Below are 41,760 nucleotides of genomic sequence, written 5' to 3' on the forward strand. Positions count from 1 at the left end.
CGGCCCTCTGGTGCCATGCTGCGCCCCCATCCATCTTTCCATTGCATAGATCTTGCGACGGCGCTAATCTTACCATCGTTAAGATCAGATCTCGTAGGAGGGAATCGACATGGCTCCTCTCGTCATCCTGGTCGCCGTCACACTCGCCCTGCTCACAGCCGGTGCGCTGGGCGTACAGCGCCTGCGGCCGTGGCCCGTTGCCGTGCGCGGCGGCCTCGCCGCGATGTTCACGGCCACGGGGATCTCCCACTTCGTCGGCATGCGCGACGTGTTGATCTCGATGGTCCCGCCGGAAGTGCCGGCACCCGGCTTCTGGGTCACGGCCACGGGGGTGCTGGAGCTGGCCGGCGCCGCGGGTCTGCTCTGGAATCGCACCGCCGTGTGGGCCGCGGGTTGCTTGAGCGCGCTGCTCGTGGCGCTCTTTCCCGCCAATGTCTATGCCGCCCGCAACCACGTCCTGACGGCCTGGGACGATCAGCTCTGGCCGCGGACCGTGATGCAGATCCTCTTCCTCGCCGCCACGCTCGGCGTCGTTGTGCACCACCTGAAGCATCGGGCCAGGGTGTGAAGCCGAGGCGCGGGAGAGCGAAGCCGTTCGAGTCCCGCCTAGACCGGCAGGCGAAGTTGACCGGTGGCTGCGAGGGCAGCTCCACCACTGACCGAGGGAGCGTCGTCAGCGGTGCGGATGCTGACACGGATCTGAGAAGGCCGTTGCAGCTTGTGTCCCTGGACGATGGTGATGTGTTCGCCCACGTAGCCGTGGCGGCTGAGCAGACTGGCCAGTGGCCCTGCGGCGCTGCCCGTCGCGGGATCCTCCGTAATGCCGGCGACCGGATTCACGAATCGGGCATGGGCGTGTGCGCCGGGTTCCGCTGGGTCCAGAGCGTACAGATACACCCCTTGACCACCGACGTCCGGCAACAGGGCGCGCAGTTGGCCGGCGTCCGGCGAGGCGAGGTTCACCGTTCGGCGGTCGCGGAGACCGACCAGCAGGTGTGCCGCTCCAGTGGACACAACCTGCGCCACCGGCAGCCTCTCGGCGGCGCCCAAGCCGTCCACCTCCACGCCGAGTGCCGTGGCGAGGGCGTGATGGTCGGTCAGTTCCTGTCCGAACTGGGGGCGGTGCTGCCGCATCGAGACGACGATCCGACCGTTGCCGCCACGGGAAACGGTGACCGGCAGAGCCGTGGAGCCGAGTTGCTGCCGCCACTGGCCTGCGGCGCGGTCCTCCAGTCGGCCTGAATCCGCCAGCCACCACCATGCCCCCAAGGCGTTGTGGCCGGCGCCGTACACCTCCACGCCTCCCGCGGTGAACGACCGCAGGCGCCAGTCGGCGTCGTCAACAGTGGGCCGCAGCAGAAAGGTCGTCTCCGCCTGGTTGAACTCGCGGGCGATGCGCGGCAGAAGGGGCTCGGGCAGGCCGTCGGCATCAGGAACGATGGCCAGCGGATTTCCTTCCAGGGGTCGGTCGGTGAACACATCCACCAAGACGAACGGGATGTCGGACGGCATTCTGTCTCCATCGGAATTGGGTTTGGACGCAGATGAGAGTACGGTCCGTGAAGCCGCCAACCCCAGCGCTATCAGTGCTGATCAGGGCCGTGATCAGTCGATTCCACGGTAGATTTCCTATATGAACGACGAATCCACGGCAGCCCTGGACAGCATGGACTGGGCCATCTTGGTGGAGCTGCAGAACGACGCCCGTCTGTCGTACGCCGAGCTCTCCCGTCGCGTGGCGCTGAGCCCCTCAGCGGTGATCGAGCGCGTACGGCGGCTGGAGGCGCTGGGCGTGATCACGGGGTACCACGCGGTGGTGAACCCGGCACGGGTCGGGCTGGGCATCCAGGCCATCGTGCGCCTGAAGTACCCGGGCACGGCCCATCAGCCGCTGCACCGGCTCATCGCCGACCGCCCCGAAATCCTGCGGTGCCACCGGGTGACCGGAGACGAGTGCTACGTCATCCATGTCGTGACCAAAGATGTGGCCCGGCTGGAACAAGTCGTGGACGACCTCGCGCGCTTGGGCTCGCTCACCACCCACATCGTCTATTCGACACTGCTGCCCCGCAGGACACTCACCGCGCCGTCCGCGGCCGACGAGTGAAGCTCCAGAACTACAGGACGCGGAAGGTCCGGTAGGCAATGCCGCCTTCGATCAGGTACCCCGATCCGACGCAGACGGTGTGGTGGAGCCAGGCACAGGACTCGGCCCCGGTCTCGAAGAGCGGGTTGGTGCGGAAGTAGTAGTCGGCTGGGTCGATCCGGTGCCGCTCGTCGGGATCGGCCAGGGCTTCACGCATGCCGGGCGGCGTGACCCAGTGGATCCGTTGTCACGGTGCACCGCCTCCTGCGGCTGAGGGGAACAGTTTCTGGCGAACCGCATCCGTCGAGACGCCGGACTGGGCACACAGGGTCGCCAGATCGAAGAAAAAGCGCTCGCCGGCGATCAGATCGTCCTGGAAGCCGAACTGGATGAACACCGGTATCTCGGCACGCTTGCCGTTGGGAACGACGCCGAACCGGTTGCCTGTCATGGTCAGCCTCGCCGTGCCCCAGCACACGAGCGTCTCGCCGTTGCTCGCGTGCCCGTCCAGGGTGACGTCGTAGTCGGGGAACGAGGCGAAGAATCGCCTCAGCGCTGTCTCGTTCTCGGCCAGCCCCCGAGCCGTCGTACCGAAGGCCGGAGTCTCCAGCACCATCCCGCGGTGGAGGAGCCGCAGAGCGGCGGAAATGTCCTGGTATTGGATTTGATCCAGTTTTCGAACAGTAACTACGCTTCCGTTCGCATGTGACGGCTGTGGCCGGAAGGGCCGCAGACGGTGCGGGGTGGTGGCATGGATAGTTCGGGGCGTGGGTGCCAGGCGTGAGCGGACCGTTGTCCGGGCTGCTGTTGGGGCGTGAGGACGTCCTGCGTGCGGTGCGGGGACAGGTACAGCGGGCGGTCGGCGGTCATGGTGGCGTGCTGCTGGTGACCGGTGAAGCGGGTATCGGCAAGTCGTCGCTCGCCGGCTGTGTGGTGGAAGAGGCGCGGGCCGGAGGCCTGACCGTGCTGCGCGGGGCGTGCTGGGATGCGGACGGCACTCCTGGGCTGTGGCCCTGGATGCAGGTGGTCCGCACCTTGCGCAGATCCGTTCCGGCCCAGACATGGAAGGCGGCCTCGGATGCGGCCGGGGTCGCCTCGGAGATCCTGTGCGGCGGCAGCGGCGGCAGCGGGTCCGGGCCCGGGGGAGTGGACCAGTTCCAACTGTTCGACGCGGTCACCACCCTCCTGACCACGGCTGCCCAGCAGCAGCCCCTGCTGGTCGTACTGGAGGATGTGCACTGGGCGGATACGGCGTCCGTGGCGTTGCTGGAGTTCGCCGCGCAGCATCTGTCGCTGGAGCGGGTCCTCGTCCTGGCCACATGCAGGGATGTGGAGATCGAGCGGCCCGACCATCCACTGCGTGACCGGCTGCGCTCGCTGATGACGCGGGCCGTGACGCTCGCGCTGCCGGGTCTCGGAGTGGCCGATGTCGCCGAGCTGATGCACCGCACGGCGGGCAGGACGCCGGATGACGCCCTGGTCGCCGAGGTGTTGCGCCGTACCGGCGGAAACCCGTTCTTCGTCCAGGAGGTTGCCCGCCTGTGGGCGGCCGGTCATGAGGTGACGGCGGTGTCACCCGGCCTGCGCGCCTCGCTCCAGGAACGTCTGCGCCTGCTGGAGGCCCCGGTGGCGGACTGCCTGGGCGCGGCGTCGGTACTGGGGCGGCGGTTCTGCCCCGGCGTCCTGGCCCGGGTGCTGGGCTGCCCGGAGGCGCAGGTACGCGGCTGGCTGGCGCGCGCGGCCGACGGCCAACTGGTCGAGATCCAGAACCCGGCAGTGGCGGTCTTCAAGCACGATCTGGTGCGCGAGACGCTGTACGGAGACTTGGACGCACAGCGGGCCCGCGGCCTCCACGCCGCCGCGGTGAACGCACTGCGCGAGACGGCCGGGGCCTCGGCGGACGTGATACTCCCCGTCGAACTGGCCCGCCACGCCCACCTCGCCTTCGAGGAACTCGACCGGGACGAGGCGGTGGAGCTGATGCTGTCCGCGGCGCGGCACGCGGAGCACCGGCTGGCGCACGAGGAGGCGGTGGGCCACTACGGGCGTGCCCTGGACCGCCTCTCCGGTGCGGACCCCGCCCGGCGCGTGCTGGTCGGCCTCGACCTCGGGCTCGCACTCCAGGTGACCGGTGAACAGGAGCGCTCCTGGCGGGTGTTCGAGGAGGCCGCCACACTGGCCGACGGCCTGGCCAGGCCGCTGCTCATGGGACGCACCGCACTCACTCTCTACGGCGCCGACGGCCGCGGCGACACGACCCGACTGAGACAGAGTGCCCTGAGCTGGGCACACGCGCAGTTCACCGCGTCCGGCACGACCACAACCACGACAACACCGACGGACAGGACGGCCGGGGGACGACCTGGCGCCGGCGACGGTGCCGAACTCCACCTCCCCGAGTCCGACTTGGCCCGCACCGTGGCAGCGGCAGTGGTCGCCCAGGCCCGCGCGGAGGGTGACGACGATGCCCTGCACGTCGGACTGTGGGCGCGCATGCAGGCGGAGTGGGGCCCACAGGCGGCGGGCGGGCGCCGCGATCTGGCCGCCGAACTCGCCCAGGTGTCCCGGCGACGCGGCGACTGCTGGACGGAGCACGTGGCGATGTCGATGCGCTGGGTCGCGGCGCTGGAGGCGGACGACCCGCACTTCCTCGAAGCCCTGCACGCCATGGCGGCCGTGGCCGCCGCCGACGGCTCTGCCCGCCTGCGCCTGACCTCCGTCATCGACCGCAGCGTCGTGCACGCCATGGCGGGCCGGTTCGCCGAGGCGGAGCGGCTGCTGGACGAGTCGGCGACCCTGAGCGCTTCCGGCCCCAGCTACCTCCGGCACTTCCAGGCCCATCACCGCTGGACTCTGCTCGTCCTACGAGGCGAGTTCACCGAGGCCAGAAGCTCTCTGGAGGCCCTGCGCCCCGGCGAGCACCCGTACGTTCACGTCCTGGACGCCCTGACAGACCTGGAGGCGGGGGAGAGGCCGACCGGTCCCGTACCCCGGCCGGGTGTGGGGGCCGACGAGGACACGGCACTGTTCCGGATTCTCGCTCCGCTCTGGCTGCGCTGCCAGGCGCAGGGGGCCGCCGCTACGGGCCATCCGGCGTGGTGCGACGACGCCTACGCCGCGCTGGCCCCGTACGAGGGGCAGTGGCTGGTCTCCCTGCTGGGCTGGGACATCGGCGGCCCGGCGACGCTGTGGCTGGGCGTCCTCGACGCCGCCCGCGGGCGCTGGGACAGCGCGGTACGCCACCTCACCGCGGCCCTCCGATCGGCCGAGCGGCTGCACGCGCCGCCCTGGGCGCTACGGGCCCGGATCGAACTGGCCCGCGTACTCGCCGAGCGGGGCGGGCCGGTCAGCGGTCATGACCTCGCAACCCTGCTGAAGGAGGCGACGTCGCAGGCACAGAACCTGGGCATGACCCACCTGCTCACCCGCATCGAACACCTCCCCACGCACCCGCCCGACAGACAACCGCCCACCCCGTCCTGCGAGTTCCGCTGCAACGGCCAGGTGTGGCACCTGACGTACGAGGGCCGCACCGTGCACCTGCCGGACGCCAAGGGCCTGCGCGACCTGCACACGCTGCTGAGCCTGCCCGGCCAGGACATCCCCGCCGTCCACCTGCTGAACCCCCAGGACGAAGCCGTGGCCGCCGCGCACGGCGTGGGTGCCGACGAGGTCCTGGACGAGGAGGCCCGCCGCCGCTACCGCCGGCACCTGGAACAGTTGGAGACGGAGATCGACCGTGCGGTCGAGCGGGGCGAGGACGCCCGCGCGGCCGCCTACGACCAGGAACGCGCCGCCCTGCTGGACGAACTACGCAGACACGCGGGCCTCGCGGGTCGCCCACGCCGACTGGGCGACCCGCGCGAACGCGCCCGCAAGAACGTCACCGCCCGCATCCGCGACACCCTGCGCCGCCTCGACGACCAGCACCCAGCCCTGGCCGCCCACCTGCGCCGCACCGTCTCCACCGGCACGATGTGCCGCTACACCCCGGATGAGGACATCCACTGGCACCTGTGAACCGAAGACATCACAGAGGCTGCCAGTCGTGCCAGGCGCTGCCGGGCTGGTGCTGCCAGCGGTGGTGGACGCCTCCGGGGTTGTTGGCGACGATTTCGAGGCGGCCGTCGCGGTTGCGCAGGGCTTGGATGAAGTAGCCGCCGCCGCCGAAGTCCTGCCAGGTGCGCCAGGCGCCGGACTGGTCGACCTGGTAGTTGTGTTGCAGCAGGTCGTCGTTCATGGCGAACACCTCCAGCCGCCCGTCATGCGACGAGACGCAGGCCAGCCGGGCGTCCGCAGGCCCGCCGAGCGGGCGCCAGTCGTGCCAGTCCCCACCCGGTGTGTTCTGCCAACGGTGATGCACACCGGAGGAGTTGGAGGCGAAGACTTCCAGCCGCCCGTCATGGTTGGTGCCGACCGCCAGATGCACGCCCCCAAGCCCGAAGTCGACCCACTGCCGCCACGTGCCCGACAGATCGGTCTGGCAGGTGTGCTGGAAGATGCCGTCGGTGAGAGCGAACACTTCGAGTCGTCCGTCGGAGGCCGGGGCGACCGCGAGCCGTGCGTCAGCGGGGCCCCCGAGAGGCCGCCAGTCGTGCCAGGTGCCGCCGGGCGTGTGATGCCAACGGTGGTGCACACCGGTGGAATTGGACGCGAACACCTCCAGCCGCCCGTCATGATTGCTGCCTACGGCCAAGTGCTTGCCCCCACCACCGAAGGTGTACCAGTCGGCCCACTCGCCCGACACCTTCGCCTGGCAGCGGTGCATGAAGGTCTGGCCGTTCATGGCGAACAGCTCCAGCCGCCCGTCCGGCGCCGCCGACAGTGCGATCGTGGCCGATGGGGGCCCTCCGAAGGCCCGCCACCCCGACCAGGCGCCGCCCACTTCCACCTGGTACGTGTGGTAGATCTGGTCGATCGCCGCATGGAACACCTCCACGCGCCCGTCCGCGGACATCCCCACCGCCAGCCGCTGCCGCCGGTCCGGCACCACCGGAGCGTTCCACCAGCTGGTCTCCTTGCGGGCGCCGGCCCACGAGAAGCTGAAGTGGATGTGGTCGGTGTGGGGGTTGGCGCCGCGGTAGGGCTGCCAGCCGGCGTCGGGGCGGTTGGCCATCCAGATGCGCCGGTTCCAGATCATGTACATGATCCCGAAGCGGCGGGCGAGGGCGTGGGGGTTGCCGTGCCGGTCGGTGGCGTGGAGCCAGCCGATCAGGTCGTCGGCGAGGTGGCTCTGGCTGTGGACGCTTACGCCCCAGTCCCAGGCACGGCCTTCCTTGTGCTCGCTCTGGCCACCGCTGCCGCAGGCCCTGCTGATGCCCATGCTGGTCGTGCCGGGGTAGGCGGCGAGGATCAGGTCGCGGAAGGCGAGCAGACCGGGCTTCGCGACGGGGTCGCAGTCGCGTTGTGGGTCGTAGGGGGCGTAGGGGTCGATGTCGGGGCCGAAATCGGGTGTCGTCGGCGCCATGCCGGGCTCCTTCGGGCCGGGCCCCCGCTCGGTGCGAGGGGCTCTACCCCTGCTGCGCGTGATCGCAAGACGCGGCCCGCCAGATGCGATCACGCGCCCCTCTTGTGACGAACCCGTCCGACCGGGGCCGCGAGCCGCAGCCGATCAGGCGCCCATCCGGGCGCGCCGCGCGCCGCAGCTCATGGCCACGAGGAAGGCTCTTGCCGTGACCAACCGCAAAACCCGCCGACCGCACGCCGCCGCGATGACGGTGTGCGCCCTCACGCTCCCCGCGCTGCTGACCACCCTCTCCGCCCCCGCCGTACACCCCGGCGAGGCCCGGCCCAGGGCATCATCCGACGCCGCCGTCGGCGAGACGGTGCGCACACGGGCCGGTCTGGTGCGCGGAACACCCTCCGGCCCGTACCGGATCTTCCGAGGCGTCCCCTACGCGGCCGCGCCCGAGGGACGTCTCCGATGGGCACCGCCCCGGCCCGTACGGCCCTGGAAGGGGATCAGGGACGCCACGAAGCCGGGCCCGCTGTGCCCGCAGGTGCCCTCTCCCTACGCGCAGATCTCCAGCACCAACGAGGACTGCCTGGTCCTCGACGTCACCACACCATCGGCAGCCGACCGGCGGCGGCCCGCGCCGGTGCTCGTCTGGATCCACGGGGACGGCGCCGTGGGCGGCGGCTCCTTCTTCGACGGACGGCGCCTTGCGGGGCAGGGCCTGGTGGTCGTCAGCATCAACTACCGCCTCGGTGTTTTCGGCGGGCTGGCCCTGCCCGGGCTGGAAGGCTCCGGCACCTTCGGATTCCAGGACCAGCAGGCAGCGCTGAGGTGGGTGAGGGACAACGCGCGCGCCTTCGGCGGCGATCCCGGCAACGTCACCCTCGCGGGAGTCTCCTTCGGCGCGTCCGCCATCGCCGGGCACCTGACGTCCCCCGCGTCCGAGGGCCTCTTCCACCGGGCGATCATGGCCAGCGGGGAGGGCATGATGGACATGCCGGCCGGTGCGATGGGCCCGGGAGTGCCGGGCTACCCGTGGTACGTCTGGCGCAGCGGCCGCGAGATGGAGGACATCACGACGGAGATGACCTCCTCCCTCGGCTGCCGCGACGAGCGGCCCGAACGCACCCTGGCCTGCCTGCGCGCCCTGCCGGTGAAGACGATCCTCACAGTGCCTTACATCATGAACGCCTTCCAGGCCTTCGGCTACGGCAACCCCACGCTGCCCCAACTGCCCCCGACCGCCCTGCGCGCAGGCCGCTTCCACGCCGTACCCGTCCTGTCGGGGGCGACCCTCGACGAGCACCGCACGTTCGTCGGCATGCTGTACGACGCGGTGGGCAAGCGGTTCACCGAGGCCGACTACACCCGCGCGCTGCGCACTGCCTTCGGTCCCCGTGCCGCCAAGAGGGTCCGGGCCGAGTACCCGACGAGCGCCTTCCCTTCCCCCGCCCTGGCATGGGCCACCGTGATCACCGACCGCATGTGGGCGCGCGGTACTCACGCCCTGCACAACACCCTGGCACGGAAAGTCCCGGTCTACGCCTACGAGTTCGCCGACCGACAGGCGCCGATGTTCCTGCCGCTGCCCGGCGAGTTCGACTTCGGTGCCTTCCACGCGGGAGACATCCCCTACCTGTTCGAGGACGAGGCAGCCGAGCCGCTGTTCACTCCGGAGCAGCGCAGGTTGTCGGCGGCCATGACCACGTACTGGGCCTCGTTCGCCCGCACCGGCACACCGCACGGCCCGGGGCTGCCGACCTGGCCGGCGTACCGCTCGGGGGACGCGAAGAAGCCCTACACGCAGTCCCTGGCCCCGCGGCATATCGGCCCGGTCGACTACTACGGCACGCACAACCTCGGGTTCTGGAAGCACATGCCCTGACACAGCCGCTTCCTGTCCAGGGCCGAAAGTCCCGTGTACCCCGGTCCCGTTCGGGCATCACCCCTGACTGCGATACTGCGTGCGATTTACGCCTGACAGAGCTCGTGCTGCCTGAGGAACCCCGACTGTGAACACCGGTATCGACAACTACCACGCCCTCCGAGCCCGCCACGAAGCCATGCGTCTGCGCCGCCGCATGCTTTCCCCAACGGGCCCCGAGCACCTCACCGGCACGGACCTCACACCCTCGGAGCCGTACGACGGCAGAGCCGACCAGCGCTGCATACGCGACCACCTCGAAGCGGTCGAGCCGCTGGAGGAACTGATCACTCACCTCTACCGGGCACTGTTCGCCCGCCACCCCTCCATGCGAGCACTGTTCCCCGCGTCGATGGCCTTCCAACAGGCCCACCTCGCCGCCGCGTTCCGCTACCTCATCGAACACCTCGACCAGCCCGCCGCCATCACCGCGACCTTCGCCCGGCTCGGCCGCGACCACCGCAAACTCGGCCTGCTCCCCGCCCAGTACACAGCGTTCGAGACGGCCTTGCGCGAGGCCTTGCGGGCGCACGCCGACCGCTGCTGGACAGCCGAGCTGGAGCAGGCGTGGGTGAGGATGCTGCGTGCCGGTGTGAGTGCGATGGTGAGCGCGGCCGACGAGGCCCTGCACGAACCACCCTTCTGGTCAGCGACAGTGACGGACCATCAGCTGCGTGACTCCGACCTGGCGGTCCTGCGCGTCCGCCCGCACGAGGAGTACCGCTTCCGCGGAGGCGAGCATGTCGCCCTGGAATCCCCGCGTCTTCCGCACACTTGGCGTCGCTACTACCCGGTGAGTGTGCCGGGCGGGGAGGGGGAGGTGGAGTTCCACGTCCGCTGCACCGCGCCCGGCGGGGTGAGCGAGGCCCTGGTCCACGGCACCGGCCGGGGGGATGTCGTACGTATCGGCCCACCGGAAGGAAACCTCGTCTCCGATGGTCCGGAGGCCGGGGGACTGCTCCTGGTGGCGTGGGACACGGGCTGGGCCGCGATGAAGGCGCTCCTGCGGGACCTGGAGTCCAGCCGCGGTCAGCCGGCCGGCCGCAGGGTGCGGCTGTTCGTCGGCGCCGAGGGGCTGTTCGGCTTCTACGACGCCGACTGTCTGGCGGGCTTGGAGCGGCACCGCTCGTGGCTGACCGTCGTCCCGGTGACAGGGGGCAGGCCGGGGGAGGACCCCCACGACCGGCTCGTCCAAGCGGTGACGGCCACCGGTCCGGTGACAGCGGACCGCGCCCTGGTGGCGGGCCCTCCCGCACCGGTTCGCGCGATCACCGCCGCACTCGTCCGTGCCGGTCTGGGACCTGAGCAGGTACTGCACGACCTGCCCCCGGGCATCGGGTAGGCACTTCCGCCCCTGCCCTGTCCGTCAGCGCAATCAGCCACTTCGGGGCATCAGGGGTTCAGGTGATGCTCCAGTCGCGGAGCTGCCGCCCGAGCAGACCCACTCCGAGCGCGCCGGAGGCGGCGTCACGGACCAGGGCAACCGCCTCCTTCGGCGGATACTCCAGACGGCACCCGTTCAGCGCCAGGTACGCCTCCGCGCAGTGCCAGGCGAAGGCCTCGTTGGAATGCTCCAGGCACGGCAGCCGCGCCAGCGTCTGCAGCAGCGCCGCCGCCTTCAAGTACAGGGACCCGTAGACATTGCGCTCCATGGCCCGGGCGTTGACCCGGGCCACCGCCGCGTACAGCGAGCCGTAGTCGTCCACCTGCGGATCACCGGGAAGCAGCTCGGCGGCGTGCAGCAGGAAGGGCACGTCGAGAGGATGCAACGGTTCGGGCCGCGTCACGCGGCGTGACCCCGTTCCTGCTCCTCCTCAAGGACGCGCCGCGCCGCCAGCTCCTCCGTACGGCGCTCCTGGTCCCGGTCGGTGCCGCTCGCCCCGGCCGCCTCCGCGAAGGCGTCGCCACTGCGGGCCATCGACGCGCGGAAGGCTTCGAGGAAGTGCGTCTCCACGGCCGTGGCACGGGCGTAGGCCGCCGACAGGATGTACTCCTGCAGGCTGACACCCTCCTGCCGTGCCGCGGCCTCGATCGCGGCCCGCTGAGCCGGATCGGGAAAACGCAGGTTCATCGCTTTGGGCTGAGACATGGCACCAATGGTACCGCTGGTACCAGCGAAGGGGGGATCGGAATGAGCGAACAGCGCGGGACGGGCTACTTCGCGCCTCGCGTGCCGTAGTGATCGAGGAAGACGTCTACACCACTGGTGATGAGACGGTCCGTCAGGTCCTCGTCGATGTGCGTGCCGTAGGCGCTGAAGACCATGTGGGGGAAGACCAGTAGCCCGTAGAACTGGATGACCGCCACTTCCAGGTCGGGGATCTCCAGCCGGCCCTGGTCGGTGAGGGTGCGCAGGGCGTTGGCGAGGGCGGGGTGGTGGCCCTCGGTGCTGCGGTGTTTCCATGCCTCGCCCAGCTCGGGGAAGCGGTGCACTTCGGCGGCGACGAGGTTGCGCAGCGCGGTGACCTCGCTGTTGGTGCGTACGGCGTGGACCCAGCCGCGGGCGGCCCCGACGAGGGCGGCCCGCAGGTCTTCGGTGTCGGCCAGACCCTCAAGCGCGGCCGCCGACTCCCCGGCCAGCGGTTCGTCGAGCGCGTCCGTGATGACCGCTGTGAAGAGGGCTTCCTTGCTGCCGAAGTGGTTGTAGACGGTCACCTTCGACACCCCCGCCTCGGCGGCGATGGTGTCCATGCCCACTCCGAAACCGTCGCGCAGGAACAGCTCGCGGGCGGCGCGCACGATGGCCAGCCGTTTCTGCTCCGCTCGGGGTCCGCTCGGAGGCCGCTTGACGCTGTCCACGCTCATGGCACCGACCATAGCACCCACCTGAACTGTACGGTTGAGTACATCTGAACTGAACAGTATGGTTCAGTTAATGGGAGGGGTCGACCGAGACCGTGGTCCTCGCCCTTCTCCGCGTGCCCAACCGCGGCGCGCATCCGACCGGTCATCCGACCGGAAAACGCACCCGAAGGACGCGTCATGACCCATTCCGCAGCCGGTGCACCCCACACGGCCGAACACGCCCACCACCCGCCCGCCGACCCGCGCCGCTGGGCCGCGCTGGCGCTGATCTGTCTCGCCCAGTTCATGCTCGTCCTCGACGTCACCGTCGTGAACGTCGCGTTGCCCGACATGGCGGCCGACCTCGACCTCGGGCGGGAGACCCTGACCTGGGTGGTCACCGCCTACACCCTGTGCTTCGGCGGACTGATGCTGCTCGGCGGCCGACTCGCCGACGCGCTCGGCGCCCGCCGCACCCTGCTCGCCGGCCTCGTCCTCTTCACCACCGCGTCGCTGGTCACCGGGCTGGCGGAGAGCGCTCCGATGCTGCTCGGCGGGCGCATCGGCCAAGGCATAGGCGCCGCCCTGCTGTCCCCTGCCGCGCTGTCCCTCGTCACCACCACCTTCCACGGCGCCGAACGCAACAAGGCGCTCGGCGTCTGGGCGGCGATCGGCGGCACCGGATCGGCAGCGGGTGTACTGCTCGGCGGCGCCCTGACCGACGGCCCGGGCTGGCAGTGGGTGTTCTACGTCAACGTGCCCGTCGGACTGGCGCTGCTGATCGCCGTGCCCGCCTTCGTGCCGAGCCGCGCTCCGCGGCCCGCCCGCCTCGACATCCCCGGCGCCCTGCTCGTCACCGCAGGCACCGCCGCTCTCATCTACGGCCTGGTCAAGGCCGGGGACACCGGCTGGGCGGACAGCTCGACCCTGTTGCCCCTGGCCGGCGGGGTACTCGCCTACGCGGCCTTCGCGGCGGTCGAACGAGCCGCCCGAGCCCCGCTGATGGACCTGCGCATGTTCACCCGGCGGCCCGTCCTCGCCGGAGCCTTCCTGATGCTGATGGCCACGGCACTGCTGATCGCGTTCTTCTTCCTGGGGTCCGTGTACCTCCAGCATGTCCGGGGCTTCAGCCCGATGCGGACCGGACTGGTGTTCCTGCCCGTCGCCGTCGCCGTCGGTGTCGGCGCCCACCTCGGATCCCGCCTCGTCGGCCGCATCGGCAGCCGCACGACGGCCGTCTCCGGCATGGCCGTCGCGGCTGCCGGAACCATCCCGCTGACCCGGCTGTCGGAGAGCGGCAGCGTGTACGGAAGTCTCCTGCCGGGCTTCGTGATCGCCTCACTCGGCATCGGTGCCGTATTCGTCACCGCCACGACGACCGCACTGGCCATGGTGGAGCACCACGAGGCAGGGCTTGCCTCGGGGGTCGTCAACACCTTTCACGAGGTGGGCGGTTCGATGGGCGTCGCCGTTGTCTCGGCCGTCGCCGCGTCCGGCTTCGAGGGAGGTTCCGCGAGCGGCTTCGCCGATGCGTTCACGGTGTGCGCTGTGGGGGCGGCGGCCAGCGCGCTCGTGGCCCTGTGGCTCGTACCGCGTGGCAAACCGCAGATGACCGGAGGCCCGCACGTGCACTGACCCCAACGACGGTGTTCCGCGACGGAGGCAGCTTGGGGGCGCCGCCCCCGAGCAACTCCTCAACCGATGGTTGTGAGCGCCTCGTTCGCCCGGTCCAGCATGCGCAGCGCGTCGGCGGCCGCGGGCGAGAGCAGGCTGGGGTCCCGCAGGTCGGCCAGGGGGACCCATGCCACTGCCTCGGTGGAACCGTCCCTCTCGGTGATCGTCGGCGCTCCACCGGAGAGGACCGTGGCGTAGAACAATGCCGTCAGGTTCCAGCGCACGCCGTGGCGCTCGGCGACGTAGGTCCGGGCGTCCAGGAGGCGGGCGTCGGTCAGTTCGAGGCCCGTCTCTTCCGTCAGTTCACGGGCCAGCGCCTCGACGGGTTGTTCGCCCGGGTCGATGCCCCCGCCGGGCAGGTGCCACAGGCCGGGCAGGAAGACCGGCGAAGCGTCCGACAGCCTGGCCAGCAGCAGCCGGTCCCCTTCCGTGGCGATGGCGTACGCCGAAATACGTGTCCGCCTGGGCACGTTCATACGTCCCCCTGCCCGTGCTGAAGCCTTACGGCCGGAACCCTGGTTCCTGTTCCTGCTCACTCGGTTTTGCGGAGGGCCCGCAGCAGTTCGCGGCTGCTCGCCTCGGGCATGTAGGCGCGGACCAGGGCGACGCCGATGCGCGGCAGGTCCGCCTCGTCGCGGTACAGCAGGTACAGCGGCTCGTACCGGGGGTTGAACTTCTGCTTGAAGGCGTGCAGGGACCGGAACCCGTAGTACGGCTCCAGGAAGACGCCCAGCTGGTCAAGGAGCCGGTCGAAGGCGGTGGCGGACTGCGACCAGGCGCTGTCGCCATGGGCGAGCGGGGCCCCGGACAGGGAGACGAACTCCGCGCCCTCCTCCTGGAAGGCGAGCATCGCGGAGGCGATCATGAACTCGACCACCGGCGGGAAGGGTCCGGCCGCCCGTCTGCGCATGACATCGAGCGTCCACCCGTGGACCTGGCCGTTGCCGCCGTACACGGGGATCCACGAGGTGACCCCGAGCACCGTCGTGCCTTCCGTCGCCAGGCCGACGCGTACGTGCGTGTCGAGCGCCTCCTCGACGCCACCGAGGGTGAACCCCATCTCCGGCAGCCCCTTGTCACCCACCCACTCCTCGGAGATCGCCCGCACCTCGTGAACGACCTGGCGTGGCTGATCCGCCAGACGGACCAGCTCGAAGCCGACGTCGAGCTTCTTGCCGCGGTTCAGGGCGCTGCGGACCTTCTGCCACCGCTTGCCGGTGAGTTCCAGCCCTGGAAGGGGCACCACGGTGTCCTCCGCCACCTGCACGCTGTGCCAGCCCAGCGCCTCGGCGGCCTCGGCGACTGGTCGGGTCGTCGAGAACAGGCAGGGGATGGTGCCCTGGTGCTCGCAGAAGTCGACGAAGTCCCGTACCGCCGCCGGGCGGTCCTCGGGCGCCCCGGCCGGGTCACTGAGGGCGATGCAGACGCCCGCGTGCTCGCGGTAGGCGACGTAGGCCTGGCCGGAAGGGGCGAAGAAGTAGGAGTTCTCGGGCCAGGTGGTCATCCAGGACAGGTTGGTGCCGCCGTGCCGGACGAGCAGGTCCACGGCACGCTCGCGATCCTCCCGAGCGGTGGTCGCGCCCGAGCGGCGGAACCGGCTGAGCAACGGCGTGGGGACACGGAACGCGGACCGGCCCGCCAGCAGAACCACGAGTTCGGCTGCCCAGACGATGCCCGTCGGCACCAGCACCGGCAGGTCGTCGAACGCTTCGCGCCGGTCGGCCTGGTCCGCCAACGCGTACGCCACCGCGATCAGTACCCCCAGCAGCACCGACAGCACGGCCAGGACGGTCGTGATCCACCAGGCCGCACGCCGGCCCTTGCGCAGTCCGTCGAAGAGGACCGCGGCCACCAGTACGTGGACGGCGGCGTGGAGGGCGGACCCGCCCAGGTCGTAGGTGGACCCCATGGGCCCCTCGGCGGGGACCAGCCACACGGTGACGGTGATGGCCAGGAGCAGCACGATCCCGGAGGCGGCGAGCAGACGCCACTCGCGGCGGCTCACCCGGCCGGAGGCGGGGGACCGGCCCGGTACCGGCAGCCACCGTGCGGCCGCCAGGCCCACCGCGACCCCGAGCAGGTGTTCCAGGTCGGCGACCCGGCCCACGAACAGGAAGCCCACCAGTGCATATCCCGCCAGGACCAGCCGTGCCCGCAGCCGCCAGGGGGAGGGCAGGGTCGCGGTGGCCAGGGCCGCGGCGGCCAACGCACCCGCAGACGGCCCCACGTCCAGGTCCCGGGACACCAGCTCCGCCCACGACCAGTTCACGCCCCGGCCCAGCCACAACAGCCCGGCACCGGCGAGCACCGCCACGAGATGGCCTACGAGCGTCGCGGCCACCGTCCACCGGGTGCCGAGCCGCCACTCGGCGAAGCCCACCAGCAGGAGCACGGCGGCCACGATCACCAGAACGGCGGCGGGCCGGGTACCGAACACGAACCCGCTGAACGGCGTCCACCAGCGGTTCGCCTCGAACGACGGCAGCCCGTAGGCGATCTGCGGATACCAGGACCGGTCCTCCACGGGCCGCCACAGGGACTGCGTGGCCAGCGCCACCACGAGCACGACCACGACCAGCCCGCAGGTGAACGGCAGCCGGCGCACCACCCGTACGACGCGGCCCCCACCGCCGGCAGAGGCGACGCTGTCCGCCGACCGGACCGAACGGTCTGCCCCGAGCTGTCTCATGCCCACGAAAACATTAAAAGCGGCCCCGGGTCACCGTGCGCGTCGGTGACCGGGGGCCGCGACAGCCGGACCGAAAGGCGACCGCCCGCGTCAGCCCGGCCGAGCGACCGCCCGCGTCAGCCCGGCCGAAGTGCGACCGCGTCAGCCCGGCCGAAGTGCGACCGCCAGTGTCAGTTCGAGGACGCGGTGCGGGGACGCGAGGTCCGGGAACAGCTCCCGCAGCTGGGACATCCGGTACCGGACGGTCTGGGGATGGACGAACAGCTCGGCTGCCACCTCGTCCCGCCTGCCCTGGTGCAGCAGCCACGCCCGCAAGGTCTCCTCCAGCCGCTGCGCGGTCGCGGAGGGCAGGGTCCGCAACGGTGCGAGGGCTCGGGTACGCAGGTCCGCGAGGGCGTCCATGTCGGCGCTCAGCACCAGTTCGGGCAGGTGGTCCTCCGTGTCGCGGATATCGGGGGAGAGGGAGCGGGCGCGTACGGCGCGTGCGTACGAGGCCGACGCACGCGTCCAGGGCCGGGCCGGGCCGACCACGGCGTCGCGGCCGGTCAGCTGCCGCAGGAGATGGGACCGGTCGGCGTCGGGGACGAGCAGCACACCGGTGGCGTCCGGCAGATCGTCCAGGACGAGGGTGCTCGGATCGAGTGCGCGATAGGCGGGCCGGGCCTGGGCGGCGGGCAGCAGGACCGCGGTCAGCGACACCGGCGGCTGCCACCCGGCCCGCTGCGCGGACACCAGCAGCACGTCCGGGCTCGCACCGGCGAGCAGGTCGCGGGCCAGGTGCTCCAGGTGGCGCTCGTGCTCCCTGCCCCGGGCGGCGAGCTCATCGGCGTGGCCCGCGGCGCTCGCGGCGGAGAGCTCGTCGATGTAGGCGAAGGTCAGCTCGGCGAACTTGGCGACCTCGGCGGCGGGCAGCCCCGCGGACACGGCGCCCGCGGCCAGGCATCGCCAGGCCACGCGGGCACCCACGCGGTAGGCGCTGAGCAGGGCGTCCATCGAACGCCCGTCGCGGACCTCGCCGCGGCCCAGCTCGTAGGCCGCGTCACCGCCGTCGCCGCCGGTGGCGTTCCCGCTCGCGAGGTCCAGGTAGTGCCCCAGGGCGGTGCGGACGGCCCGGCGGATGGTGGCGCCCATATGGCCCGAGAGGGCGTTGGCGTAGGGAGGGACCTCGTCGATGATCGCCTGGACGACCTCGTCGGCGGTGGATTTCAGCGCGGCCCTCAGTGCCGTGACCGTCGTCTCGTCCAGGGCCAGCTCACTGGCTCTGCGGATCACATGGCTCACGATCTATTCCCTGCGAACAACTCTGCCGATCAGATTCACGTCCTGCGGTCAGGACTTTACGCCCTGAGGCACAGCAAGCTGGAGTCATGACGAGTACAGCCCTCCGCAGCAGGGCGTGGAAACTACTGGAGATGGTGACGACACCGCTGGCGCCGTCCGACTATCTCGACCTGGTCAGCCCGCTGCGTGCGGGCGCCGACCTGCGGGGGCGCATCGAGGCCGTGCACCCCGAGACGGCCGACGCCGCGACGGTCGTGATCAGACCGGGGCGGGGCTGGCGCGGCCACACGCCCGGTCAGTACGTGCGGGTCGGAGTCGATGTCGACGGGGTGCGCCTGTGGCGTGCCTACTCGCTCACCTCACCGCCCCACCGCCAGGACGGCCGCGTCACGATCACCGTGAAGGCGATCCCCGACGGAAAGGTCAGCAACCACCTGGTCCGCCGGGCGACACCGGGCACGCTGATCCACCTCGACCAGGCCACCGGTGACTTCGTCCTGCCGCGGGCCAAGCCCGCCAAGGTTCTCTACCTGACGGCCGGCAGCGGCATCACGCCCGTCATGGGCATGCTGCGCGCCACCGCGTTCGACGACGTCGTCATGGTCCACAGCGCGCCCCGCCCGCACGACGTGATCTTCCGCAAGGAACTGCACGGCCTGGTCGCGGCCGGGAAACTGAAGCTCGTCGAGGTGCACACGGACACGGACGGCATGCTCGACATCGCCCGGCTCGACGAACTCGTGCCCGACTGGGCCGAGCGCGAGACCTGGGCCTGCGGGCCCGCGGGCCTGCTCGACACCGCCGAGGAGCACTGGACCGAGCACGGCCTGCGCGAGCGCCTGCACACCGAACGCTTCCGCCCCAGCGTCGTCGTCACCGGCGACGGCGGCGAGGTCACCTTCAGCACCACCGGCAGGACCGTCGACGCGGACGGCGCGACGCCGCTGCTGGACGTCGGCGAAGAGGCCGGTGTGCTCATGCCCTCCGGGTGCCGCATGGGCATTTGCTTCGGCTGCGTCACGCCGCTCAAGTCCGGCGCCGTCCGCGACCTGCGCACCGGGGAGATCACCGAAGCCGAACCGGGCGTCCTCATCCAGACCTGTGTGTCCGCAGCCGCGGGCCCCTGCGACATCGAACGGTAGGAACAGCTTGACTGCCATCGACCCCACCGCCCACCTGACCGCAGCGCAGATCGAGGAGCTCGGCCGCGAACTGGACGCGATCCGTGACGAGGTGATCGCCAGCCGCGGTGAGAAGGACGCCGCCTACATCCGCAAGGTCATCAAGGCGCAGCGCACGCTGGAGCTGGCCAGCAGGGGGGTGCTGCTGTTCTCGTTCTTCCCGCCCGCGTGGATCGTCGGCACCGCCGGGCTGTCCGTGGCGAAGATCATGGACAACATGGAGATCGGCCACAACGTCCTGCACGGCCAGTGGGACTGGATGCGGGACCCGAAGATCCACTCCACCACGTGGGACTGGGACCACGTCTCGCCGGCCGACCAGTGGAAGCACTCGCACAACGAGCTGCACCACACGTACACGAACGTGCTCGGCAAGGACAACGACCTCGGCTACGGCATCATGCGCGTCGACGAGGACCAGCCCTGGCACCCCGTCCACCTCGGCCAGCCGCTGTGGAACTTCGTCAACGCCTGCTTCTTCGAGTACGGCATCGCCGCCTACGACCTGGAACTCGGCAAGAACCTCAGCAAGGACCGCCGCAAGAACCCGCAGTTCCGCGCGCGGGCCCGGGCCGTGGGCCGCAAGATCCGCAAGCAGGTCCTGAAGGACTACGTCATCCACCCGCTGCTGTCGGGCCCCTCGTTCCTCTCCACCCTCGCCGCCACTTTCACCGCCAACGTGGTCCGCAACATCTGGTCCCACTCGGTGATCATGTGCGGTCACTTCCCCAAGGGCGTGAAGGTCTTCGAGCGCCAGTCGATCGAGGGCGAGACGCGCGGCCAGTGGTACCTGCGCCAGATGATGGGCTCGGCGAACATCAGCGGCAGCAAGGCCATGCACTTCATGACCGGCAATCTCTCGCACCAGATCGAGCACCACCTCTTCCCCGACCTCCCCAGCAACCGGTACGCCGAGGTCGCGGTGAAGGTGCGGGCCCTGTTCGAGAAGTACGAGCTGGACTACGTCACCGGCCCGCTGCCCAAGCAGGTCCTCTCCGCCTGGGGCAAGGTCTTCCGGCTGTCCCTGCCGAACAAGAAGACCGAGGTCACCACGCCGGAGCGCGAGCCGGAACTCCTCGCGGCCTGATTGCGGCCTGCGCCCGCAGACACCTGCTCGGCCCGCCCTCCGACCCGCAGCGGCGGGCCGACGCGGCGTACTCCTGAAGGCACAACGCCCCCACGTGGGCCATGTGCTCGATCTCGGTGGGGTCGACGCTCTCGTTGGGGGCGTGGATCACCAAGGGGTCACCGCCATCTCGGTGGGCCTGCTCGTGGCAGCCGCCCTCGCCCGAGCCGGCGGCGATGGCCGGTGAACGGCCCGGTCGTCCGCCTCGTGAGGCGCGGGACCGGGCCCTTTGGCATCGTGAAGGAGGGAGTGTGACCGGTGCGGCGGGGGGACCGCGGGAGCGACGAGGGGAAAGCGTGGAACCTACACCGACCCCAGCGGAACACGAGAGACCGACGCAGGCCCCCCAGCCGCGCGGGCTGGACCCCGAGATGACGGCGGCGCTGCTCGACATCCTGGTCGGCGAGTCCTCGATCGGCCTCTACGTCCTGGACGCCGACCTGCGCAGGATCCCCGACGGCATGGACGGCGTACCGGCACCGGGCGAGGCCGGGGCGGGGGCCGATCCGTCGCTGGCGGCCGCTCTGGCGACGCCGGAGGTCCGCTCGCTCCTGCGGAGGGCGCTGAAGGAGGACCGGTCCGTGCACCAGGTGCGCTGCACGGTGCACCCGCCCCACGCCACGGCCCGCGAGGGGCGCGTGCTGTCCGTGTCGGCCCGTCCCCTGCACGACCGGGACCGCCGCCCTCTCGGAATCGCCGTCACCCTGACCGACACGACCGCCACAGAGCGCGCCCAGCGGAACCTGGAGCTGCTGGGCCGGGCGGACACCATGATCGGCAGCTCGCTGGACGTGTTCCGCACCGCACAGGAGCTCGCGGCGATCGCCGTGCCCGGGCTCGCGGACGGCGCCGCCGTCGACGTCCTCGACGTCGTGTTCCACGGCAACGCGCCCCCTCCCGGGCCGCTCCTCGAACCGGCCACCGTGCGCCGCGCGGGCTTCGTCACCGTGGTCGACCTCAAGGGTCACGCCATCTACGAGGTCGGAAGCGTGCGCGTCATGCAACCGGGCAAACCGTACGCCCACGCCCTCGCCGATCTCACCCCCCGGGTGGTGAACGACCTCAGCGAGGACGATGCCGCGGCGTGGCTGTCGCGCGATCCGGGCCGGGCCGCCCTCTTCCGCAGCGTCCACGTGCACTCGATGGTGCTGGTCCCCCTCGCCGCACGCGGCGTGGTGCTGGGACTCGCCGCGTTCTACCGTGCGGGCGACTCGGAACCGTTCGACGACATGGACGCCGATGTGGCGCAGAAGCTGGCTGCGCGCGCCGCTCTCTCCCTGGACAACGCGCGCCTCTATACGCGTGAGCGGACCCTTGCACGTATCGCCCAGCGGCAGCTGCTGCCGGGCCGCGTACCCACGACGTGGGCCGTGGAGACCGCCCACGCGTATCTGCCCGTGGCGGCAGGCGGTTCCTGGTTCGACGTGATCCCGCTGCCCGGCGCCCGGGTGGCACTCGTGGCGGGTGACGTATGGCGCTCCGGCCTGCGGGCCGCCACCGCGATGGGGCAACTGCGCACCGCTGTCCACGCCTTCGCCGCGATGGACCTCGAACCGGTGGAACTCCTCGTCCGACTGCATGAGTTGACGGCCACCGCGGTCGTGGAGGAGGCCACGAGCGACCTCCTCGCGCAAGGGGACGGCCTCAACCACGATGCCGTGGACACGGACGACGCATCCCCGGCAAGCTGTCTGTACGTGGTGTACGACCCCGTGAACCGGGAGTGCCAAGCAGTGAGCGCCGCGCACCCGCCGCCCGTGGTGACGCCCTCCGACGGAGCGCCGTACACCCTGGACATGCCGGTCGGCCCCGCACTGGGTCGGGGCACGGCCGAGTACCGGTTGACCACTTTCCCGGTCCCCGCAGGCAGCGTGCTCGCCCTGTTCAACCAAGGACTGGTACGCGGGCGGGGCCGGGCCGAGGATGGGCTGGCGGCGCTCGTCCGTGCGCTGGCCGGGGCGCCACGCCGCCCGCTGAAGGCGCTGCGTGACCGGCTGATGACCTCGGTGCTGCCCGAGGGCGCCGAGGACGACGCCCTGCTGCTGCTCGCCCGCACCAGGGGACTGGGCCCGAACCACCTCGCCTACTGGGAGCTGCCCGACGACCCGCGCAGCGCCGGCAGGGCCAGACGGCTGGTCGCGGGCCGCCTCACCGAATGGGGGGAGGACGCCCTCATTCCCTCCGCCGAACTCCTCGTCAGCGAGGTGGTCACGAACTCCGTCCGTTACGCCGAGGGCACCATCGGCCTGCGGTTGATCCGCGCCGACAGCACCATCTGCGAGGTCACGGACTCCGTCAGTGCCGCCCCCCATCTCCGACTCGCGGACGACACCGACGAGGGAGGCCGCGGCCTGTACCTCGTGAGCCGCTTTGCCAGCCGCTGGGGCACGCGCTACTCCGCGAGGGGCAAGACGGTCTGGTTCGAACTGCCCCACGACTGACGCCTTGGCGGGATGGTCCCGGCCGTTCCGGCAAGGCGAAGCCCAGCACCGCCACACGAGGCGATTCGGACGCCGCTGCTGGTGGCGGTGGCGGTGGCGGTGGCGGTCAGTCGGTCGGTGCGGCGGTGGTGGCGCTGATGATGTGTTGGGTCAGATGGGCGAAGTGGCGCGCGGTGGGCTGGGGTTGCGGCGATTGGGCGATGGCGACGGTGCACCAAGGGGCGTCGGTGATGACGGGGAAGGCGAGGCCGGGGCGGGTGTAGTAGCGGGCTGCGGTGGTGATGGAGATGCCGCGGCCGGAGGCGACGGCCTGGAGTTCGGCCTCGAAGGTGGCGGCTTCGTGGACGACAGGCGGGGGCTGTCCGTCGCGGTGGTCGCACCGGAGCCAGTAGTCCAGGAGGCCCCGCGGCCCTGTCGGCAGCACGACCCACAAGACCCCGCCCCGGCGGTTTCGCCCTCCCCGCCACCTCACCCCTTCAGCAGGTCCCCGCCATGAACACCCCCACAGCCCCCCTCCCGCCGACCCGGCGCGCACCCGACGGCACCGCAGGCCACGCCCTGCCCCTGCCGGCCATAGACCGCCACGCCCTGCTGGCCCTGCCCGCCCAAGCCCGCCAAGTACCTGAAGTACGTCACTTCATCACCGCCCACACCCTGCACTGGGGCCTGCCCAAGGAAGACCAGGAACGCGCCGAACTCATCGGCAGCGAACTCGCCGCCAACGCCGCCCGCCACGGCAGAAGCGACATGAGTGTGCACCTGACGATGACCGCGAGCACCCTGCACATCGAAGTCACCAACACCGGACCACCACCCCTGCCGTACGGCCTGCCACCCCCGTCTCCCGGCGAATCGGGCCGCGGCCTGCACCTCGTCGCACTCACCGCCGACGAATTCCACATCCCACCCAGGAAAGAGGGCTGGCGCACCCACGCCGCGGTGAACACCCACCCCATCCCGCATACCCGCCCAGCCTCACCGCAACAAGCAGCCTGACCGGCCGCTGCCTCCCCTGCCCCAGCGGCCGACCCAGGGTCTCTTGGCTCTCGCGATCACCGGAACAGCGAGAGCCGAAAGACCCCCTTCAATGCTCGTCTGCCGTCGAGGGAAGTGAGCCGATGATGGTGACGATGAACTGCTCGAACTCGTCGGCTGCCATGTTTCCGTGCAGGCGGAGATCGGTGCGGATCACCCCGTACTTCCTCATGGTGTCCTCGATGGTGGTCCGGCTCGTGGCCTTGTCGAGTTCGGACAGGAGTACCCGGTCGCGGTAGCCGGCTTGTTCGGGTTCGGGCTCCACAGATGCTCCTGAGGGGCGAGAGCGCTGGATGGGGTGGGGTTTCGGGTGCTGCGTCGCCGGCCGGCCCGTCAGGAGGTGGCGGCCTTGCGATCCGCCTCGCTCAACGGCGGTGCTTGCAGGTGCGGCTTCTTCGGGCCGAAGAGCATCGGGATGAGCATGTCGGCGGAGAAGAGCCGGGTCGCGGGCTTCTCCAGGCTCATGACGTCCAACAGGGCCCCGAGTGCGCGGGGGTTGGCGGCACCGGTCTCGACGGCGTGGTCGACGAACCGGGCCAGGAACCGCTCCACGGCGTTGGGTGGGGTATCCGTGGCTCCGGGGTAGAAGGCGTCCTGTCCGACTGCCAGGTCCCAGGCGGCGGCGACGGGCCGTGCAGCGGCTCTCTGCATGCGCCGGGCGGTGCCGGGGGCGGCCAGTGGGGTGGTGCGCGCGATGTCGCGGACGGCGAGGGCGCCCTGGGCGGCGACGGTGAGGCCGTGGCCGTACACGGGGTTGAAGCAGGCGATGGCGTCGCCGAGCACGACGAATCCGTCGGGCCAGTGCTTGGCCTTCTCGTAGTAGCGGCGATGGTTGGCGGTGGAGCGGGTGGTGGCGACGTCGCTCAAGGGCTCGGCTTCCTTGAGGAGTTCACCGATGACGGGGTCGCCGAGGCCGAGGGCGAAGTCGGTGAAGGCGTCGGGGTCACTCGTGGGCTCACCGCCGCGGGTGCCGGAGAGGGTGACGATCCACTGACCGTCCTCGATGGGCACGATGATGCCGCCCTGGCCGGGGGCCTTGGCCGGGTTGGCCTGGACATTGACGAGCGGGAAGTCGTGGTCCGCGGCGCTGTGGGGGGCCCGGAAGAGGCGGGTCGCGTAGGCGACGCCGGCATCGACCCGGCGTTCGGCGACCTTCGGCAGTGCCAGTGTGCTCAGCCACTGCGGGGTGTGCGAGCCGCGGCCGGATGCGTCGATGACCAGGTCGGCCTCCAGCGTGGATATGTCACCCTCGCTGTCCACGCGGACCCCGGTGACGCGGTGGGCGTCACCCGCCAGCCCCAGTGCGGTGGTGTTCTGGCGCACCGAGACGTGCGGGTGGGCGAGAACTAATGCGCGCAGGACCGCGTCCAGCAGGTTGCGCGAGCAGACGAGGTTACGGTGGTGGGTGGCCAGGAAGCGGCGGAACCACACCTCGTTGGGGGCCCGCGAGACCATGTCGCCCATGATGTGAACGAGGCGCCCGCCACGGGCGACGACCTCGTCGACGGCGCCGGGCAGCAGCTCGTTGAAGGCCTTCACACCACCGCTCCACACCAGGTGCGCGTGCCGGGCCTGGGGTACGCCGCGGCGCGGCAGGGGCCCGTCGGGGAGAGGGTCGCGTTCGACGAGGGTGACGTCTGCGATATCGGCCAGGGCCGCGGCGGCGAACAGGCCGGCCGCGCTGGCTCCCACGACGACGGCGGTGGGGCGGCGTGCTGGCTCAGACATGGGTGTTGTCGCTTTCTCTCATGGCCACTCGTTGCCGGATCGTCTGGACGATGCGGGGTCGTTGGAAGGCGCGGGCTATGACTTCGAGGTCGTCGAGGTCGGTGTGCGTCCGGACTGCTGCCGTGTCGGCGTCGCCGTGCCGGGAGTTGCCCGACGATGATGCGGTACGGGCGTCGAGGGCCGCGCGGATGGTGACGGCCCCCGCGATCCCCCGGGCGTGTTCCTCGCTGTGGCCGGCGGCCCGTGCCTCTTCGAAGGCCCGGTCGTGCAGCAGCGGTTCGAGGAAGGGGGCGAGCCGCAGCAGCGCGTCGTGGATGCGCTGCTGGCGTTGCAACAGGCGCAGATCGAGCGGGGCGAAACGGCCGACGCGGGCCGGGGCAGCGGGCGGGGCGACAGTCCGCAGAGCCCGCGCAAGCGGTCGCAGCCGCCGGTAAGTGCGCTGGTCTCGTAGCCACTTGTGCAGGAACGGCCCGCCCTGCGGGAGGATGAATCCGAGCCCTACGAGGCTGGCGTCGAGGATCGCGAAGGGCGGCGCGACCTTCGTGGACAGCCAGTCGAGATTCCCGCCGGTCCAGCGCGCGCCGATGGCGATGAACTTGGCGACGTCGAAAACCAGCCCGAAGGCGTATCCGGCCTGCAGGAAGACCAGTCCCGCTCTGAGCCAGCCGCCGCTGACCTTCGGGATCCATCGCCAGATCATGTACGCGGCCACGAGCGCGGAGACCATGTGGGCGCCCAGGTAGAGCAGGATGTGCTCGCGCATCCACGGCTCATTGGCGTAGTAGGTGTCCAGGTCGTAGATGCGCTCGGTCGGTGCGTCCGCGAGGAGGAAGGTGATCCACAGCGCGCCGATGATGCCGAGGTAGATCATCCAGATACGGCGGATCCGTTCGCTGCGGCGCGGGGACGGCTCGTCCCGCCAGGTGATGACCATGGTCAGGCAGGAGGCGCAGAACGCGGTGAGGAGTGAGTACACCCAGGGTGCGGCGATGTTCGGCACCCCGGTCGTCGTGTTGATCCGGTGGATGCTGGCCGGGGGCACGGACAAGAACACCGTGGAGGCCAGCAGAAGTAACAGGGTGGTCGCCCGGACGTCCGGATCCTTCCAGGCACGCACGAAGGTGGGTGTCTTGAGGCTGAGTGCCAGGATCAGGAGCACGATCGGCAGGGTGTACGGGATGTGGAAGCCGGTCAGGCTCATCGCCGTAGCTCCTCCGTCTCAGCGCTGCGAGGCATATGCGTGAATGCTTTCTGTGGTGGTCACCCGGTGACGGACGATGGGCGCGTGGGTATGGCGAGTACGGGGAAGGACACGGCACGACGGCGCACGGCCGGACAACGCGGCGGCGGTGTGTCTCACAGGATGCGGCGGCCGCGGTTGAGCAGGGACAGGTTGATCCGTCCCTCGACGGTCGCCGGGCTGACGGGGCCTTCCGCGTAGCGGCCCTTCATCCACGGACGCACTTCGCGGCCGAAGAGCAGTCCGAAAGTCTCGGCGTCCACCTCGTGTTCGCTGGCGGATTCCGACCTGGCGGCCACCGTGAGAACGGCGGAGCGGGGCACTTCCTGCTCGCCGAGGATCTGCCCCACGGCCCGGCGTACGGCATCGGGTGTCGGGGCGGCGCCGAGAGCGCGGGCCGCCGCCTGCAGCCCGGGGATGTGGTGTCCCCGGTCGTTCTCCTCCTCGTGCCACAACTCGTGGCCCAGGATGACCAGTTGGGCCTCGGGTGCGGTACGTGCCCCCACGACGATGATGGAACGCTCACCCAGGTCCAGGCGTACACCCGACACCGCGATGTCCGGAGGGAACGCACGGAACTCCAGCCTGATGTCGCGGCCCTTCCGGACGCTCATGGCCCGGCAGAACTCCGTCATGACCTCCCTCGGTTCGGCGGGCCGGCGCAGCGATTTCGCGGCCTTGTCACCGAGGTCGGCCAGGAGTAACTTCATCGCCTTGGTGCTCATTGCTGGGGGTCCCCCTCCTCGGGCGCCACCGACCGCAGGACTCCTTCCAGGATCCGCTCCAACTGGACGCGGGAGACGGAGCCGTGCGCCCGCAGGTCGGCGCCTTTGACTCCGTACCGGTCCAACAGGGCTGCCACAGGGTCCTGTTGGGGTTGCTCAAGCTGCCGCAGGGTGGGCAGCAGTACGCGGTTGAGCGCCTCATCGGCGGGCGCCGTGAAGAACGACTCGCCGCCATCGACATGAAAGAACTGCACCAGCCGGTGCAGGTGTGTGACGTTGGGAATCTTCCGTCCGTCACAGACGGCACGCGCCCAGACCTCGGAGATCTCCAGATGCGCGGAGACAGCGGCGGCGAGATCGGACATGCGTCCCCCGTTGCGGGCGAGGTAGGCGTCGCTGAGCGCCTTGATGCGGGCGCAGACTCGCTCATTGACCGTCTCCACCGGCGGCGTACCGCCCTTGAGCAGGCGCCGGACGGTGCTCTCGGGCAGCGCTGTCCTGGCCCCCAGTTCTCGCGGGTCGAGGATTTCCGATCGGTTCAAGCCCTGCTCACGGATGATCTCGTCCAGGCGCTGAAGCGTTTCGTGCAGTGGGGTGTGTGGCTCCAACGACGTACTCCCTGGAAACCCGGTGGGCGGCGCGCTTTCGGCTGACGGGCAGCCTACGCGCAACCTCCCCGGAGTTTCAACGATCGTTTACTGGCCGGAATCGATCGTTTATTTCCGGCCGTTCCTTGCGGGAGGGGGCACGTCCAGCAACCTTCTCCCGGCGGACTGTGCAGGCTAAACCGCCATGGTCTCCAAACGATCGTTTGCCAGCCGAAAACTATCGTTGACAGCAGGGCTTCGCGCAGACCAATATCCCCGACAGCGGAGGTGATCCGTTCGACTGCGCGGCGTCATCACTTCCCAGGACGACACCCCTGCCCGAGTGCGCCCAGAGGAGAGGCACGCATGAACTCGCAGGCCCGGCTGAGGCCGCCGGCGGGACGATCCCGGTCGTTGGTCCTCCGCCCGGCCGCTCACCGCTTACGGAGATGTGCATGCCCCAGCCCATTGTGCTCCTTGGATTAGGGGCCACGGCCGCCTCCGGCGAATTCGCCCTGACTCAGATCGCGTCGGCGCAGCCCGTAGTCCTGGCCGACACCGCCGCCCCCGCCTGGGCCCGCCCACACCTGGACCACCACCTCCACGTCGACCCCGCCGACGGCCCCACCACGATCGCCGCGGTGAAGGCCTTCGCCTCCGCCCACCCGCTGCACGGCATCCTCACCTACACGCGAGACCACCTCGTCACCGCCGCACAGATCGCCGAAGACCTGAACCGGCCCACCACAACGGCCGGGACTCTCGCCCTGTGCACCGACCGCACGGCCACTCGCGAAACCCTTGCGCAGCACCGCGTGCCGCATCCGGTCTGGGACGAAGCCCGCAACGCAGAGACAGCCACACACCGCGCGGACGCCATCGGTTACCCCGTCATCATCCGGGCGCGCACCGGCTCCGCAGTCTCCGGCCTGGCGTGCGATCGCAGCGAGGTGCCAGGCGTCTGCGATCGCATGAACCGCCACACTGGATCACAACACCCCCACCGCGCCGCCGCGTTCCTCTTGGAGGAGCACCTCGACGGGCCGCAAGTCGCAGCGGAGACCGTGGTCTTGGAGGGCGGCGACGTCCGGACAGTCGCCATCACCCGGACCACGGTGGGGCCGGGGCCGGCCCGACAGGCGGTACGGCACTGCGTGTTCGCCCACGACAGCCTGCTGCACAACCGCATACTGCGCCAGACGGTCGCCCGCACCGTCGACGCGCTCGGCATCACCCTCGGAGTGCTCCACATCGAGATGACGCTCACCACGCGCGGCCCGCACATCACGGACGTCACCCCCCACTTGCCCGACGACCTGATCCCCCTGCTCGTGGAGCGGGCGACCGGTATCAACCTGCCCCAGGTGGCGGCCGACCTGGCCCTCGGACGTCACCCGAACCTGGTCCCCACCCGCCAGCGCGCGGCAGCCGTCCACTTCGCCTACTCCCCGAACAGCGGTCGGCTCCGGAGGCTGGCGCTCACGGCACGCGATGTGCACCCGCTGGTGGACCGCGCCGCCATCACCCAAGAGCCCGGCCGCCACGTGGAAGCGGCAGCCTGCGCCACCACACAGGACCGCCTGGCCCACTGGGTCGTAGCGGCCGAAACCGCGATCGACTGCCACACCCTCCTGGACCAAGTGACGCACAGCCTCGACGCCGACATCGTCCCTGCCTCCGACGCGCCCGCGGCATGAGCACGCGTGTCGATTCGCTGAGACGAGTCAGCCTTCCCACTGTGACAGCCCGGAGCGGACAAACTGCTGGGCGGCTCTGGATATCGTGGGCGCGTGGGGAATGTGTTCCGAGGCGACGGGCAGAATCTGGATCTGTCCAACGGCGGCACCGAGGTGTTCGTCGAGGTGCTGATGCTCGCGGTGTCCGACCTCGCCGAAGACGAGTGGGACTACAGATTTGCCGCCCTTCTGACATTGCAGGACCAGAACGTGATGGGGCGCGGTGCCGTCGGCTTCGACCTGGGGGACATCGCGTGGGGCGCGTCTCCGGCGGAGCGCGCCCGGTCGAAGCAGTTCGTACTGCGCGCTGTTGAGCTGGCGTTGAGCGGCCACCGGTGGGGTGAGCTGGGCTACGACCCGCCCTTTGCCCGTGACTATCTGCGTCAGTTCAAATCGATGGTCGAAACCTTCGAACCGACCGATGACCGCAGGCGTGGTCAAGGCTTCCCGTCACCGGAGGAACGCGCGAGGGCTTCGTGCGTGCAGCACCGCATCCTCAACGCGCTGCCGCACTGGGAGGGATGCTTCCTGTGCAACCGCCCAACACCGGCCTGAATGCTTGATGCGACGGCCGGAGGTTCACGACCACCGGGCACACGCGTCAGCGAGGCGCGCGTCGGCTCGAACCCAGACCTCGCCGTCGGCCGCATCGGCCGGGGTGTCAACGCGCTCCAGCCCGAGGAAGGCGATAAGCGTGAGGAGTTCGGCCCGTTCGGCTCGGGCTTCGTCCGTCTTGTGCGAGTCGAAGAAGACGTAGTACTGGTCGCTCGGATCCACGATGCCCGAATCGGCCCAGATCCGGGCGACTTCTTCGAACGCTGCTGCTTCCGTCGTGAACGTGGCGGCGCGAAGGGCACCGCGCGTCTCCGGCGTCGCGTCGAGGTCGGCGAGGGCAGAGAACCACTGGCCGTAGTGGTTGAGGCCGTTGTATCCGTTCTCGAAGAAGAGCATCGCGGCCGGAACGTATCGGTTGGGCCGGTCGGCCCGCAGGTACTCCGTTTCCGTGCCCTTGACCCGGGCGATCACACCGCGGTCGGGCATGAGTATCAGACTCTGCCCGGCAGGCTCATCACTGATGGTGTACGTACCGGACTTCCGGTCCTTGAAGAACGCGGAAAACGCCACATAGGCTTCCTGAGGGTCGCCCACGGAGACTTTTTCGTCGTTGCCGTCACCGACGGCGAAGACGAAGTGCTTGGGTCCGGGTTCGTAAGCGCGGGCCATGGTCGTCCTTCGTTCACGTGAAAACCGCAGTAGCTCTCGGCGCCGCAACACGTCATGGTCGCCTCGCGGATCATCTCATCCGGCGAGTCGGCGGTCCCTTCCGGTGCCCGTCAGTGCCTGGACGCCAATAACACCGAGCAGCCGTAGTCGCTCGGCAGTCTCGCTGCCGTCTGCCGCGGTGAAGGCCATGATGCGCAGGTCGGTGCCGAGTGCGGCGAGGATGTCGCAGTCAAGGGTGAGTTCCCCTACGGTCGCGTGCCGGACCGTCTTGGTGAGGGGCTCGTGCACCCCCACCACACCGGAATCCCACAGCGCTGTGAAGTCGCTGCTCTGATTGCGCAGTTCGTCGACAAGAGCGGCCAGTCTCGTGTCCTTGGGATAGCGGGCCGAGGTTGCGCGCAGGTCGGACACGAAGGCCGCGCGGTGACCTGTCGTCCGGCTCACCGCCTGGGGGTATCCGGCGGGCGGCGCGACGAAGGCCCACCACACCGCGTTCCGTGCGAAGCCGCGTTCCGGTGGCGGGGTGCCGAACAGGGCCGCCCACAGCGGGTTCCACGTGATGAGGTTCCAGGCGGCGTCGTACACGCTCAGCGGTGTGCCGGTCAGTCGGTCGAGCAGCCGCTGGACGCCCGCCGGCACATGACCGGAGATCTGCCCGCCGCCCGGAAACGCCTGCCCGGCGAGCACGAAGAGATGCTCCCGTTCCGCCGCCGTCAGCCGCAGCGCCCGGGCCAGCGCGGAGAGGACCTGCGAGGACGGATTCGTCGCCCTGCCCTGTTCGAGCCGCACGATGTAGTCGACGGACAGCCCGGCGAGCTGGGCGAGCTCCTCACGCCGCAGGCCCGGCGCGCGCCGGACTCCGTCGTCCGGCAGGCCGGCCTCGGCCGGTTTGATGCGGTCCCGCCAGGCGTGCAACGCCCTGCCGAGATCCGTGGTTCCGGTCATGACCCGAGTATCGCGCGGTAGGCCGTGTCCCGTCGTGGTACTGCGAGTCCACCGGCTGCGGCGGGCACTGGCCGCCGCCCGGGGCATCCGCGGAGGGTGGACGTGCCGACCAGCACGGTCGGCTCGGCGGGCACCCGCCCGCCGCTGTGCGCCGAAGGAGCACTTTCATGAAGTACCGCAGCCTCGGGCGGACCGGGATCAAGGTCAGCCCCTACGGTCTGGGCACACTGATGCTCGCCGGCCTGATGGGCAACGAGCCCGACGAGTCCGTGCGCATCATCCACCGGGCGCTCGACGCCGGGATCAACCTCATCGACACCGCCGACCGCTACGCCGACTCCGAGGACATCGTCGGACGGGCCCTGAAGGGGCGCCGTGACGAGGTCGTCCTGGCCACCAAGGTCGGCCTGCCCATGGGGGAGGACCCCAACCACCAGGGCGGCTCCCGCCGCTGGATCACCACCGCCGTCGAGAACTCCCTGCGCCGCCTCGGCACCGACCACATCGACATCTACCAGCTCCAGCGGCCCGACCCGGACACCGACCTGGAGGAGACCCTTTCGGTCCTGACCGACCTCGTCAGGGCCGGCAAGGTACGCGCCATCGGCTTCTCGACCACACCCGCCTCGATGATCGTCCAGGCCCAGTGGACGGCGGAACGCGCCGGACTGCAAAAGCCGCGCACCGAGCAGCCGCCGTACTCGATCCTGAACCGCGGCATCGAACGGGAGGTCCTGCCGCTCGCGCAGGAGTACGGCATGGGCGTGATGGTGTGGGGCCCCTTCGGCCAGGGCCTGCTGACCGGCCGGGTCCGCAAGGGCGGCGACAACGACCTCAAACGCGCCCGCTTCTCCCGCCACCTGTCCGACGAGCACCGCATCGACGTCGTCGAACAGCTCCTCCCGCTCGCCAAGGAGGCCGGGCTGCCCATGACCCATCTGGCCATGGCCTTCACCATCGCCCACCCGGGCGTCAGCGCCGCACTCCTCGGCCCGCGCACCATGGAACACCTTGACGACCTCCTGGCCGGGGCCGACGTCGAACTGTCCGACGACCTCCTCGACCGGATCGACGAGATCGTCCCGCCCGGCACCGACGTCACCGCCCTCGACCAGGAATACCGGCCCCCGGCCCTGCGCGAGCCCGCTCTGCGCCGCCGCCCCGCCGGGTCCCGGTCGGCGACCTGAACCGGTCCCTGACACCCCGCGGGCAGCCGCACCGCCTGCCCACAAGGCCCGGTCAAGCACCACAGATTCGGAACCCGCAACCACGTCCAGACGTCCCTCTGGGTGACGGATGGACGGCGACAACCCGGGAGAGCACGTGGCGAGGAAGGACCGCAAGAAGGACACGGCCACGGAGAAGGATTACGAGAAGTGGATGGCCCGTTTCCAGCTCCGGCTGGCCCTGCGGCCCGGGGTGGACCGAGCGGTCGTGCTCCAGGCGGTCAAGGACGTCGCGGGCCACTGCGCGGTGACGGGCGAGCACCCGCAGACCGCGTTCGGTGACCCGGACGCCTACGCCGTGCAGGCTGCCGCGCGATGGGTCCCGGCGGGCCGGGCGGAGCGCGAGAAGAGGCACCGCGCCGTGGCCGACGCGGTTGACTCCGTACTGACAGAGGGCATGGACATCACCGGCCTGTGAGCGGTTGATCGGGCGCGGTACGGACGAAGGAACCCGTCGGCGGCGACGCGCGCCGCCCGTCTTCGGCCGCCGGTCCGGCTTGCTCGGCATCGCTCGCCGGACCCCCGCCCCTGTACGTGCCCCCGGCGCACGGCGGTGGCGAAGGCGCGCCCGATGCCGACTCACACGTGCGTGTGACGCCGCTCGACCGGGGCACTGGAAGTAGTGGGCCTCAGCGAGGCGGAAGAGCCGCGGACGCGTGCCCCATGGATGCCCGCCGAACGGTCCAATAGTCGACTTACCTGGGCTTTAAATCCATACTTCCGACAATATTCTCGGCTCTGCGTTTTCAGAGAGAGCGCTCCGTTTGTCGGTTCGTCCAGTGGTGTGTTTCCGGACGCTCGCGCGGCGGGGCGTGTAGCCAATCCGGTTCCCCTTTTTCTGGAGAAACACATGCGCGTTGCCGTGACCGGTGGCGGTGGATTCCTCGGGTCCCACCTGTGCGAGGCGCTCTTGCAGCGCGGTGATTCAGTGGTGTGCCTGGACAACTTCTCGACGGGGGACCCCGAGAACATCGCCCACCTACTCGGCTGTCCGTGCTTCGAGTTTCAGCACGCGGACGTGTGCGAGACCGTTGAGGTCCCCGGCCGTGTCGACGCTGTCGCTCACCTCGCGTCCCCCGCTTCGCCGCCCGACTACCTGCGGCAGCCGTTGGAGACCCTCGCGGTCGGCAGCCGTGGCACCGAGAACGCCCTGCGACTGGCCCTGCGCCACAACGCCCGCTTCGTCCTCGCCTCGACGAGCGAGATCTACGGAGACCCGCTGGTCCACCCTCAGGAGGAAGGGTACTGGGGCAACGTCAACTCGATCGGCCCCCGCAGCGTTTATGACGAGGCGAAGCGCTACGCCGAAGCGGTGTCGGCCGCGTACCACCGCACCCACGGTGTGGACGTCGGTATCGCCCGGATCTTCAACACCTACGGCCCGCGCATGCGGCCGCACGACGGCCGCGTGGTGTCCAGCTTCATCACCCAGGCACTGACGGGCGAACCGCTCACCATCTACGGAGACGGTCGGCAGACCCGCAGCTTCTGCTACGTCGACGACCTGATCCGCGGCCTGCTCGCGCTGCTCGACTCCAGGGAGCTCGGCCCGTTCAACCTCGGCAACCCGGTCGAGCACACCGTCCTTGAGCTCGCCGAGCTGGTGCTGGCGATGACCGGCTCGCCGTCCGAGGTGAAGCACCACCCGTTGCCCGCAGACGACCCGGTGCGCCGTCGGCCGGTGATCAGCCGGGCACGTGACGTCCTGGGCTGGGCGCCGGGCACCTCCGTCACCGAGGGCCTCAGCCGCACCATCGCCTACTTCAAAGAGCGCTCCGACCTCCTGCGCACCTCGGCGGTGGCCATCCGCGGAGGCCAGAGCGAGACCCTTCCGCTCGCGGCGGTTACGGGCTGCGCAGGTTCCCCGACGGTTCCCGGCCCGCTCACCGCGGGCTCGGGCATCACGTCCGGCTCCACGGCCACCGGCTCCTGATGCCGGGGCACGCGCGGGCACCGCGCCGCGCGGCGGCCCGCCTCGGTGCGCGTGCCCTTCACGCGTCTTCCCCCACCCTCCATCGGACCGCCTGGAGTACCAGCTGCCATGACATCGCTGGAGCAAGACCACCTCGGTGGGACCGGCACCATCCCGGATTCCCTGCCCCGCCCCCCTTCTCCCGGGTCCCGTGAAGAGCGGGAAGCGCTGAGCAGGGAGATCCGAACCCTGTCGAACGGTGCGGTCGCCGAGGTCCGTCCGGACGGGCCCGTCCTGACACGACCCGCCCACGACCTCAAGCCGCTCCCTTCCCACTACGTGCGGGCCTTCTCCCGCCCGTACCGCATCCTGATCGTGCTGCTCTGGCTCGGCTGGGCGGCCTGCCTGGTGTGGTTCTGGGTCTGGTGGTTCGAGCCGTCCCATCGCATCGGCTGGCTGGGACTGGTCATCAACAGTGCCCTGCTGCTCTACATGACCTATCTTCCACTGCACTTCCTCGTCCCGCTGCTGCGCATGCGACGGTTCCGCCCGGCGGTCGAGGTGCCCGACCTCGGTACCGCTTTCGTGGTCACCCGCGCCCCCTCCGAGGACTGGGACATCGCGCGCACCACCCTGGAGGCGATGCTCCGGCAGAGGTTCCCCCACGCCTACGACGTGTGGCTGTGCGACGAGAAGCCCACCGAGGAGATCCTGGACTGGTGTCGCAGGCACGGCGTCGGCGTCTCCTGCCGGTACGGCCGCGCCGACTACCACCGGGCCGAGTGGCCGCGCCGCACACGCTGCAAAGAGGGCAACCTCGCCTTCTTCTACGACCACTGGGGTTACGAGCACTATGACGTCGTCGTTCAGCTCGACTGCGACCACGTGCCGGAGCCGGACTACCTCGCCGAAATGGTCCGCCCGTTCGCCGACCCGTCGGTCGGCTATGTCGCCGCACCCAGCATCTGTGACTCCAACGCCGGCAACTCCTGGGCGGCCCGTGGCCGTCTGTACCGCGAGGCCGTGCTGCACGGCCCCGTACAGTTCGGCCACAGTGCCGGGCTCGCCCCGCTGTGCATCGGCTCGCACTACGCCGTCCGCACCCGGGCCCTGAAGGAGATCGGCGGTCTCGGTCCGGAACTCGCCGAGGACTTCTCCACTACGTTCCTGCTCAACTCGGCCGGATGGCAAGGCGCGTTTGCCATCGACGCGGAGGCGCACGGCGAGGGCCCACACACCTTCGGTGCGATGATCACCCAGGAGTTCCAGTGGTCGCGCAGTCTCGCCGTGATGCTCTTCGGGATGCTGCCGCGCCATCTGGGACGTATGCCCCTGAAGCTGCGGATCCGCTTCGGCGCCGCCCTGATGTACTACCCCCTGCTCGCTGTCGCGACTATCACGGGCATCCTGCTCCCCGCTGTCGCCGCGATCACCGGTGCGCCCTGGGTCAAGGTGAACTACCTGGAGTTCCTCGGACACATGTGGAGCATGTCGATCTGGCTGATCCTGCTGACCCTGCTGTGCCGGCGCCGAGGTCTGTTGCGCCCCAGGAACGCCCCCGTCATCAGCTGGGAAATGTGGCTGTTCGGCCTGTCCCGCTGGCCGTTCGTCGCCTGGGGTGTCCTGGCCGCGTTGGCGCAGAAACTGCGGCCCCGTCAGATCACCTTCAAGGTGACCCCCAAGAAGCGCTCCGGTCTTGAGCCGCTTCCGCTCCGCACTGTCGCGCCGTACCTGGTGATCACCCTGTTCCTGTCGGGCTCGGCGCTGGTCGGCCAGTTCACCGGGCCCGCCGTCGGCTACGTCTTCCTCTGCCTGCTCGGCGCCGCCTCGTACGCCACCGTCACACTCGTCGTCGCCGTGCTGCACATCAAGGAAGCCGCACGGGCCACCGGCGTCCGGGCGTTCCGAGCGCTGCGCACAGCCGCCCTCCCGCTGACGGCAGGCCTGCTCTGTCTGCTTCCGCTGGCATCCGCCGCCGCCCTCTTCCCTGCCTACTTCAGCGGCTTCTACGTCTGGTGACGGCCTGTCACGGCCCTTCGAGAATCGAGGTCCCCCATGCCCCAGACCGTCCTGGTCACCGGCGGCGCCGGCTTCATCGGCAGCCACACCTGCGTCGAACTCCTCCAGTCCGGTCACGAGGTGGTCGTCCTCGACGACCACTCCAACAGCTCCCCCCAGGCACTGGAGCGCGTCGCGAAGATCGCGGGCCGGCCGATCGCCGCCGTGCACACCGCCGACGTCCGCGACCGGCGGGCACTGGACGCCGTGTTCACCGAGCACGCCATCGACGCGGTGATCCACTTCGCCGCGAAGAAAGCCGTCGGCGAGTCGGTACAAATCCCGCTCACGTACTACGACATCAACGTCGGCGGCACCACGGCACTCGCCTCGGCGATGCACGAACACGGCGTGCACCGGCTGGTGTTCTCCTCGTCCTGCTCGATCTACGGCAACGCGACGGTCGTCCCGCTCACCGAGGAGTCCCCGGCCGCGCCCACCAACCCGTACGCCACCACCAAGTGGACCTGCGAGCAGATTCTGGGAGACCTGTGCCGGCACGTGCCCGAGCTGCGGGTGCTGGCACTGCGGTACTTCAATCCCGCCGGCGCGCACCCCAGTGGGCTGCTGGGGGAGGACCCGAGCGGTGTGCCGAACAACATCATGCCGTTCCTCGCGCAGATCGCGGTGGGCCGTCGCGAGGAGCTGAGCGTCTTCGGCGACGACTACCCGACGCCGGACGGCACGGGCGTGCGTGACTACATCCATGTCGTGGACGTGGCCGAGGGCCATGTGGCCGCGCTCGACCACTTCGACGACAGGCCGGGCCTGCAGGTCTTCAACCTCGGCACCGGGCGCGGCTCTTCCGTGCTGGAGCTCGTGCACACCTTCCAGCAGGCGTGCGGCACGCCGATCCCGTACCGCGTCGCGCCGCGCCGCCCCGGCGATGTCGCGGAGCTGGTGGCGGATCCGGCGAAGGTCGAGGCGGCATGGGGGTGGAGGGCGCGGCGTGATCTGGCCGCGATGTGCCGGGACGCATGGAACTTCCAGCAGAACAACCCGTACGGCTACGCCCCCTGACACGGGCCGTGCCCCGTCCCCTGTCCCCGCAGTTCCGCTCAGAAACAGGAGAACCCGCATGCGGTTGACCGTCATCGGTACGGGATACCTAGGAGCCGTGCACGCCGCGTGCATGGCCGACATCGGGCACGACGTCCTCGGTGTCGACGTCGACATCGAGAAGATCACCGCCCTTACCGAGGGCCGGACCCCGTTCTTCGAACCGGGGCTCGACGACGTCCTCACCCGTGCCCTCGCCGCCGGACGTCTGCGCTTCACCACCAGCCTGCGCGAGGCGGCGGCGCACGGCGAGGTCCACTTCATCTGCGTCGGCACCCCCCAACAGCCCGGCTCGCAGGCGGCGGACCTACGGTACGTGGACGCCGTCGTCGACGGGCTAGCCCCGCATCTGCCCGCGTCCTGCCTCGTCGTCGGCAAATCCACGGTCCCGGTGGGCACGACAGCCCGGCTGACGTCCCGCATCGCGGACCTCGTACGCGGCGGCGTGCGGGCCGAGGTGGCGTGGAACCCGGAGTTCCTGCGCGAGGGCTTCGCTGTCGAGGACACCCTGCACCCGGACCGGCTCGTGGTCGGCGCCACCAGCCGCGAGGCAGACGAAACGCTGCGCCGGGTGTACGCGCCGATGCTCGCGGCGGGCGTGCCCTACATCAGTACCGACCCGAACACTGCGGAGCTGGTGAAGGTCGCGGCGAACTCCTTCCTCGCCACGAAGATCTCGTTCATCAACGCGATGGCCGAGGTCTGCGACGCGGCAGGCGCGGACGTCGCCACCCTCGCCGACGCGCTGGGCCACGACAGCCGGATCGGCCGACGCTTCCTCAACGCCGGGGTCGGCTTCGGCGGCGGCTGCCTGCCGAAGGACATCCGGGCGTTCACCGCGCGCGCCCAGGAGCTGGGCGTCGGGGCAGCGGTGGCGTTCCTCGACCAGGTCGACGCGATCAACCAGCGGCAGCGGGCCCGGACCGTCGCGCTCGCACGCCAGATGGCGGGCGGAGACCTGACCGGCCGCCGAGTGACGGTGCTGGGCGCCACGTTCAAGCCGAACAGCGACGACGTACGCGACTCACCGGCCCTGGCGGTCGCGGCGGCGCTGCACCGCGAGGGCGCGGACGTCAGTGTGCACGATCCGGAGGGTACGGCCAACGCGCGGCTCGCCCACCCGGAGTTGCGCTGCAGCTCCGACCTGCTGGCCGCATGCCAGGGCGCCGAACTGGTCCTGCACCTCACGGAGTGGAGCCAGTACCGCGAGCTGGACCCGGTCAAACTGGCCCGCGTCGTCCGCGTACCCATGCTCATCGACGGCCGCAACGGGCTCGCCCACACGGAATGGCAGGCAGCCGGCTGGACGGTCAAGGCTCTGGGCCGCCCGACACTGCCGGACGGCACGGACACCCCCCACCCGCACGACCCGCTGCGCGCCACGATCACCCACCCGGCCACCGAACCGGACCGCGCCACAACCCTCGCATAGGCACCGGACAAGGCTGAGGGGCCACGACGGACTGCCCGTCGTGGCCCCTCGCCGTTGCCTACTCGCCGGCGCTCTCACTGACGGTGGTCGGCTGGGCGGCCCCCACGGTCGGGGACTGCCCGAGCCGGTTGCCGAAGTAGTCCACGAGCCGCGGGGCGGCTTTGAACTGCCGCGCCTCCAGGCCGACAGGTGCTGCAGTCTGTTCGCAGCGGGGCACCAGGTTCACAGCGCCCGACCCCTCGGCGACGTCAGCGGCCAGGCCCCGCAGACAGGGGTCCTCGTCGGAACCGGTCGGCTGGCCGCCGAGGACCTCCTGGCGCGATGTGGTGCGCCAGTCGTCCAGCGCGGCATAGCGCTGGGTGCCCCAGCCCAGATCCCAACTGCCGCTGCTGTAGTAGTCGTTGCCCTGCAGCACAAGCCGGGAAGGAGCGTACGCGGACTGGGCCTCGACCAGCGGTCCGCCATCGGTGGCGAAGATGTTGTTGTGGACGCGAACACCGCGCATCCCGTCCCGCAGCCGAAGGGCCGGCGGGCGGTACCCGGCCGCCTCCGCCGAGGCCAGGCCCTCGGTCCGCATGACGACCGTGTTGTGGTAGATGTCCAGCTCGCTCATGCGGGTGCCGTAGGCGACGATGCCGCCGTACTCGGGCAGCTTGCGCGCGTCGTCCCAACTCATGTTGAAGCGCACGACGTTGTTGCGGTGGGCGCCGGTCGGCTTCCCGGAGTAGACGAGGAAGCCGGGCCCGTCGTTGCCGTGGGCGAGGTTGTACTGCATGACCGAGTCCGAGACGTTGTTGTCGAGGCCGAAGCCGCCGCCGTCGACATGGGACCCGGTGCGGTTGCGGTAGGAGGTGTTGTGCTCCAGCAGGACACGGGTGGAGTCGTACACCCAGACTCCCTCGGGCCCCTCCTCGGCGTCTCTTGCAGACCTCGCGCCGTTGTCGTGGGCGACCGACCGTACGACCTGGGCGTCCCTGACGCTGCCCAGCGCGATGCCGCTGCCGGTGTTCCGGCCATCGCTCTTGGGATCGCCGGTATTGGCGTAGGCCTTCACCCGCTCGATCCGGAGCCGTTCGTTCGCGTATGCCGGGCGGTCGGCGTCGAACGCGGGACCGTAGAAGGCGAGCCCGGCTTCGAGATTGTGATGCACCGAGACATCGGTGATCCGTACGTCACTGAAGCCTGCCGCGGCGCCCGGGTCCGCTCCCACGCTGATGCCGTTCTGGAAGCCTTGGGCCTCCACGTGCGTGATCCTGACATGGCCGAGCCGCCGGGCGCCGGGCAGAGTGTTGCGGAAGGCGATACCGACCCCCTCCCGCAGGGCCTTTCGGTCGCCCACCAGTGCCAGGTTCCTGATCTCGACACCGGCGGTGTTCCGCACCGTGATCGCCGAAGTGCCGCGCGGCGCGATGGTGGCACGCCCGGTCCCGTAGGACTCGATGACCACGGGCCTGGCCGCACTGCCGGCCTCACCCTTCTCCAGGGTGAGGCTGCCGCGGAAACGCGCGCCGCCCTGGAGCCGCAGCCGGTCACCGGGTTGGAACCGCACACCGTTCGCGTGATCCAGGGTCCGCCAGGGCCGGGCCGCAGACATGCCGTCGTTCTTGTCGTCACCGTCGGGGCTCACGTAGAAGGTGTACGGCCCCCCGTTGACGGGACGAGCGGGACGGTACACACCCGCCACGTCGCACCCTGCCACCAGCACGAGCGCTGCCGCCGAGACTCCCGCGGCGGCCATCGAGGCTCGACTCCGCTTCACCGCTCTCACGTCCACCCCTTTGGGTCAGGTCGCTACCATCAAGGCAAAACACGCACATCACATGACAGCCTGTCAGAAAAGGTGTGAACGGAGCGTCGACGACAGTACGGCATACGAGTCACATGCGTATGCCCATCCGCGCTCGTGCTCCGCTTGACGGGCGGGGGGCGACGTGCGGCGTCGCAGCGGATGCCGACCTCGACGGGGTAGCCTGAGTCGGGGGTCAGGCCGTCGCCGGTGAAGACGGGCCACTTGTCAATGAAGGCCCATTGGCGCCGGTGTGCGTCGGCGAAGCGGACCTCGACCAGGCAGGGCTGAGGTTCGTCATCGACTCATCGGATCGCTTCGCAACGCACGAAGACCATGGGCAGAGCCTGCCATCACGGCCTGCGGTCGGCAGCCGGATTCTCCAGGCGACCCAGGGTTTTGACACCTTGAAGCCCCCCACTGTGT

38 protein-coding genes (1 of these 38 only partly in view) are annotated in these 41,760 nt (G+C 70.2%); 18 read left to right on the forward strand and 20 right to left on the reverse strand.

The genetic code is table 11. The annotated features are described in order from the left end of the window. Positions 1-17, reverse strand: partial view of a TetR/AcrR family transcriptional regulator gene (locus GA0115233_RS04990; RefSeq protein WP_093718837.1) — the start only. The gene continues 574 nt to the left of window position 1, outside the view; 17 of the gene's 591 nt are visible here — the first part of the coding sequence; it begins with the start codon at positions 15-17; its stop codon lies beyond the left edge, outside the window. Between the two features lie 92 nt (positions 18-109). Here GA0115233_RS04990 and GA0115233_RS04995 point away from each other — a divergent pair, with 92 nt between their 5' ends. Beyond that, a complete protein-coding gene (locus GA0115233_RS04995) occupies positions 110-568 on the forward strand; it encodes a DoxX family protein (protein WP_093718838.1) in 459 nt (152 codons plus the stop codon). 38 nt (positions 569-606) lie between these two features. Here GA0115233_RS04995 and GA0115233_RS05000 read toward each other — a convergent pair whose 3' ends face one another. Then, entirely contained in the window at positions 607-1,512 is a 906-nt protein-coding gene (locus GA0115233_RS05000) for a PhzF family phenazine biosynthesis protein (protein ID WP_093718839.1), read from the reverse strand. 121 nt (positions 1,513-1,633) lie between these two features. Between GA0115233_RS05000 and GA0115233_RS05005 the strand changes: the two genes are divergently transcribed. Then, entirely contained in the window at positions 1,634-2,107 is a 474-nt protein-coding gene (locus GA0115233_RS05005) for an Lrp/AsnC family transcriptional regulator (RefSeq protein ID WP_093718840.1), read from the forward strand. Positions 2,108-2,117: 10 nt separating this feature from the next. On the opposite strand, the gene GA0115233_RS05010 is transcribed toward GA0115233_RS05005, so the two are convergent. Both GA0115233_RS05010 and GA0115233_RS05015 read right to left on the reverse strand, forming a co-directional pair. Beyond that, positions 2,118-2,303: a DUF3237 family protein gene (locus GA0115233_RS05010; protein WP_093718841.1), complete on the reverse strand. Its 186-nt coding sequence runs from the start codon at positions 2,301-2,303 to the stop codon at positions 2,118-2,120. A 30-nt stretch (positions 2,304-2,333) separates the two neighbouring features. Then, positions 2,334-2,864, reverse strand: a complete 531-nt coding sequence (locus tag GA0115233_RS05015; RefSeq protein WP_218063400.1) for an ester cyclase — start codon at positions 2,862-2,864, stop codon at positions 2,334-2,336. A 2-nt stretch (positions 2,865-2,866) separates the two neighbouring features. On the opposite strand from GA0115233_RS05015, the gene GA0115233_RS05020 reads away from it, so the two are divergent. Beyond that, a complete protein-coding gene (locus GA0115233_RS05020) occupies positions 2,867-6,106 on the forward strand; it encodes an ATP-binding protein (RefSeq protein WP_093718842.1) in 3,240 nt (1,079 codons plus the stop codon). 10 nt (positions 6,107-6,116) lie between these two features. On the opposite strand, the gene GA0115233_RS05025 is transcribed toward GA0115233_RS05020, so the two are convergent. Then, a complete protein-coding gene (locus tag GA0115233_RS05025; RefSeq protein ID WP_093718843.1) occupies positions 6,117-7,553 on the reverse strand; it encodes a hypothetical protein in 1,437 nt (478 codons plus the stop codon). 205 nt (positions 7,554-7,758) lie between these two features. On the opposite strand from GA0115233_RS05025, the gene GA0115233_RS05030 reads away from it, so the two are divergent. After that, entirely contained in the window at positions 7,759-9,426 is a 1,668-nt protein-coding gene (locus tag GA0115233_RS05030) for a carboxylesterase/lipase family protein (RefSeq protein WP_255310046.1), read from the forward strand. 127 nt (positions 9,427-9,553) lie between these two features. Further along, positions 9,554-10,807 (forward strand): globin domain-containing protein, encoded by a 1,254-nt coding sequence (locus GA0115233_RS05035; protein ID WP_255310047.1) that lies wholly within the window; start codon positions 9,554-9,556, stop codon positions 10,805-10,807. Positions 10,808-10,865: 58 nt separating this feature from the next. On the opposite strand, the gene GA0115233_RS05040 is transcribed toward GA0115233_RS05035, so the two are convergent. From GA0115233_RS05040 to GA0115233_RS05050, 3 genes are all read right to left on the reverse strand, one after another. After that, complete coding sequence (locus tag GA0115233_RS05040; RefSeq protein ID WP_093718844.1) at positions 10,866-11,252, reverse strand: fic family toxin-antitoxin system, toxin component; 387 nt, start codon at positions 11,250-11,252, stop codon at positions 10,866-10,868. Next, positions 11,249-11,554 carry a type II toxin -antitoxin system TacA 1-like antitoxin gene (locus GA0115233_RS05045; RefSeq protein ID WP_255310048.1) on the reverse strand — a complete coding sequence of 102 codons (306 nt, stop codon included), beginning with the start codon at positions 11,552-11,554 and terminating at the stop codon, positions 11,249-11,251. Before GA0115233_RS05045 ends, GA0115233_RS05040 begins: the two co-directional genes overlap by 4 nt. 65 nt (positions 11,555-11,619) lie before the next feature. Continuing rightward, positions 11,620-12,270, reverse strand: coding sequence for a TetR/AcrR family transcriptional regulator (locus GA0115233_RS05050; RefSeq protein ID WP_093718881.1), 651 nt, complete (start codon positions 12,268-12,270; stop codon positions 11,620-11,622). A gap of 177 nt (positions 12,271-12,447) precedes the next feature. On the opposite strand from GA0115233_RS05050, the gene GA0115233_RS05055 reads away from it, so the two are divergent. Next, positions 12,448-13,884 carry an MFS transporter gene (locus GA0115233_RS05055; RefSeq protein ID WP_093718846.1) on the forward strand — a complete coding sequence of 479 codons (1,437 nt, stop codon included), beginning with the start codon at positions 12,448-12,450 and terminating at the stop codon, positions 13,882-13,884. Positions 13,885-13,943: 59 nt separating this feature from the next. Here GA0115233_RS05055 and GA0115233_RS05060 read toward each other — a convergent pair whose 3' ends face one another. The 3 genes from GA0115233_RS05060 to GA0115233_RS05070 all read right to left on the reverse strand — a co-directional run bounded on the left by GA0115233_RS05060 (position 13,944) and on the right by GA0115233_RS05070 (position 17,893). Next, on the reverse strand, positions 13,944-14,399 hold the full coding sequence (locus GA0115233_RS05060) for an NUDIX hydrolase (RefSeq protein ID WP_093718847.1): 456 nt from the start codon (positions 14,397-14,399) through the stop codon (positions 13,944-13,946). Between the two features lie 56 nt (positions 14,400-14,455). After that, positions 14,456-16,612: a bifunctional lysylphosphatidylglycerol flippase/synthetase MprF gene (locus tag GA0115233_RS05065; RefSeq protein WP_093718848.1), complete on the reverse strand. Its 2,157-nt coding sequence runs from the start codon at positions 16,610-16,612 to the stop codon at positions 14,456-14,458. Positions 16,613-16,753: 141 nt separating this feature from the next. Further along, complete coding sequence (locus tag GA0115233_RS05070; RefSeq protein ID WP_093718849.1) at positions 16,754-17,893, reverse strand: PucR family transcriptional regulator; 1,140 nt, start codon at positions 17,891-17,893, stop codon at positions 16,754-16,756. Between the two features lie 131 nt (positions 17,894-18,024). Here GA0115233_RS05070 and GA0115233_RS05075 point away from each other — a divergent pair, with 131 nt between their 5' ends. From GA0115233_RS05075 to GA0115233_RS05085, 3 genes are all read left to right on the forward strand, one after another. Then, positions 18,025-19,035, forward strand: a complete 1,011-nt coding sequence (locus GA0115233_RS05075; protein WP_093718850.1) for a ferredoxin reductase — start codon at positions 18,025-18,027, stop codon at positions 19,033-19,035. A 7-nt stretch (positions 19,036-19,042) separates the two neighbouring features. Beyond that, positions 19,043-20,161 (forward strand): fatty acid desaturase family protein, encoded by a 1,119-nt coding sequence (locus GA0115233_RS05080; protein WP_093718851.1) that lies wholly within the window; start codon positions 19,043-19,045, stop codon positions 20,159-20,161. A gap of 410 nt (positions 20,162-20,571) precedes the next feature. Next, a complete protein-coding gene (locus tag GA0115233_RS05085; RefSeq protein WP_176711644.1) occupies positions 20,572-22,641 on the forward strand; it encodes a SpoIIE family protein phosphatase in 2,070 nt (689 codons plus the stop codon). A 106-nt stretch (positions 22,642-22,747) separates the two neighbouring features. Here the strand turns inward: GA0115233_RS05085 and GA0115233_RS05090 are convergent, their stop codons facing one another. Beyond that, positions 22,748-23,065 carry a hypothetical protein gene (locus GA0115233_RS05090; RefSeq protein WP_176711645.1) on the reverse strand — a complete coding sequence of 106 codons (318 nt, stop codon included), beginning with the start codon at positions 23,063-23,065 and terminating at the stop codon, positions 22,748-22,750. Positions 23,066-23,133: 68 nt separating this feature from the next. Here GA0115233_RS05090 and GA0115233_RS05095 point away from each other — a divergent pair, with 68 nt between their 5' ends. After that, entirely contained in the window at positions 23,134-23,637 is a 504-nt protein-coding gene (locus GA0115233_RS05095) for an ATP-binding protein (protein ID WP_093718854.1), read from the forward strand. An 88-nt stretch (positions 23,638-23,725) separates the two neighbouring features. On the opposite strand, the gene GA0115233_RS05100 is transcribed toward GA0115233_RS05095, so the two are convergent. The 5 genes from GA0115233_RS05100 to GA0115233_RS05120 all read right to left on the reverse strand — a co-directional run bounded on the left by GA0115233_RS05100 (position 23,726) and on the right by GA0115233_RS05120 (position 27,911). Further along, positions 23,726-23,941 carry a hypothetical protein gene (locus tag GA0115233_RS05100; protein WP_093718855.1) on the reverse strand — a complete coding sequence of 72 codons (216 nt, stop codon included), beginning with the start codon at positions 23,939-23,941 and terminating at the stop codon, positions 23,726-23,728. Positions 23,942-24,009: 68 nt separating this feature from the next. Further along, on the reverse strand, positions 24,010-25,404 hold the full coding sequence (locus GA0115233_RS05105) for an NAD(P)/FAD-dependent oxidoreductase (RefSeq protein WP_093718856.1): 1,395 nt from the start codon (positions 25,402-25,404) through the stop codon (positions 24,010-24,012). Next, positions 25,397-26,605, reverse strand: a complete 1,209-nt coding sequence (locus tag GA0115233_RS05110; protein WP_093718857.1) for an MAB_1171c family putative transporter — start codon at positions 26,603-26,605, stop codon at positions 25,397-25,399. Before GA0115233_RS05110 ends, GA0115233_RS05105 begins: the two co-directional genes overlap by 8 nt. Positions 26,606-26,760: 155 nt before the next feature. Continuing rightward, positions 26,761-27,369 (reverse strand): toxin, encoded by a 609-nt coding sequence (locus GA0115233_RS05115; protein WP_093718858.1) that lies wholly within the window; start codon positions 27,367-27,369, stop codon positions 26,761-26,763. Further along, a complete protein-coding gene (locus GA0115233_RS05120; RefSeq protein ID WP_255310049.1) occupies positions 27,366-27,911 on the reverse strand; it encodes a hypothetical protein in 546 nt (181 codons plus the stop codon). The genes GA0115233_RS05115 and GA0115233_RS05120 overlap by 4 nt, the downstream gene beginning before the upstream one ends. 500 nt (positions 27,912-28,411) lie before the next feature. Between GA0115233_RS05120 and GA0115233_RS05125 the strand changes: the two genes are divergently transcribed. Beyond that, the gene (locus GA0115233_RS05125) at positions 28,412-29,653 is read left to right on the forward strand and encodes an ATP-grasp domain-containing protein (protein ID WP_093718860.1); all 1,242 of its coding nucleotides are present in this window, start codon (positions 28,412-28,414) and stop codon (positions 29,651-29,653) included. 93 nt (positions 29,654-29,746) lie between these two features. Continuing rightward, entirely contained in the window at positions 29,747-30,247 is a 501-nt protein-coding gene (locus GA0115233_RS05130) for a hypothetical protein (protein ID WP_093718861.1), read from the forward strand. A 24-nt stretch (positions 30,248-30,271) separates the two neighbouring features. On the opposite strand, the gene GA0115233_RS05135 is transcribed toward GA0115233_RS05130, so the two are convergent. Together GA0115233_RS05135 and GA0115233_RS05140 are read right to left on the reverse strand one after the other, a co-directional pair. Next, complete coding sequence (locus GA0115233_RS05135) at positions 30,272-30,916, reverse strand: hypothetical protein (RefSeq protein ID WP_093718862.1); 645 nt, start codon at positions 30,914-30,916, stop codon at positions 30,272-30,274. A gap of 75 nt (positions 30,917-30,991) precedes the next feature. Next, entirely contained in the window at positions 30,992-31,861 is an 870-nt protein-coding gene (locus GA0115233_RS05140) for a helix-turn-helix domain-containing protein (protein ID WP_093718863.1), read from the reverse strand. 167 nt (positions 31,862-32,028) lie between these two features. Here GA0115233_RS05140 and GA0115233_RS05145 point away from each other — a divergent pair, with 167 nt between their 5' ends. The 6 genes from GA0115233_RS05145 (at position 32,029) to GA0115233_RS05170 (ending at position 39,548) form a co-directional block, all read left to right on the forward strand. Next, on the forward strand, positions 32,029-33,048 hold the full coding sequence (locus GA0115233_RS05145) for an aldo/keto reductase (protein ID WP_093718864.1): 1,020 nt from the start codon (positions 32,029-32,031) through the stop codon (positions 33,046-33,048). 136 nt (positions 33,049-33,184) lie between these two features. After that, positions 33,185-33,505 (forward strand): hypothetical protein, encoded by a 321-nt coding sequence (locus GA0115233_RS05150; RefSeq protein ID WP_093718882.1) that lies wholly within the window; start codon positions 33,185-33,187, stop codon positions 33,503-33,505. A 432-nt stretch (positions 33,506-33,937) separates the two neighbouring features. Next, complete coding sequence (locus tag GA0115233_RS05155; protein ID WP_093718865.1) at positions 33,938-35,020, forward strand: UDP-glucuronic acid decarboxylase family protein; 1,083 nt, start codon at positions 33,938-33,940, stop codon at positions 35,018-35,020. A 108-nt stretch (positions 35,021-35,128) separates the two neighbouring features. Then, positions 35,129-37,018 carry a glycosyltransferase family 2 protein gene (locus GA0115233_RS05160; protein WP_093718866.1) on the forward strand — a complete coding sequence of 630 codons (1,890 nt, stop codon included), beginning with the start codon at positions 35,129-35,131 and terminating at the stop codon, positions 37,016-37,018. Positions 37,019-37,054: 36 nt separating this feature from the next. Next, entirely contained in the window at positions 37,055-38,077 is a 1,023-nt protein-coding gene (gene galE, locus GA0115233_RS05165; RefSeq protein WP_093718867.1) for a UDP-glucose 4-epimerase GalE, read from the forward strand. 58 nt (positions 38,078-38,135) lie between these two features. Beyond that, positions 38,136-39,548 (forward strand): UDP-glucose dehydrogenase family protein, encoded by a 1,413-nt coding sequence (locus GA0115233_RS05170; protein ID WP_093718868.1) that lies wholly within the window; start codon positions 38,136-38,138, stop codon positions 39,546-39,548. 58 nt (positions 39,549-39,606) lie between these two features. Here GA0115233_RS05170 and GA0115233_RS05175 read toward each other — a convergent pair whose 3' ends face one another. Continuing rightward, the gene (locus GA0115233_RS05175) at positions 39,607-41,175 is read right to left on the reverse strand and encodes a right-handed parallel beta-helix repeat-containing protein (RefSeq protein ID WP_255310050.1); all 1,569 of its coding nucleotides are present in this window, start codon (positions 41,173-41,175) and stop codon (positions 39,607-39,609) included. Positions 41,176-41,760: the final 585 nt, after the last annotated feature.

It is taken from the genome of Streptomyces sp. DI166, from assembly GCF_900091315.1.
Lineage (GTDB): Bacteria > Actinomycetota > Actinomycetes > Streptomycetales > Streptomycetaceae > Streptomyces > Streptomyces fuscus.

Coding starts and splice junctions, on each gene's coding strand:
- GA0115233_RS05105 (WP_093718856.1), bottom strand. CDS start 25,404: ATGTCTGAGCCAGCACGCCGCCCCACCGCCGTCGTCGTGGGAGCCAGC.
- GA0115233_RS05110 (WP_093718857.1), bottom strand. CDS start 26,605: ATGAGCCTGACCGGCTTCCACATCCCGTACACCCTGCCGATCGTGCTC.
- GA0115233_RS05000 (WP_093718839.1), bottom strand. CDS start 1,512: ATGCCGTCCGACATCCCGTTCGTCTTGGTGGATGTGTTCACCGACCGA.
- GA0115233_RS05050 (WP_093718881.1), bottom strand. CDS start 12,270: ATGAGCGTGGACAGCGTCAAGCGGCCTCCGAGCGGACCCCGAGCGGAG.
- GA0115233_RS05065 (WP_093718848.1), bottom strand. CDS start 16,612: ATGAGACAGCTCGGGGCAGACCGTTCGGTCCGGTCGGCGGACAGCGTC.
- GA0115233_RS05055 (WP_093718846.1), top strand. CDS start 12,448: ATGACCCATTCCGCAGCCGGTGCACCCCACACGGCCGAACACGCCCAC.
- GA0115233_RS05095 (WP_093718854.1), top strand. CDS start 23,134: ATGAACACCCCCACAGCCCCCCTCCCGCCGACCCGGCGCGCACCCGAC.
- GA0115233_RS04995 (WP_093718838.1), top strand. CDS start 110: ATGGCTCCTCTCGTCATCCTGGTCGCCGTCACACTCGCCCTGCTCACA.
- GA0115233_RS05060 (WP_093718847.1), bottom strand. CDS start 14,399: ATGAACGTGCCCAGGCGGACACGTATTTCGGCGTACGCCATCGCCACG.
- GA0115233_RS05045 (WP_255310048.1), bottom strand. CDS start 11,554: ATGTCTCAGCCCAAAGCGATGAACCTGCGTTTTCCCGATCCGGCTCAG.
- GA0115233_RS05140 (WP_093718863.1), bottom strand. CDS start 31,861: ATGACCGGAACCACGGATCTCGGCAGGGCGTTGCACGCCTGGCGGGAC.
- GA0115233_RS05135 (WP_093718862.1), bottom strand. CDS start 30,916: ATGGCCCGCGCTTACGAACCCGGACCCAAGCACTTCGTCTTCGCCGTC.
- GA0115233_RS05010 (WP_093718841.1), bottom strand. CDS start 2,303: ATGCGTGAAGCCCTGGCCGATCCCGACGAGCGGCACCGGATCGACCCA.
- GA0115233_RS05145 (WP_093718864.1), top strand. CDS start 32,029: ATGAAGTACCGCAGCCTCGGGCGGACCGGGATCAAGGTCAGCCCCTAC.
- GA0115233_RS05075 (WP_093718850.1), top strand. CDS start 18,025: ATGGTGACGACACCGCTGGCGCCGTCCGACTATCTCGACCTGGTCAGC.
- GA0115233_RS05085 (WP_176711644.1), top strand. CDS start 20,572: ATGACGGCGGCGCTGCTCGACATCCTGGTCGGCGAGTCCTCGATCGGC.
- GA0115233_RS05155 (WP_093718865.1), top strand. CDS start 33,938: ATGCGCGTTGCCGTGACCGGTGGCGGTGGATTCCTCGGGTCCCACCTG.
- GA0115233_RS05025 (WP_093718843.1), bottom strand. CDS start 7,553: ATGGCGCCGACGACACCCGATTTCGGCCCCGACATCGACCCCTACGCC.
- GA0115233_RS05115 (WP_093718858.1), bottom strand. CDS start 27,369: ATGAGCACCAAGGCGATGAAGTTACTCCTGGCCGACCTCGGTGACAAG.
- GA0115233_RS05125 (WP_093718860.1), top strand. CDS start 28,412: ATGCCCCAGCCCATTGTGCTCCTTGGATTAGGGGCCACGGCCGCCTCC.
- GA0115233_RS05005 (WP_093718840.1), top strand. CDS start 1,634: ATGAACGACGAATCCACGGCAGCCCTGGACAGCATGGACTGGGCCATC.
- GA0115233_RS05170 (WP_093718868.1), top strand. CDS start 38,136: ATGCGGTTGACCGTCATCGGTACGGGATACCTAGGAGCCGTGCACGCC.
- GA0115233_RS05160 (WP_093718866.1), top strand. CDS start 35,129: ATGACATCGCTGGAGCAAGACCACCTCGGTGGGACCGGCACCATCCCG.
- galE (WP_093718867.1), top strand. CDS start 37,055: ATGCCCCAGACCGTCCTGGTCACCGGCGGCGCCGGCTTCATCGGCAGC.